This is a genomic window from Acinetobacter sp. SA01 (genome assembly GCF_011319235.1).
Taxonomy (GTDB): Bacteria; Pseudomonadota; Gammaproteobacteria; order Pseudomonadales; family Moraxellaceae; genus Acinetobacter.
Window position 1 is genome coordinate 57,672 of sequence record NZ_WXXM01000001.1, and the last position, 57,671, is coordinate 115,342.

Genomic DNA, 57,671 nt, shown 5'->3' on the forward strand with positions numbered 1-57,671 from the left:
TGTGCCAAGCCTTCGACAATTGCCGTTTTACCCACTCCAGGCTCGCCAATCAATACCGGATTATTTTTGGTACGGCGTGACAAGACCTGAATGGTACGTCGGATTTCTTCATCACGGCCAATCACCGGATCGAGTTTGCCGGACATGGCACGTTCAGTTAAGTCTATGGTGTATTTATTGAGTGAATCACGTTGATCTTCATGGGTATTACTCATGACTTTTTCGTCACCTCGAATTTTTTCAATCGCTTTGCGTAAGCTTTCAGTAGTTACGCCGACATTATTTAATAAAGTTTTGGTTGCACCGGTTTCCGCTAAAGCGAGTAGCACCCAGTCGGTGGATAAAAACTCATCCCCGGCTTTTTGGGCATAGCTGTCTGCCAGATTTAAAGCCCGTACCGCTTCAGGATTTAAATTGATGTCCCCAGTTGGATTAGCAATGGTCGGCGCATCTTGAAGCGCTTGCTGCACTTTGGTTTGCAGATCACGCAGATTTGCCCCAGCTTGCTGAAACAGGCTGATATTGGCAGGCTCTTCCAGTAACACCGATAAAATGTGAATACCTGAGATGGCAGTATGGTCTTTACCCATGGCCAGAGACTGAGCATCTGATAAGGCTTGCTGCAAGCGATTTGTAAATTTTTCAAAACGCATTCTTATTTTTCCTCACAACAAATTTTGTACTTGGATAATAGATGGGAATGGCTTGATATTTTTCAATAACTTTTTTAAAAAATATTTTTAATTTTCAACAACTAAACCAAATTAATATAAAGCTTGGATGTTAGTTATAATATGGGTGTTTAAGCTAATTTTTTCAAGCGTATTGTGATCATTTATGTATGAAATTCTCTTCCCTATGCATTTTTGTATCTTTTAATAAGGAATCATCAAAGCTTTTAAAAAACTATTGTGATTATGAATACATCAATCAGCTTGATGAATATTCTAGAAATGCATGTTTAGAAGACAGGATTCATCAAAAGTATAATGGGTTACTGTTGAATCCCTCTTAGAGTGAAATTCGTTTTTACTTTATACGTTTTTAATTGTGATGCAGAATAAAAATGGCAATCCAAAAATGGATTGCCATCTGGATTTCATTATTCAACTTCAATAATTTCAAAATCGTGGCTAATTTCCACCCCACCATCCGATAACATTTTGCTTGCAGAACAGTATTTTTCAGCTGAAAGTTCAACTGCTTTAGCGACCTGTTTTTCTTTGACTGCTTTACCCGTTACCACAAAATGTAAATGGATTTTGGTAAACACTGCTGGGATGCTATCCGCACGTTCAGCTTTGAGCTGACATACAACATCCGTCACATCTTGGCGAGATTTCTTTAAAATAGTCACAATATCAAAGGAAGCACAGCCACCAAGTCCCATTAATATCAACTCCATAGGACGTGGTCCACGGTTTTGACCACCATATGCCTCGGCCCCATCCATTACAATTTGGTGACCACTTTCCGATTTTGCTTCAAAAGCAACATTCTCTAGCCAATGAACGCTTGTTTGCATTGCAACTACCTGAAAAAAACTATAAATTTACGACGTACCTGTACACTAACATAAATTGAGTTGATAAGGAATTTCAGCTCTTCTGTGTGACAAGTTCACTTTAGGTCTTGTGCGATCTATTAATTATCCATATTCGGAACCGTTAGCATGACTTCAAACTTTTCACAACTTAGCACTGATGCGCTGTCTCCTGGTCAACTCCCTGAGTCAGTAAAAGCATTATTAAAACGTGCATATATAAATCGTTATCCAAAACGCACTGCAATTGTAGATGCAGGCTCAGAATCAAAATCGCTTTATTTGATTTTAAAAGGTTCAGTATCCATTATTTTACGTGAAGATGATGATCGTGAAATTGTGGTTGCCTATTTGAATGCTGGAGACTTTTTTGGGGAAATGGGTCTTTTTGAAGCAAATCCACAACGTACTGCAGAAGTTCGTACACGCGACGTATGTGAAATTGCCGAAATCACCTATGAAAACTTCCACGAATTAAGCAAACAGTATCCAGACCTGAGCTATGCCGTATTTGCCCAGCTTGTACGTCGCTTAAAAAATACCACTCGTAAAGTGACTGACCTGGCATTTATTGATGTATCTGGCCGTATTGCACGCTGCCTGATTGACCTGTCTTCTCAACCAGAAGCCATGATTTTACCGAATGGACGTCAAATCCGTATTACCCGTCAGGAAATTGGCCGTATTGTTGGTTGTTCCCGTGAAATGGTCGGTCGTGTCCTCAAAACACTGGAAGAACAAGGCATGATCCAGACTGATGGTAAAGCCATCCTGATTTATGATGTTTCTGCTGAAGATAGCAATGCAGCTTTAGAAGACGAGGATGATGAAGAATAAGTTTTCTTCCATTCACCATAAAAGCAAATCCTAAGATTTGCTTTTTTTATGTCCGTAATTTGCAACCTGTTCTTTTTAAATTTTTATGACAACTTTAAAACAATTCATGATTTAACCCTGATGCAAAAATCAGTTAGCCTAATGCACAATGTTAAACTTGATAAAAATTAAGGGATCAACCTCTATGCAACTCAAACCTTTAGCCAATACAGGGATTCTTGTTCCTGAAATTTGTTTAGGCACCATGACCTTTGGTGAACAAAATACCCAGGCAGAGGCCTTTCAACAGCTTGAATATGCATTGGATCAGGGGTTATTTTTTTGGGATACCGCAGAAATGTATCCCGTCCCGCCAAAGCCTGAAACTCAAAGAGCAACTGAAACCATCCTGGGTAACTGGATTGCACAGCGCGGTCAGCGTGAACAGCTGTTCATTGCTTCAAAAATTGCCGGCCCTTCACAAGGCGGTAGCCATATCCGTGACGGCAAAACACGCTTTACTGCAGCTGAGATTAGCTCGGCAATCGATGGCTCCTTAAAACGCCTGCAAAGCGATTATATTGACCTGTATCAATTGCATTGGCCACAACGCCCAACCAATTTCTTCGGAAAATTGGGTTATGGCAATACAGAAGCGCACAATCAACAGCAAGTCACTGCCTTAGAAGAAACTTTAAGTGCCTTAAGTGATGAAATAAAAAAAGGCCGTATTCGCTATATTGGCCTGTCCAATGAAACTCCGTGGGGAACGTTGAAATTTTTACATCTGGCTGAAAAGTTAGGCCTGGAAAAATTTGTCAGCGTGCAAAATCCGTATAGCCTGTTGAACCGGACTTATGAAATTGGCATGTCTGAAATTGCCCATTATGAAAATGTCGGCTTACTTGCCTATTCCCCTTTAGCTTTTGGTTACTTGACCGGTAAATTCCGCCATGGTGCTCGCCCAGCCAATGCACGGGTCAGCCTATTTTCCCGTTTTAGCCGCTATAGCAATCCTGAAAGTGAATGGGCAACCGAACAGTATGCTCAGCTTGCAGAGCGACATGGCTTAACCCTAACCCAACTGGCATTGGCATTTATCAAGCAGCAGTTCTTTGTCACCAGTACCATTATTGGCGCAACCAACCTAGATCAACTGAAAGAAAATATTCAGGCTTTTGACATCGATTTATCAGCAGAAGTTTTACAGGGCATTGAAGATATTCACCGCAAGCAGCCGAATCCAGCGCCCTAATTTTATTTTAAAGCAGTGCTTAAAATAAAATGAGAAACGTTAGTGCTTTTATTCGATCACTTCGAAATTATTGACACCATCTTCCCTTGCGCACTCAGAATATATTCTGAGGATGCTCATCCCCCATAGGAAGAGGGAGTAAAAGCAAAAAAGGATGCTATAGGCATCCTTTTTTATGAATAAAACAACAATTAGCGTCTGTTATAAATAGCTTGAGCTGCAGGCAAGTTTTTACGCATTGCTTCGATACGCTGACCATTTGAAGGGTGAGTCGACAGGAATGATGTACCACCTGCACCTTCTAACTTGTTCATTTTTTCCCAAAGGGTAATCGCGGCTTGCGGGTTATAACCGGCACGTGCCATTAGCATTAAACCACCTTGGTCTGCACGGCTTTCAAGACTACGTGAATATGGCAAGCCCACACCCACTTGTGTGCCTAACTGAGCTGCTGCTGCACCCAATTGACCGACATTATTGCCTGCATAGCCTAAACCAATGTTTAAAGCCAGGTCAGTTAAAGCTTGTGCACCAATTTTTTGTTTGGAATGTTCTTCCAGGGCATGCACCATTTCATGCCCCATCACAGCTGCAATTTCAGCATCGGTCAGATTAAGTTTATTCACAATACCAGTGTAAAACACCACTTTACCCCCTGGTGCCACATAAGCATTAATCTGGTCTGATTTCAGCACAGCCAATTGCCAGTCAAACTTTTGGCCTGTCTGGTTGATTTGATCACCATAAGGTTTTAGACGTAAAAATACCGAATTAATTCGCTTATAAGTGGTAGATGAAGTATCTAAGGTTTTATTGGCACTTGCTTCCTGAACAGTTTTATTAAAGCCCTGCGCAGCAGTAACATTTAATGTGGATGAATCTGCCCCAGCCATATCCGCTACAGTGGTACAACCTGAAATAGTAATTACACTCGCTGCACACAAACTTAAAATCAGCTTGCTGTTCATTATAATAATCTCCGCCTTAAAACTAGATATCTCTTTTCAGGAGATTATATGAAATAGTGAATAATCTTTAAATTGATATTCTCTTCACAATCATATCATTTATGTAAACAAGGTCATTTAAGAAATTGAAAACTAAGCCAATAAAGCAAACATAAAACATTTAGCCCCAAGTATATCTGGGAAAGGGGTTTAATTTTCTGTTCCAGTTGTTCATTTTTGCGCTTAAAAAATAAAAATGCATTTTGAATCAGAACAATGGGGACCAGAATACAGGCAATGATAACGCTTAATCCAATAAGTGCTGCATTAATAATTGCGGGATCTTGTGTTTGTGCCTGAATAACCAGCATGGCAATGGTCGGTGCCCCACCCATTGCGAAGAGTAATGAATAAAACATCGTCGCTGATATATTTTTATGCATTATGCACAACCTTGTATTTCTTTTATATTTAACATTCTAGCAAGCGCAAATAAATTAAACAGTATTCTCTGATGCAACTTTAGTCGGGCAAAACAGTCTGCATACTGGTCGTAGATATATTTTCCAAATGAAATGGACAAAAAAAGCCTCGCAAGTGCGAGGCTTTTTGTACATCTTAATTCTTGGCAGATTAAGCTTCGAATGGATGGCGAAGAATAATTGTTTCTTCACGGTCTGGACCAGTTGAAATGATGTCGATTGGACATTCAATCAATTGCTCAAGACGTTTTACGTAGTTAAGTGCAGCTTCTGGTAACTGATCAATTGATTTAGCACCAAAAGTAGACTCAGACCAGCCTGGCATAGTTTCATAAATTGGCTTTAAAGTTTCGAATGCAAGCGCATCAGAAGAACCTACGCAACCAGAATCAGCAGCTTCGTAACCGACACAGATTTTCACTTCTTCTAAACCATCAAGAACGTCAAGTTTAGTCAAGCAGATACCAGAAAGTGAGTTTACTTCTACTGAACGGCGAAGAATTTCAGCATCGAACCAACCACAACGACGTTGACGGCCAGTAGACGCACCAAATTCTGAACCTACAGTACCCAAGTGTTTGCCAATTGCATCACCAACATCGTTCGCAGCATCGTAAACAAGCTCAGTTGGGAATGGACCAGCACCTACACGTGTTGTGTACGCTTTAGTGATACCCAATACATAGTCAAGGTGTAATGGACCAAGACCAGAACCAGAACTTACGCCACCAGCAGTCGTGTTTGAAGAAGTTACATACGGGTATGTACCATGGTCAACGTCAAGAAGTGAACCTTGCGCGCCTTCAAACATGATGTTATCACCGTTTTTACGGTATTTATGAAGTTCACCTGTTACGTCCACAACTAATGGAGCAACAACTTCACGCCATTGGTCGCAAAGAGCAAGTACATCTTCAAGATTAACTGCTTCTACACCGTAGAATTGAGTTAATTGGAAGTTATGGTATTCAAGAAGCTCGGTAAGTTGAGCTTTAAGATGTTCACCACCACGTACCAGGTCAGCAACACGAATTGCACGACGTGCAACTTTATCTTCGTAAGCGGGACCAATACCACGGCCAGTTGTACCAATTTTTGCATTGCCACGTTTTTTCTCACGTGCTTGGTCAAGTGCAATGTGGTTTGGAAGGATTAACGGACAGTTTGGAGAAATACGTAAACGCTCACGTACTGGCACGCCTTCTTTTTCAAGAATATCCATCTCTTTAATAAGCGCTTCAGGTGAAAGAACCACGCCGTTACCAATTAAGCACAGTACATTTTCACGTAAAATACCAGATGGAATGAGGTGTAATACAGTTTTCTTACCACCAACCACAAGAGTATGGCCTGCGTTGTGTCCGCCTTGATAACGAACGACCGCTGCCGCTTGATCTGTGAGCAGGTCAACGATTTTACCTTTACCTTCGTCGCCCCATTGGGTACCAAGTACCACAACATTCTTGCCCATAATAGCCTCATTGCATCATGCTGTTAAAATTGAAAACTTGAATCAGTGACTCAATACTGATTCAGGTCATTAAATCTGTTCGACTTTCCATTCCCCTGCTACATTCACCAATTGGTGAGTCGCAAACGGAATTGAGTTTAAATCGTCATTGCCTAATAACTGAATAACACTTAAGCCTTGTGCACGCAGAGCAGCAATTGCATCAAGTAATGCTTTGTCTGTCCCTTTCGGTGCAACCACTTTTTGAACTTGCTTGAACTGACCTGCACTGAGTGCATATAAGTCACAAGAGAAGCCTGTTGCAGGACGCGCACGCCCGAAGTGTTCACCAATACCGTCATAACGACCGCCTTGAGCCAGAGGTGCTGCACGGTTTGGTGCATAGACGGCATACATTAAACCGGTGTGGTAGTGATATGAACGAAGCTCTACAACATCAATACCAATATGCAAGCCTGGCCAACGCGCCTGAATTTCAGACCGTGTGGTTTTTACTGCGTCAAATGCCTCTTTGAATGCCGGGTCTGCAATAATTTCAGTACTCAGGTTGGCTTCTAAAGCATCTAAATCACTGGAATAACGACCCAGTGCATAAAAATCTGCACCAAATTTCAATTCTTGTGTAAATTCAGCAAGTTCAGGCAATGCTTTACGTTGATAAAGATCCGAAAGCTGACTTTCTTCCGCCTTGCTTAAACCGGCGTGTTTAACCAGACTACGGAATAAGCCGACATGACCTAAATCAAGATGGATGCCATCTACAAAACTTGCTGTTTTTAATAAGTTGAGCATCACGTCAATCATTTCGACGTCAGCATCAATACTGTCTGAACCAAAAAGTTCCGCACCCAGTTGCAGCGGTGCACGCGTGGTATTAAAACCTTGAGGTTTGGTGTGTAAAACCGTGCCAGCGTAGCAATAGCGCGCTACGCCTTCGACCGGATGTACATGCGCATCGATACGGGCCACTTGCGGTGTCATATCGGCACGCACACCAAGCAAACGACCAGAGAGCTGGTCGATGACTTTAAAAGTGGCCAAGTCTAAATCTTGATTCGATTCTGAGAGAGAAGAAAGAGATTCGATGTATTCGATAAATGGCGTGTACACCAGCTGATAACCTCGAGATGCGAGGAAATCCAATGCTTCACGGCGCAAAGCTTCAATTACTTGCGCTTGTTCTGGTAATACATCAGCTACACCATCAGGTAATAACCATGTCTCTGAAATGGGCATGTTGTAAACCTAAATACTTGTCAGCGCGGAAGTAATCCGCATAAAAAAATCGGGAGCACACCCGATTTCTCCTAGTCTAGCACGATCACTTTAGCTGTGCACATGACTTTTTGCAGATTTGTTCGTTTTTTACCAACTAATTTATGCCGTTTAAAAAACTGAATCAGCTGAATCATTCACGATTGATCAGCACTCTCACAAATTCAACCATTGTAAAATAAAAAATACTGGAATCCGCTAAAACAGCAAACGCCAATCTAGGCTATTTGTACAAAGCCATTCTTCCAAAAAACCAGTGACGAGTCAGGCCCTTTTTATAACAACGTTTCCAAAGCTGGTTTAGTCGCATATTCTGAAAGATCGCTGCTCTACAGCTGTTTTAAGAATACTATAAGCTCACCTTAAAATTAGACTGAAGGCTTGTCTGTTGAGTGAACCGTTTTTGCCAGCAGTCCAACCAATTCGGCATTTTGCGATTCCACCTGGTTCAGTTTAGTCGTGGTTTTATCAATCACTTCTTGCTGAATATGCATTTTCTTCGCCAGGTCCTGCATAATTTCCAGCGTTTTTTTAAGGTTTTCTTCCAGATGAACCACTTTTTTTTCCAATTGTTGATTCAACTGAATTTCACTGAGTGCAGCGCCTTGGTTGGTAAATTGTGCCCAAATCAAAAAGATCACTGCTATGGCCAAAAGGAAAATAAATCCCCATATAAATATCAACATAGATGCACTGCTCATGTTATTGATTCCTGACTTATTATTATCATGAATCGAGGTGATTAAATTAAAAAGACTTATAATTTTCGTATAACAATTAAAAAGTGATTGTAAAATTAACTCTGTCTAGCTAGAGAATATTTATTATAAGCATTTTTCTGGGTCGATGATCCACTGCCACTGTCCATAAAGCATTTCCTGACAGTCTATCCATCCTACTCAAGACCAGGCATTTACTCAAGATTCAACCAACCAATCAAACAAATTAATAATAATTGAGCTACAGATCACACTTAATACAACTAAGCACTGCGAAATCCGATCACTTGCGGAAATCGCATCATCCAATAACTCATCTCACCCTCATCTTTTAAATAAGGTTCGCTATTTATGAGTAAAAGATTCACACAGGTCCAGCAAGCGATTTGCATAACCCCACTCATTATCATACCAGGCAAAAACTTTAGCCTGATGACCCACCACCATAGTTTGGCTCAAATCCACAATCAATGAATAAGGCGAATGGTTAAAGTCTGATGAAACCAGAGGTTCATCAGTAACATCCATAATTTCCGCATAATCCTGACGTGCCGATTTGATCAGGATTTCATTAATTTTATGTGCTGTGACATGCGACTGCGCAACAAAAGTAAGGTCAATAGCAGCCACATTAATGGTCGGTACGCGTATGGAATAGCCATCTATGCGCTCTGCCATTTTTGGCATCACCCGTTTTAAAGCCCCCAGAGCCGAAGATGTAGTCGGAATAATATTGTGTCCTGAAGCACGGGCACGGCGTAAATCACGGTGAGCATGATCCAGTACTGACTGATCTGCCGTCACTGCATGGATTTCTGTCATCAGTGCTGTATCAATGCCAAAAGCATCATCTATGATTTTAACTAAAGGTACCAAGGCTTGTGTGGTGCAGGATACACTGGAAATAATCCGGTCCGTAGCTTTGACTTCGTGATGGTTTACCCCATACACAATGGCGGCATCCACCGTGTCAAAGGGTGCAGCACCAATAATGACGCGCTTCGCCCCTGCACTAATATGCCCTGTAGCTGCTGCACGTGAACGGAATAAACCGGTACATTCCAGCACCACATCAATATTTAACTTATTCCAAGGCAAGCGTTCAGGCTGTTGCTGGCTAAAAACCTGTACTTTTAATTGCGCCAGACCTGCAGAAATATGCAAAAAAATCTGTTCATCCTGCAAAAGCACGTCTACCTTGCCTTTGAAGCGACCATGGGTGGTGTCGTATTTAAACAAATGCACCAGTGTTTCTACATCTGCAACATCGTTAATCGCCACGATATCAAAATGAAAATCCTTAGGATTTTCAAACCAAGCCCGTAATACATTGCGACCAATTCGCCCGAAACCATTAATGGCTACTCGTTGCATCAGATATCCTTAACTCTTGGGTAGATGTAAACACCGCTCTATGTTAATGGATTTTAACCAGATACCGATACCATTTCTGCTGCTGTATTTATAAAATATCTCGCAACAAAGGGTTCAGCCTGCTGCTTTTAAGCTTATTTTGTCGCAAATTTTATTCAGACCAGATTGCCTTAAAATATTTACTTCACTTTTCACTTACTTTATATCTTATGCATAAAGCAGAATTTGGCTGATTAATTCAGTACATGAAACCTAATACCGCTTAAATAGAATTGTGATTAATTCGCCTTAAAGTGATTGGTGCATGCGGCTTTTTCCGTTATACTTTAGCGTTTTAAAATTTTAAGCCAGTATCTCAAGCCAGCTTTATAAAAGTAAGACTTGCTTGACGTGCTATTAGCCAAATACAAGATTTATGGAGTGACTTGGTTGTGAGTACTCGTTTTATGACATCAGCTGAAATTCGCGAAGCTTTTTTAAGCTATTTTGAATCGCAAGGGCATACACGTGTCGCGTCGAGTTCTCTGGTTCCTGCCAACGACCCAACATTATTGTTCACCAACGCTGGGATGAACCAGTTTAAAGACTGCTTCCTGGGTCTTGAAAAACGTGACTATGTTCGCGCAACATCTTCACAAAAATGTGTCCGTGCTGGTGGTAAACACAACGACCTAGACAACGTCGGTTATACTGCACGTCACCATACTTTTTTTGAGATGTTAGGTAACTTCTCTTTTGGTGATTATTTCAAACGTGATGCAATCAAATTTGCCTGGGATTTTTTGACTAATGAGCAATGGCTAGGCTTACCAAAAGACAAACTCTATGCCACTGTTTATCATACCGATGACGAAGCCTTCGACATCTGGAACAAAGAAATTGGTTTAGATGCATCTCGCATCATCCGTATTGGCGACAACAAAGGTGGTCAATACGCATCGGATAACTTCTGGGCAATGGGTGATACCGGTCCTTGTGGTCCTTGTTCTGAAATCTTCTTTGACCACGGCGACCACATCTGGGGTGGCTTACCAGGCACACCTGAAGAAGATGGCGACCGTTTCATCGAGATCTGGAACAACGTATTCATGCAGTTCAACCGTACTGCTGATGGCGTACTGCATCCTCTTCCAGCACCATCTGTAGATACAGGTATGGGCTTGGAACGTATTTCCGCAGTTTTACAACACGTCAACTCAAACTACGAAATTGACCTGTTCCAGCACTTGTTAAAAGCTGCGGCTGAAATTATTAGCTTAGACACGTCCGAACTTGAAGCCAAAGCACAAGCTGAAGGTAAGCCAGTTGACTACCCGGCTTCCCTTAAAGTGGTGGCTGACCATGCACGTTCATGCTGCTTCCTGATTGCTGACGGTGTAAACCCTTCGAATGAAGGCCGTGGTTATGTACTGCGTCGTATTATCCGTCGTGCTGTGCGTCACGGTAACAAACTGGGTGCGACCGGTTCATTCTTCCACAAAATGCTTCAGCCATTAATCGAAGTCATGGGTGCTGCATATCCTGAACTTGCAGCCAACCAAGCACGCATCGAAGCGCAACTGCTGAAAGAAGAAGAACAATTTGCGAAAACTTTAGAGCAAGGTTTGAAATTGCTTGAAGGTGAATTGGCTCAACTTAAAGGTTCTGTGATTCCAGGCGCAACAGTATTCAAACTCTATGATACTTATGGCTTCCCGACTGATTTAACAGCTGATATTGCACGCGAACGCGACTTGACCATTGATGAAGCCGGCTTTGAAAAAGAGATGGCTGCACAACGTCAACGTGCGCGTGACGCAGGTAAATTCGCCATCGACTACAACAGTATTGTAAAAGTTGAAGGTGAAACCCAGTTCGAAGGTTATGAAGCCACTCAAGCTCAAGGCCAAATTGTTGCGATCTATAAAGATGGCGAACAGGTTGATGAAGTTGTAGAAGGCGACGAAGCGCTCATCGTATTAAACCAAACCCCTTTCTATGCAGAAAGCGGCGGTCAGATTGGTGATACAGGTATCTTCAAAAATGATACCGGTATTTTCGAAGTTCAAGATACCAAAAAATCTGGTGGTGCATTCGTTCACCAGGGTATTGTGACCATGGGTAGCTTGAAAGCCGCTCAATCTGTTGAAGCGATTGTTAAAGCAGACATCCGTGAAGCGACTTCACGCAACCACTCAGCAACTCACTTGTTACATGCTGCGCTTCGTCAAGTATTAGGTTCACATGTACAACAAAAAGGTTCATTGGTTGCAAGCGATCTGTTGCGTTTTGACTTTGCCAATGACCAACCTGTTTCATTCGAACAGCTGCAGGAAGTTGAACGCATTGTAAACTGTGAAATTATTGCCAACACTGCCGTTTCTACTGAGCTTCTCGACATCGAATCTGCCAAAGAAAAAGGCGCGATGATGCTGTTTGGTGAAAAATATGGTGACGAAGTACGTGTACTTTCCATGGGTTCAATTATCGATGAGAAAAACTTCTCGATCGAACTGTGTGGTGGTATTCACGTCAAACGTACCGGTGATATCGGTCTGTTTAAAATCACTTCAGAAGGTGGTGTAGCAGCAGGTGTACGTCGTATCGAAGCAGTCACAGGTACCAAAGCGATTGAAGCTGCACAAAAAGCAGATCGTGACATTCATGCAATCAATGATGTTTTAAAAGCGCAAAAAGACCAAACTTTAGAAAAAGTGGAAGCTCTAGCGAATACCGCATCGAGTTTGCAAAAACAAATCGAGCAGTTGAACCAGAAATTGGCAAACTTCCAGGCAGCTGAACTTTTAAGCCAAGTTCAAACTGTTGCTGGTCGTCAAACATTGATTACCACTGTACAAAACATGGATGCGAAATCGCTTCGTAACCTGCACGATGGTGTGAAATCTAAACTAGACAATGCAGTGATTGTACTTGCTGCTGTAGAAGGTGATAAAGTCAGCCTTCTCGCTTCTGTAGCAAAAGACTTTACTGCTTCTATTAAAGCAGGTGACATCATCAAACACCTGGCAACCGAGCTAGGTGGTAAAGGTGGTGGTAAACCTGACTTGGCACAAGGTGGCGCGCCACTTAACGAGAAGTTTGCAACAGTAATGGCAGATTTGACTGCTTGGCTTGAAGCAAAATAAAACTTCACCTTTTGTGTAACTGATCCTGAAAAGGTAATTCAGGATCATGGCTTTTATGGAACAACTATGGCATTAATCGTTCAAAAATATGGCGGTACCTCTATGGGTACTCCCGAGCGCATTTTAAATGTTGCTCGTCGTGTAAAGCGCTGGCATGACCACGGCCACAAGGTTGTGGTTGTTGTATCAGCAATGAGTGGCGAAACCAATCGCTTGCTTGCTTTAGCGAAGGCCATTACCGAAACCCCTGATCCACGCGAATTAGACCAGATGGTCTCTACAGGTGAACAGGTTACGATTTCTATGTTAGCGATGGCGCTCAACTCGATTGGAGTAGAAGCGAAATCACTGACTGGCCGCCAGGTTGGCATTAAAACCGACAGCGCATTCAACAAAGCCCGCATTGAATCTATTGATACTGATGTATTAACTGAAAATCTGGATGCAGGCCGCGTACTTGTGGTTGCCGGTTTCCAAGGCTTTGATGAATCTGGCAATACAACGACTTTAGGTCGTGGTGGTTCAGATACGTCTGGTGTGGCACTTGCAGCTGCATTAAAAGCAGATGAATGCCAAATTTATACAGACGTAGATGGTGTTTATACTACTGACCCACGCGTTGCACCAAAAGCGAAAAAAGTTGATCGTATTTCTTTTGAAGAAATGCTGGAAATGGCATCACTTGGTTCGAAAGTCCTGCAAATCCGTTCAGTTGAATTTGCTGGCAAATACCAAGTGCCTTTACGCGTATTATCAAGCTTCGATAACGACGATGATGGCGCATTTGACGAAGACTTCAAAAACAACGTCGGAACTCTTATTACTACTGAATTGGAAGACAACATGGAACAGCCAATTATCTCTGGTATCGCGTTTAACCGTGACGAAGCAAAATTGACTATCTTGGGCGTACCTGACCTGCCTGGCATTGCGTCCAAAATTCTGGCGCCAATTGGTGCAGCGAATATCGAAGTTGACATGATCATCCAGAATGTGGAAGAAGATGGTACCACTGACTTCACGTTCACAGTCAACCGTGGTGAGTTCAATAAAGCAAAAGCAATTCTGGAGCAAACCGCAAAAGAAATCGGTGCTCGTGAAGTTGCGACCCGTTCAGACATCGTGAAAGTATCAATCGTAGGTGTGGGTATGCGCTCTCATGCAGGCGTAGCAAGCAAAATGTTTACTGCTCTAGCTGAAGAAGGCATTAACATTTTAATGATCTCAACTTCGGAAATTAAAATTTCAGTGATCATTGAAGAAAATTATTTAGAGCTTGCCGTGCGCACGCTTCACACAGCTTTCGGTTTAGACCGTGAATCTGGCGAATCAAGCGCACGCGCTTAATATGTAGAGCAACAAATTTAGTCCTTGTTGAACAAAATTTGCGAAATACTACAAAAAGAACAGAGCCACTATAGTTTTTTTTATAGTGGCTCTGTTATATTTGTAACTGAGGATTTTGAAAATATTAACAGAATTATTTTAGTCAAATTCTTGACAGATTGTTTTGATAATATTTCTATAATATTAAGGTTGTGTCTTTTTAAATTTTAAAATCAATTGCACGTTTAGCGTTTTGCAAGGAGATAAACATGCTGATTCTAACCCGACGTGTCGGTGAAACATTAATGATTGGGGATCAAGTCAGTGTAACTGTGCTTGGCGTAAAAGGTAATCAGGTTCGTATTGGCGTAAATGCTCCAAAAGAAGTATCTGTTCATCGTGAAGAAATCTACCAACGAATTCAGCATGAACGCGCTATGCATGAACACCTGCAACACCTGGATCAGGATTATCAGCCTTCTTTTGAAGAAGATAATTTCCCACAAAATACCCAGAACGACTTTAATCGTTAAACCATTAAAGGTTGTTCTAATATAAAGCGGCTATATGGCCGCTTTAAATTTATCTGCTGCTTATTTTTGTCCCAGCAAGGCCAATACCTTTTTAACCGGTGCATAACTACGGCGATGTTGATCAATCACGCCATGCTCAGCAATCGCTTCAAAATGGGCTTTGGTTGGGTAACCCTTATGTTTGGCAAAGCCAAAATGCGGATATTGCCGATCCAGCTCTACCATTTGATAGTCACGCGTTACTTTTGCCAGGATACTGGCCGCTGAAATTTCTGCATGCAGTGCATCCCCGCCGACCACCGCATCACAGCTCATGGTCAAGCCTTGCGGAACTTTATTGCCATCAACCAGCACATGTTCCGGCTGAAGATGCAAAGCTTCTACAGCACGGCGCATAGCCAATAAAGAGGCCTGTAGAATATTGATCTGGTCTATTTCTTCATGGCTGGCTTCAGCAATGGCCCAAGCCAAGGCTTTCTCTTGTATTTCTACAAATAATTTTTCACGCTTTTTTTCGCTGAGTTTTTTAGAATCATTCAACCCTTCAATCGGATTATTGGGATCTAAAATAACTGCTGCCGCTACCACTGAACCCACCAAGGGGCCACGCCCTGCTTCATCTACACCAGCAATTTTCATTAATACTGTACCTACAAAAAAAAGAGGCCGAATAACATCAACCTCTTTAATTTTAACATGAATTAAAGTTCTATTAGTTCATGGCTTCAGCAACACAAGCATTAATAGTTTTAGTCACTGCATTTGAAACAATGGTATTACGTGCAGCCGGATCAATTGCAGCTGTCGCCAAATCGACTGCCGTTACGTTTTGTGGTGCTTTTTCACTGACACAACCACAGATTTCAGTCTGGATATTTTGCTTTTGAGTTGCAGTCATTAACTTGGTTGCATTTTGCCATGCAGGAATAGTATTCAACTCGGTAGTACATTTGGCATTAATTGCAATTTTAATTGCAGTCATACCGAGTTGTTGAGTTGCCGATTGTGTAGCCGGCATTGTGCCAGTTGTAGTATTCGTTGCTACACAGGCAGTTAAAGCCAAAGTGAGAGGTACAAGCACCGCAATTATTTTTTTCACAGCTTAATCCTTGAATATAAAATCTGTTGGGCATATTTTGCCGAAACTTTCCCAAGGAAGAAATCTATATTTCAGTTGAATTTTCCACATCCGGATAATCTGCTTAAAAAAACGGCATCCCTTTCAGTGTTGCAAGAAGCACACGCTTCGTTCCATATCCATCATTTTTAAATATGGGCTTTTTGATTAGCATACCCAGACTTGAAAATGACATATGGATACATAGGTATAACATGAAAAATACCTCACAATACTATACGCGTACGGCACAAATGCTGCATTGGCTCATGGCGATTATCTTTATTGCGGCATGGCTGATTGGTTTTTATAGCGGAAATTTTCTAAGTTATGAGGTCGATGGAAGCTTTAAAGGTCAGGTCATTACCCTACATAAGAACATCGCCACCACCATTATCTTTCTGGTCCTAATTCGTATATTTTGGCGCTATACCCACCCTGTTCCAGCACTACCCGACAGCATGTCACCTTTGATGAAAGTCTTAGCACATCTGGGACATTTAACTTTATATCTCATGTTACTGGCTTTACCGATTACCGGCTGCTTATTTAGCTGGAGTGCAGGACATCCGGCACCTGTTTTGTATTTATTCGAAATTCCTCGTTTGGTCCAGGATAATCCCGACCTTTTAGCCATCGTAAAACCTGTACACATTTATTTGTCCTGGTTTGCAGGCTTACTTGTCATTGGTCATATTGCCGCGGCATTAAAACATCATTTCATCGATAAAGATAACATCTTGCGCAGCATGACCCGACAAGCAAAATAATCAATTTTGTCGCCATAAAAAAGCCGCACTAGTGTGACACTGATGCGGCTTTTTTATAATTCAATTTATAGTGATAAGTTATTGCAGAGCGTCCTGAGCACAACCTTTAATACTGTTCACCACCGCTTGTTTAATCAGGCTATTTTTTGCAGATTCACTCATCGATGCCATAGCTAACTCTTTGACCGAAACGTCCTGCAAGGCATGTTCACCCACACAACCACAGATTTGTTTTTGTACGGTTAATTGCCGCTCTGAACTCATGAACAAAGCTGCGGATTGCCACACTTTTGAAGCATTCAATTCACTTTTACAGCCTTGTTCAATCACTGGTTTCAACATTTTCTGGGTTAAAGTAGAGTTTTTATCGGTCGCAAAAACTGATACAGAGCCAATCAATAAAACGACTGCAAATACCCAGCAAAAAAACTTTTTCACATTAGAACCTAATAGTTATTGAACAGATCAATATATCAATCTGCCCAATCCAAAAGCATTTTTCAAAGGAATGGATTACACCAAAGAATCAATCTGTTGTGACCATTTTTGCTTTTCAGCATCAGAGATAAATGAAGCTTCAAACGAATTTTTCGCCAATTGCTTTAGCTCATCATTTGACAGGTCTAAAGCTTTTGTAATTGCAATGAAATTATCATTCATATAACCGCCAAAATAAGAGGGATCATCTGAATTGACCGTTACATGTACACCCTGTTGCAATAAACGGCGGATATTATGCTGTGCCATATCATCAACCACACAGAGTTTTAAATTACTTAAAGGACACACGGTTAAAGGCATTTTCTCTGTAATCAGGCGCTGTATCAGCATCGCATCTTCTTCAGAGCGTACACCATGATCCACTCGGTTCACTTTCAGCAAATCCAGAGCTTCCCATACATATTCAGCTGGACCTTCTTCACCTGCATGTGCCACCACCAAGAAACCCGCTTCACGTGCTTTGGCAAAAACACGTTCAAATTTAGATGGTGGATGTCCAACCTCACTCGAATCCAGCCCCACCGCAATAATTTGCTCTTTAAAAGGTAAAGCTTGCTCTAAAGTTTTAAATGCGGCTTCTTCACTTAAATGACGCAAGAAACACATAATTAAATGCGAGCTAATGCCCAATTTGCTTTGTGCCTCATCACAGGCACGTTTTAAACCCTGAATTACCGTTGCAAAAGCAATGCCACGATCGGTATGGGTCTGCGGATCAAAGAACATTTCGGTGTGAACCACTTTGTCTTCAGCACATTTTTCAAAATATGCCCAGGCCAGATCATAGAAGTCCTGTTCATGAATCAGGACATTGGCACCCGCATAATAGATGTCTAAAAAAGACTGTAAATTATGAAAGTTATAAGCCTGTTTCACTTCCTCAACAGATTTATACGGAATATCAATATGATTGCATTGAGCAATCGCGAACATCAGCTCAGGCTCAAAAGTCCCTTCAATATGGACGTGTAACTCCGCCTTTGGCATGGCTTGAATAAGCTCAAGTTGATTCATATCTTATCCTTATAAAATTTTTCAAAAATAAAAAAGGGTGCAAACCGAGTTTACACCCTATTCTGAATGGGGTGAATTAGCCGCCAAATACAGCAAATTTCAATGCCCAAAGAGCCGCAACAATCCAGACCATATAAGGTACAGTTTTCGCTTGCCCAGTCAGCAGCTTGATTAATGCGTAGCTAATAAAGCCCATCGCAATACCGTCGGCAATTGAATAGGTAAATGGCATGCATACGATGGTTAAAAATGCAGGAACGGCTTCAGTGATATCATCCCATTCAATGTTGACGATACCTTGAATCATTAACACACCTACAAACAATAATGCAGGTGCAGTAGCAAAACCCGGAACCGATTGCGCCAAAGGAGCCAGGAATAAGCACAGTACAAACAACACGGCAACAACCACAGCGGTCAAACCTGTACGACCACCTGCAGCAACTCCCGCAGAAGATTCAATATAAGGGGTTGTTGAAGAAGTACCCAATGCCGCACCCGCTACAATCGCAGTCGAGTCAGCAAAAAGTGCTTTTTTCAAACGTGGTAATTTGCCGTCTTTTAACAGGCCGGCACGATGCGAAACACCTACCAGCGTACCCGTCGAGTCAAATAAATCCACCAGGAAAAATACAAAGATGACCCCAACCAGACTGGCAGTGAACAAACCTTCAAAATCCATTTGCAGGAAGGTTGGAGCAATCGATGGAATGGCTCCTACAACACCTTTAAACTCGTTCAGCCCCATTGCTGTAGCAATCGCGGTAATCACCAGAATACTGATAATGATGGCACCACGGACTTTAAAGTGATGCATTACTACAATCATCAGGAAACCCAGCAAGGTCAGCAATACTGTCGGTTGTTTCAAGTCACCCAACCCTACAAGGGTGGCCGGGTTATCGACAATAATGCCTGAATTTTTTAATGCAATCAGTGCAAGGAACAAGCCAATGCCGCCGCCAATCGCAAATTTCAGCGACATAGGAATGGCATTGACAATCGCTTCACGGATTTTAAACATACTGATGGCAATAAACACCAGCCCCGAGACAAACACGGCAGCCAGTGCCGTTTGCCAAGGTATGCCCATACCCATACACACCGAATAGGTAAAGTAGGCATTCAGCCCCATACCCGGTGCAAGCGCAATCGGATAATTTGCAACAAGCCCCATCACCAGACAGCCAATTGCAGCTGCAAGACAGGTTGCAACAAAAACAGCCCCATGATCCATCCCAGTTTCGGATAAAATCATTGGATTGACAATAATGATGTAACACATGGTTAAGAAAGTGGTTACACCTGCAAGAACTTCTGTGCGAAAACTGGTTTTGTTTTCACTAAGCTTAAATAAGCGTTCTAGCATATTCTCTGAAGATGGATTAGGAGTCGTCATGACTTTACCCCTGTAAGTAAACTTTATGCTGTCAGCACGCTATAAAATTAATGATCCGTTTCTCAAATCACCATTAAGTTTATAGATGTCCAAGCAATCGATATGCCAATATTTTCATTAAAAACAAATATTTTCTACAATGTTTCGTAGACGAAAAAACAACCGGATAACAAAAACCATAAACAAAAAAGCCGCATAACTTTTATGCAGCCTCCTGAGATAGAAAGTGAAACACTTACAATGTAAATATAAGAATTCAGATCTTGGTAAATTATAACACAATGCTTTTTATTGTTTCTAAAATTTATTTTTAATTAAATTTAAATAACTTAAAAATATATTTAAAACATATAGTAAAAACCCAGGCATTAAAACTTGCTGGATTTCACATGCAAGGGCGCTGCAAAATGGGGATCCGAAGTTTCACTCTGCTCTACCACCCTATTATTTGGATTTGCTTCTACAGCCTTCAAAGATCGATGCGCATCCTGGATCAGTTGATCCATTTCCTGTCTTTTTTTCATTTGACTGTCGCGATAAACCCCGTACCCCAGTAAAACCACTGCAAAAATAAAGGTTGGAACTAATAATCTTTTCATCATAAAATTTTATTGTTCAACAATTCATCATGATGTTAACAAACATGAATTAAAATATAATGATAAAATATTTCAAAATCCTGTTTATTTTTTCGCAATAAAAATCCCGAAATTTATCGGGATTTTTACCTTGTTACTCTCACTTAAGCAGCTTGCTGCTCGTCGCGTTTAAAGACCAGCTCACCTTGTAGCGAACTCTCTGCATCAAAATAGTAACCATCCAGATTAAATGATTTTAAGTCCTCAGCACGTTCTGCTTGATTTTCAATGATAAAACGTGCCATTAATCCGCGTGCTTTTTTTGCATAGAAGCTAATCACCTTATATTTGCCGTTTTTCTGATCCAGAAAAACCGGCTTAATGATCTCGGCTTTAATTTTGCCTGGTTTGACCGATTTATAATATTCATCCGAAGCAAGATTCACCAATAGTTCTGAGTGCACCTCGGCTAAATCCTGGTTAATCAAATCGGTAATGATATTATCCCAAAAATCATAAAGATGATGACCACGTGGATTTTTGAGCTTGGTTCCCATTTCCAGGCGATAGGGCATCATTAAATCTAGAGGACGCAACAAACCATACAGTCCAGACAACATACGCAAATGCTGCTGTGCATAGGCAATATGCTGATCATTCAGCGCATAAGCATCCAGTCCGGTATACACATCCCCTTTAAAGGCAAATAAAGCCTGACGCGCATTAGAAAAGCTCAGCTCTGGCTGCCAATCATTAAAACGCTCGACATTCAACTTGGCAATTTTTTCACTCACGCTCATTAAATTGGCGATATCTGCTGCAGAAAGCTTACGACTCACATTTACAAGTTCTTGTGAATGTTCTAGTAGTCTTGGCAGTGTATGTGCATCGGTTGGAAGTGCAGATTCGTAATCTAAAGTCTTGGCTGGAGAAATTAAGGCGAGCATGAATAACCTGGTCAAAAAACAATTAAACAGACTATAACAGTAGCATTGTCTTATTGCCAATGTGTGTTTTTACTGGGTCTTAACGCTAAAATAGCCCTCTCTTCTGTCATGAGTCGGTTATTACATGTCCGAGCAAATTTTCATTCAAGGTCCTGCAGGTCAACTGGAAGTTTTTGTTGATTATCCACAGGGTGAAGTGAAAGGATTTGCACTGGTATGTCATCCTCACCCCCTACAAGGCGGCACTCCGCAGCATAAAGTTCCAGTTCTGCTTGCTCAGATGTTTCTTGAACGCAGCTGTATTGTCTATCGTCCAAGTTTCCGAGGCTCTGGCCAGAGTACGGGTGAGCACGATAAAGGCCATGGCGAAACGGATGATATTCTAGAAATTATTCAACAGATTCGCTGTAAGCATATCAATTTGCCTTTTTATGCAGCAGGCTTTAGTTTTGGTGCCCATGTCATGGCAAAGTGTTTTCATGTATTGCCCGATGAAATTAAACCCAAACAATTGATTTTATGTGGACTACCTACTGCAACAGTTGCAGGTGTACGTCATTATGTTACACCACACATTCAAGGTGATATTCTGTTCCTGCATGGTGAAGCGGACGAAGTGACCTTGTTATCCGACTTGATTGAATGGGCTAAACCGCAACGCCATTTACTCACCATCTTACCCGGTGCAAATCATTTCTTTACTGGATATTTAAAGCAATTACGCGTTGCTATCTCCCGCTTTCTTGTAGACGAATAAGCCGACAATAGCAGCATAGAACATCTATTTATATGTGGTTTATGCATGGCTCCAAATAAAAGAGGAGGCTAAGCCCTCCTCCTGTTTTACTCATCAGGTCAAAATAAATATTTAACCTTTCCATGTAAAACCACTAAAAGATTCGTCTTCTTTTAAGGTATTTTCTACTGCTTGGGCCAATTGATTCAATAAACTTTGTTCCGTAATACGATCTAGCCAGTCCTGATCTTCAGCTGGGTAAGAAGTAATCTCGCAGACCAGGTGCCCTTCTGCATCACGACTCTGGCAGGTGACAGATAATGGCAAAGATTGATTGTCTACACTTACCGCAACCTGATCACCATTTTGCGACAAGGTCTGGAAACCGTATTGACCGAGTTCTTTAGACAATAAATCTGCAACATATTCCTGAGTCACATGGCAGTCATTCGTTTGCTGTGACACATGATTATGCTTTTCACAGTTTGCAGTAAATTCTAATTTTCTCATCTGTGTATCCAAAGACATTATTGTTGTATGGTTTTAGCATAAGCAATAAAAACAAAACAGCCAAGCAAAAGCTTGGCTGTTGTTTAACAAATACACAAAATTAGACTAATTATTCACTGACTTGAATGGCTAAACCAGCTTGATTGGCCAACTCAGTGAAAGTTGGGAAACTGGTTGCTACAGTTTCGGTGCCAATAATTTTAATTTCGCCGGAAGTACGCAAGCCCGCCATGGAAAAACTCATGGCAATACGGTGGTCATGATGCGATTCAATTTCACCACCTGTGAAAATTGCAGACCAGTCACCAGACTTGCCCTTACCTTCAATGATGATGCCATCATCGGTTGGCGTACAGTCAATGCCCATAGTCTGCAAGCCATCTGCCATCACCTGAATACGGTCAGATTCTTTTACCCGAAGCTCGGCAGCACCAGTCAAAATGGTTTGACCTTCAGCACAAGCCGCCGCAATAAATAAAGCCGGGAATTCATCAATGGCCAATGGCACCTGATCTTCAGGCATATGAATGCCTTTTAAGGTGCGTGTGCCGCGAATACGAATGTCTGCAATCGGTTCACCACCTGCAATACGTTCGTTTTCAACAGTTAAATCTGCACCCATCTGTTTCAGAATTTCAATGACACCGGTACGGGTCGGGTTAATCCCTACCGCTTCCAAAGTGACATCGGAACCTTCAGTAATGGCAGCACCCACCATAAAGAATGCAGCGGATGAAATATCAGATGGAACCTGAATATCAGTACCGACCAATTTACCGCCACCTTGCAGGGAAATACGGTTACCCTCGGTTTTTACTTCATAATCAAAGGCACGCAGCATACGTTCGGAGTGGTCACGGGTCGGTTCCGGTTCAGTCACCGATGTTTCCCCTTCTGCCCAAAGGCCCGCCAGTAAAATCCCTGATTTCACCTGAGCCGAAGCCATTGGTAAGTCGTAATGAATACCTTTGAGCTTTTGATTGCCGGTAATGGAAACGGGCGGCGTACCACGCTCACCTGTAGTCTGAATCTGCGCTCCCATTTCACGTAACGGTTTAGCAATACGTTCCATTGGACGCTTTGACAAGGATGCATCACCGGTCATGACTGAATCAAACTTCTGTGCACAGAGCATACCGGAAAGCAGACGCATGGAAGTACCCGAGTTGCCCATGTATAAGGCACTTGCAGGGGCTTTTAGGCCATGCATACCTACGCCATGAATAGTCACTTCACCATTTTTAGGCCCTTCAATACTCACGCCCATATCACGGAATGCTTGCAGCGTTGCCAATGCATCTTCGCCTTCCAGGAAACCGGTAACATGTGTAGTTCCTTCAGCAATCGCACCAAACATGATGGAGCGGTGTGACACAGATTTGTCACCTGGCACGGTAAATTTACCTTTAAATGTCTTATCACCCGGCAAAATGGTAAATTGTTGTGTCACGTTATCGTTCTCCATCAAAGGTTTTTTAGCGAGCATATGATTGAAGTGTTGTCGCGCAGCTTGTGCATGCTCCAACAGTCCGATCAATGCCTTGGAATTTTCATCTTCAATGAGTTTGCGAATTTGAGCCAGTTGCTGCTCAAAGCCATCCACTGCATTTAAAATTGCTTTTTTATTGGCAAAAAAGATGTCATGCCACATTTGTGGGTCACTCGCCGCGATTCGGGAAAAATCACGAAAGCCCCCAGCGGCATAACGGAAAATATCCAGATTATCTTCCCGGTTGGCCAGTTGCTCAACCAGGTTAAAGGCCATCAAATGCGGAAGATGACTGGTATGGGCCAGCACTTCATCGTGCTTGTCCACATCCATACAAATCACTTCTGCCTTGGCAGCTTGCCACAGTTGAACCAGTTTATCCACAGCCCAGTCAGCACTGCTTGGTAATGGCGTCAAAATGACTTTATGATTGGCAAACAAATCGACCTTACCTGCATGCACGCCAGTATGTTCCGCACCCGCAATCGGATGACCCGGAACAAAACCTGCCGGCAGGTTTTCACCATATACGGCTTTGGCTGCATCCACCACATTGCCTTTGGTACTGCCCACATCGGTAATGATGGTGTTGTCTGACAAATAAGGCTTGATGGTTTCTAACACCTTTTGCGTTGCCCGCACAGGTAAAGCCAAAACTACCAGATCTGCACCTTGCACCGCATCTACGGGATTGCTATAGCCCTCTTGAATTAGTCCAAGCGCTTTTGCATCATCCAGAGTTTTTTGCGAACGCGTTGAGGCAACAATTTGCTTTGCCAGTTTTTCAGCAATGATGACACGAGCCAGACTTGAGCCAATCAGCCCAAGTCCAATAAAGGCAACTTTTTCAAACAGTGGCTGAGACATGGCTTAGGCTTTTTCCTCTACCGCATCAGGAGCTAAATCGAGTACTTTCGCCAGTGCTGTCAGGAATTTAGCATTTTCCGCTTCCGTACCAATCGATACACGCAGATGATTTGCAATACCCACAGGACGTACAATCACGCCTTCTTTTAACAAGGCATTGAACGTTTGCGCAGGATCAGCCTGTACATCGACCAAAATAAAGTTGGCACGAGAAGGTACATAGTTCAGACCCAAAGCTTTAATACCAGCTTCCAGCTGAGCCATACCCGCCTTGTTCACTTCACGCGATTGCTCGATAAAGTCTTCATCCTTGAGTGCAGCAACCGCAGCTACCATGGCAAGATGATTGACGTTAAATGGCTGACGAATACGGTTCAGGTAATCTGTTACTTCTGGCGATGCCAAGGCAAAACCAACACGCAGTGCAGCCAGACCATAGCATTTAGACAAGGTACGGCTGACAATTAGGTTTGGATACTGCTCAAGGAATTTCAGGCTGTTGAAGTTTTCCGGGAAATATTCCACATAAGCTTCATCCAGCACCACAATGACATTTTCCGGAACTTTTTGCATGAAAGCTTCAAATTCGGCTTCTTCAAACCAGGTTCCCGTCGGGTTATTTGGATTGGCAATAAAGATCAGTTTGGTATTGTCTTTAATTGCTGCTGCCATGGCATCCAGATCATGGGCAAAGCCTTTTGCAGGCACTTCAATCGCTTCTGCATTAATCGCTTGAGTCACCAAAGCATATACGGCAAAAGCATGCTGGCTATAAATTACCGAGTCTTTCTCTGAAACGAATGCGCGGGCAAACATTTCCAGTAAGTCGTTTGACCCATTACCTAAAGTAATACGGTCAGCAGTTACACCAAATTGTGCCTGAATCTGGTCTTTCAAGATAAAACCGCCACCATCCGGATAGCGACCAATTTCTGCCAATTCAGCCGCCACAGCCTGTTTGACTTTTTCAGAACAGCCCAACGGATTTTCATTTGAGGCTAATTTGACAATATCAGTAATCCCTAACTCACGCTCAAGTTCACTAATAGGTTTACCTGGTTGATAAGGCTTTAACTTTGAGATGCCTTCATTGGCAGGGACAAACGACATGTTACTCTTCCGCTATTTCAAGTGATAAAAGGAATCAGCCTTAAATTAAAAAATCAAGCCGACCACCAGAGTGATTTATAAAACTGCGATCGGATATGAACCCAATACGCGAACTTCTTTGACCAAAGGACGAATTTCTTCAATTGCCGCTTTCACATTTTCTTGCTCGATATGACCTTCCAGGTCAATAAAGAATACATAGGCCCATTTTTCCGGCAATGCAGGACGGGTTTCAATACTGGTTAGACTGATGTTGTGTTTGGCAAAGGGTGCCAGAATTTCCAGTAATGCACCGGCACGGTCATGTGCTGAAATTAATAATGAAGTTTTATCATTGCCACTTGGCGGTACTTTTTCACGGCCAATTACCAAGAAACGAGTGGTATTTTCCGGATTATCTTCAATATTGCTGTGCAGGATTTCCAAGTCATAAATATTGGCAGCCACTTCTGACGCAATCGCTGCGGAATGCCATTCATTGCGAATACGGCGTGCCGCTTCGGCATTGGAGCTTAAGGCAACACGTTCCACGCCTGGATAATGAGCATCTAACCATTTTCGGCATTGCGCCAATGTTTGCTGATGAGCATAAATCTGTTTGATGCTGTCTTTACGAGTATTCGATGACACAAGGAACTGGTGATGAATACGCAATTCAACTTCACCAATCACGTTTAAGTGTGAAGATTTAAAACAGTCTAAAGTATGGTTCACCACGCCTTCAGATGAGTTTTCTACTGGCACCAGACCATAATGCGCACTACCCGCTTCGACTTCACGGAACACTTCATCAATGGTAGGCAGTGGACGGACAATGGCATCCTGACCAAAATGTTTCAGTACTGCTGAATGGGTATAAGTACCCACAGGCCCTAGAAATGCAATACTTTGTGGTGCTTCCAATGCCAGACACGCAGACATGATTTCACGGAATAAACGCGCCATGGTGACGTCAGACAACGGACCTTCATTACGCTGCATAACATTACGTAAAACTTGTGCTTCACGTTCAGGACGGTAAAACAATGGATTCTCTTCAGCAGCAAATTTTGCTTTTGCGACAGCTTCAGCCAGTTTTGCTCTTTTATTGATAAGCTGTTGAATCTGTTGGTCTACAGAATCAATATCCTGACGGATTTGAGCCAGATCAAGAGAAGTCGATGTGTTTTGATCGTCGTTGATCATTGTTATGTTGCCCTTCAAAAACGTTATGCAAACAGTATAACAATAGTTAGCTTTCAAATGTTACGCAATAAGACTTTGATTGATTCAGTCTTAAAAACATACAGTTGATTTAATCAGCAATTTTATTGCTGATGTTTTTGCCCGGAGTATTTTAAATTGCTGAGCTTTTGCCAATTCGCTAAAAAAGACACCACGGCTATACATCTGTAATTCAGCAATCTGGCTCGCAATTTTATGTCATTTCACTGAATAAATTTATTGGTATTTGCAAATAAGCTCATCGTTAAAAACGCTTAATACTGAATTATGTTTAGCCATTTTTCTTATTTTAAAAGATTCGATTAAGCGATTCTGGTCGAATATCTTCAAGTTCTGCAAGCAACAGTGATCGGTATTGTAGATCAACACATTCAGGAGTCACTTCAAACCTGGATAGCCAGGATAGCTTTTCATGTCGCAATGAATAACGACACAAAACGCAATCAAGCCCATCTGACCGCATACAAAGTCAAAAAATCCACAGCCATTTTGAAATAATTAACAAAATCAATCATCGGAAAAATTCTGCATGCTGACCATTTGACACATGTAGAAACAAAAGTTTTTAGTTTAATTTTTTAATATTTACAAATACTTGAAAACACTTATCTAGGTAAACTTACAGATATTTTACAGATGCAAGAGTCCTTTACCAAACTCCATCACAAAAGTTTAATGTTTAATTTATAGTCTGTGAACAAAGCAATTCGGAGAAAAATAATGTCCAAAAGAATCGCCGTGCTAGTGACCCATGATTTTGAAGATGTCGAATATTCTGAACCTGTGCAAGCCTTTCGTGCAGCACGGCATAGTATTTTAAATATTGAAAACAAAGCAGGCAATATTGTCTATGGTCATAAGCGAAAATCAGCCGTCACCATTGACCAAAGTATAGATGATGTGACCGTGCATGATTTTGATGCTTTGCTCATTCCTGGCGGTTATTCTCCAGACCGGCTCCGTGGCGATGACCGCTTCGTGGATTTTGTACGTAAATTTGCCCATGCAGAAAAACCCATTTTGAGCATTTGTTATGGTCCGCAGTTGCTGATTACAGCCAAAGTCGTCAAAGGCCGCTTAATGACCACCATTAAAACGGTTGCCAAGGATCTGATTAATGCCGGCGCAGTCTATTATGATGTTGCTGTGGTCAACGATAATAATCTGTATATCTCATCACGCTCTCCTGATGATTTACCTGCGTTTATAGAAGAAAGCTTAATGGTTTTGAATCAATAAAAAGCACCCTGCAAAGTCAGATCTAGTGTCCAGCTTTTAGGGTGCCATTCTATTTATTTAACTATTTTTATTGCAGCATCTTATTCATGAATTAACGCCCCAATAAGCTACGCGCTACAATCTCTTTCATAATTTCATTGGTTCCGCCGTAAATTCGCTGAATACGGGCATCTACAAAGAAACGTGAAATTGGATATTCTGTCATATAGCCATAGCCACCAAACAGCTGTAACAGCTTATCCGCTATTTTCATCTGCATGTCGGTTGCGAAACTTTTTAAAGCTGCTGCCGTTTCCACATCCAGTTTACCCTGCATATATAACTCAACATTCTGGTTATAAAAAGCAGCAGTCGCTTGTTCCTCAATTTTCGCCTGAGCCAGCACAAAACGGGTATTCTGGAACTGGCTAATTGGCTGACCAAAGGCTTGTCGTTCTTTGACATAGGCAATGGTGACATCAATTGAACCACGAATGGCACCAATCGCCGTTGCGGCAATGGCAGTACGTTCACGTGGCAACTCCTGCATCAAATAGGCAAAACCCTGCCCCGCCTGCCCCAGCAACTGATCTTTAGGCACCTTGATATTATCGAAGAATAACTCTGAAGTATCTTGTGAATGCAAACCAATTTTGTTGAGGTTAGTGCCCTTTTTAAAACCTTCCAGGTGTGTATCTAAAAGCAATAAAGACACGCCTTTTGCCCGGGCTTGCGGATCAGTTTTAGCCGCCAGTACCACAAGGTCAGCATGTTGACCATTCGAGATAAAAGTTTTGGAACCATTGAGCAGATAGTGATCTTCCTTCAGGATGGCATTAGTACGCATGGCCTGCAAATCGGAACCGGCACCCGGTTCAGTCATCCCAATCGCCCCTACCACTTCACCCGTCACCATTTTTGGTAACCAGTACCGCTTTTGTTCTTCTGTCCCAATATGCAAAATATAAGGTGCTGCTATTTCAGAGTGGCAGGAAATACCGGTGGATAGTGCGCTAAATCCGGCACGTGCAGATTCTTCTACCAGCATCAGTGAATAATGGGTTGGCACGCCATAACCGCCATATTCTTCAGGAACATCTACGCACAGGAAACCGTTTTCACCCAGCAAGTTCCAGACTGAACGCGGCATAATGCCTTCCTGTTCCCATTGTTCATAATGTGGAGCAATATGCTCATTCATAAAGCGTTTGAAATTGTCGCGGAATAATTCTAAATCAGCATCATAAGCCAACATACGGCATCCTTATATTGAGTTGTTGTAGTTCTGTCCCTTTCTCATGCTATCCACTTTATAGATATCTGTCATGTCGTATAGGCTTTATATTTTATGACCTTAGGGTCAATAAAAAAGGAAGCCGTAGCTTCCTTTTTAAATCTGCATCGATTAAGCGTGTGCTTGAGTCGCTTCTTCCTGCATTTTTTGGTCAACCATTTCAGGATTGTTTAATGCTTCATTTAATTTAACTGTATCTAATTGACCGACCCATTTTGCAACTACAATCGTTGCCAATGAGTTACCCACCAGATTCGTCAAGGCACGTGCTTCTGACATGAAGCGGTCAATACCCAGAATCAATGCCAGACCTGCTACCGGGATATTTCCTACAGCAGACAATGTTGCCGCCATGACAATAAAACCAGAACCTGTTACACCTGCCGCACCTTTAGAAGAGATCAACAACACCGCTAAAAGTGTAATTTCATGTGCTAAATCAAGCTGAGTATTAGTTGCCTGTGCAATGAAGATTGCAGCCATGGTTAAATAGATTGAAGTACCATCCAGGTTAAATGAATAACCGGTAGGAATCACCAGACCCACAACTGACTTTTCACACCCGACAATTTCCAGTTTTTTCAACATGCGTGGAAGTACGGATTCAGAAGATGATGTACCCAGGACAATCAGGAGTTCTTCACGAATCATACGAATCAATTTCAGGATACTAAAACCACTGAAACGCGCAATACTCCCCAATACAATGAAGATAAACAGCAAACAGGTAATATAGAAACAGATGATGAGTTGAGCTAACTGAGCAAGTGAACCAATACCATATTTACCAATCGTAAATGCCATCGCACCAAATGCGCCGATCGGTGCAAGTTTCATGATCATGTTTACGATATTGAAGAATACATGCGAAATTTGATCGATGAATTTAAGGACCGGTTTACCTGCATCGCCCAATTTATGTAACGCAAAACCAAACAGCAATGCAAATAAAAGGACCTGAAGAATTTCACCTTCGGCAAAGGCACCCACCACCGTATTCGGGATGATGTTCATAAAGAAATCAACGGTCGATTGTGAAGCACCGGATTCCACATACTTGGCGATACCTGAAGTATCTAAAGATGCAGGATCAATGTTCATCCCTACACCCGGTTTTGCAATATTAATCACCAGCAAACCGATAATTAATGCCAGTGTTGAGACAACCTCAAAATAAAGCAGCGCGATACCACCTGTTTTACCCACAGATTTCATGCTTTCCATACCTGCGATACCGCTAACCACAGTACAGAAAATCACGGGTGCAATAATCATTTTGATGAGCTTAATGAAGGCATCACCTAATGGTTTTAATTGCTCGCCCAAGCCTGGAACACTTTGCTTAACGCCGTCAACGATTACAGATGAACTTGGGTAAAAATGCCCAACAATCACACCTAAAATGATGGCAACAATCACTTGAAAATACAGTGACTTATAAATTGGTTTCTTAGCCATAACATTACTTCTTTAGATATTTCAGACTAGAAATATTCAGTTTTGCCTATTCTTACGAATACACAGCCTTTAATCCTTTTGTATTCATCACAAAAGAACATACAAAAAGTATTGAGTAAGCTCAAATACTGGGATATAAAAAAATCATAAACTTATCATTATGAATGAATTGAATTTATAAAAAATCCACCTATTCGGTCACACATGCTGATAAGCAAATCTACATAATTTTACCTAATGTTAAATTTTACCTATTTTTTATTTGTTGATGCGGTCTATATTGTTAAGTTTGTTTAAAATACCATCGCCACTCATTAGACATTAGTCGAAATAACTAAAGTTACTTTTATTTAAATTAGGCTGAAATATTTACCTTATCTTTATAAACTATTATCCATCCTATTTTCCTTTGCCAAGAAATACTCCTTATGCAAACCAAAAGAAATATCTACAAAGATGCTGAACATCCTTTCGCACAATATGTCCGTATTATAGGCAAAGGAAAAAACGGTGCCCGTTCGCTGACTTTTGACGAAGCCTATCAGGCATTCAGCATGATCCTAAAAAATGAGGTTTTGGATGTTCAACTGGGGGCTTTCCTCATGCTACTGCGTGTTAAAGAAGAGTCTGTCGATGAGCTGGCCGGTTTTGTACAAGCCACCCGTGATCAGCTCACTTTCAAAGCTTTAGATGTGGATTTGGACTGGTCATCTTATGCTGGCAAACGCAAACATTATCCCTGGTTCTTATTGGCAGCGCTGACCCTAGCACAACACGGCTATAAAGTCGTGATGCATGGCGCCTCTGGACATACCATTAACCGCCTTTATACCGAACAGGTTCTGGAATATCTTGGTTATCCAATTTGCCAGAATGACAGCGAGGTGGAACAGCAGTTGCAACAACGCAATTTTGCTTATATGCCCTTAGCAGCGATTTCACCTATTTTGAGCGATCTAATTTCTTTACGTAATGTAATGGGCTTGCGCTCACCTATTCATACTTTAGCGCGTTTAATTAATCCTTTTAATGCCAAAGCTACTGTGCAGGCTATTTTCCATCCGGCTTATCGTACTTCACACCAGCAGGCGGCATTTAAACTGGGCTATCAAAATAGTGCAGTGATTAAAGGCGAAGGTGGTGAATTTGAACGGAATCCGGATGCTAAAACCTTAATCTGCGGAATTAAAAATGGCGAGCTGTACGAACATGAATTACCGAAATTGACTGAAAACCGTACTCCTGTTGAAGAAGAACTGGATTTAGCAGTTTTTAAAGCCGTCTGGGAAGGCAAGCAAGATCATGAATATGGCGAAATTGCTGTCACTGAAACCATGGGAATTGCTTTATACACGATGGGAGCATGTGCTTCTTATGACGAGGCGATGTTAAAAGCCAAAGAGCTATGGCTAAATCGCCAGTCTAAAATCTGATTTGATGCAGAATAGATGATACGTGACAAAGCCATTCGCAATTGTTCGAGGCAAGACTTCATTTGATAAAAATGGTTCTGCGAAACATTCATCAAATGATAGTATGGAACGAGTTTTGCGGATGGCAATGCCTTTGGTTACTTTGGGCTTATCCAAAGTACCAAGATGAGCTTCTATAAATTGAGGTTTATCGGTAAGACATCCGTCGTACCTTTCAAAAAATTAAAATATAAAAAAAGACACCGCAGTGTCTTTTTTTATTACAAATAAATATTTAAACAAAACGGATCGGTTTGAATTCTTCATCTTGCTGCGGATCATGTGAATCACAGTGTTCATCTTCTTCTTTGGTACCGCGGTCAATATAGCCACTGCGTTCAGTCTCAGGCAAATTTTTTATTTCCCAAGCATAAACCGCTTGCATACAGATTTGACGCTGCTCTTGCGTAAGTGCTACGCCATTCGGCCATTTACCAATTTCCACTGCTGTCTTTAAACGCGCAACAATTTCAGGATCGAGTACGGCCAGCATTTGTTCAATATTCATCATTTAATCCTGCTGTTGTAAAGAGTCAAAATCTTGGTTCCAGCCCAGCTTGGTACGACAAGCAATATAAAAATCATAACCGGGTGGATGAAGGAGATTCAATTTAAATGGATGTTTGCGGATATGCAAACTATCCCCGACACTGAGTGAAACGCTGTGTTGACCATCGGCACTGACCATCGGTAAGACACGGTTTTCACGAATGATAATCTTAATTTCACTATGTCCACCGACCACAATCGGGCGTGAAGACAAGGTATGCGGGTGCATCGGCACCAAAGAGATGGCATCCATACTCGGATGGACAATCGGTCCACCACCAGAAAGTGCATAAGCGGTAGAGCCGGTAGGCGTCGAAACAATCAAACCATCACTATGCTGACGATAGACATATTGACCGTCAATATTCAGTTCAAAGTCAATCATATGAACCGACTTGCCGGAATGTAAAACCACATCATTCAAGGCAATCGCATCATAAATGCTTTCACCTTTGGAGCGGATTTCCATTTCCAGCAAGAAACGGCGGTCGAGCTGAAATTCGCCTTTGAGCACCTGATCCAGCTTAAAAATAACCTCGGTCGGCTTGATATCGGTTAAAAAGCCCAAACGCCCACGGTTGACCCCAATGACAGGAGTATTATATCTGACTAGGGCACGTGCGGCATGCAGTAAAGAACCGTCACCACCGACCACAATGACCAGATCTACCACTTCACCCAGTAAACTGCGGCTTACCGTTTGCGTATTGCTATAAGGGACGAGGGCTGCTGTTTCCGAATCAAAAACAGGATGTAAACCCAAACTTAAAAGATGGTCATGAATAAGACTTAAAGTTTCCACGACGGAGGATTTATCTGGACGTCCTATTAATCCAATGTTACGAAAAGTTTTATGTGAAATTTGCACCTAGGTCATCGCTCCGCTACGATTCCTGCCTATCATAGCATTAACCCTGTTCATTTTAAAAAGCTTTAAGTTCAGATTGCATTGACCATCCAGTGATTTCAAAAACTAAACCTGATTTTAGCCAGTTATTCAGATCTGTTCACCTTGCATGAACTTAAAGCCATAATCAACCTGATTTTTTATGCTAAAAGCCACCCGGTTTACAAAATTACTTTGAGTAGAATAGCTCAGAGGTATAGTGCTGTTCACTTGCTTTAATATGAACATATTTATTTGCAAATACGGTTTGAATACTAAAAATAATATCTTTTATAAAATCAAAGACTCATTACAAATATTTTGTGCGGTTTATTGTTATATTTTCTCTTCATTCACAGATTAATTATTGCAAAAAAATGAAAAGCTTCGCATGATTAGCACAATTTATTTGGATCTTATAATCATTGATGAAGTCTGAACGCGGTATCGGTTTAGTGGCCCTTATTTTCTCAATATTAGTCATTGGCATCTTCTTAGCTTTTAGTATCTATTTAATCCGAATGGATAATATTGTACGCAATAAATTTGAAGGTCAACGCTGGGACATTCCGGCAAAAGTTTTTGCCCGTCCTTTGGAAATTTATAGCAATGCGCCGGTCAACCAGACAGACTTCACTCAGGAACTCAAACTGCTGGGCTATAAAAGTTCTGATAGCTATGCCCAATCCGGCAATTATGTAAGCTCCGGTGATGCAATCTATGTGCATACCCGCGGCTTCGACTTTGGTGACAGCGTTGAACCTGAGCAGGTGTTAAAAGTTACCTTTAATGATAATCAGGTTGGTGAAGTCAGTGCAACCAAACCTTCTTCTACCGGCATTGCACGTTTAGAACCCTTACTGATTGGCGGAATTTATCCGCAACATAATGAAGACCGTGTGCTGATTAAGCTTAATAATGTGCCTAAACCGCTCATTGAAGCCCTGATCTCAACAGAAGACCGTAATTTTTATCATCATCATGGCATATCGGTTCGTGGTACAGCGCGTGCTGTAGTCAGCAATCTCACTGGCGGCAAACGTCAGGGCGGTTCTACCCTGACCCAGCAGCTGGTGAAGAATTTCTATTTAAGTCCGGAAAGAACCTTAAAACGTAAAGTCAATGAAGCCCTGATGGCGATGCTGATTGAGCTGCATTATGACAAAGATGAAATTCTGGAAGCGTATTTAAATGAAGTGAATCTGGGGCAAAATGGCAATTATTCAATTAATGGCTATGGTCTGGCTTCACAGTTTTATTTTGGCTTACCGCTACGTGAACTGAATATTGCCCAGCAGGCTTATTTAGTCGGTCTGGTACAAGGACCGTCCCTGTTTAATCCATGGAAAAATCCGGAAGGTGCAAAAAAACGTCGCGATATCGTGTTACACAACATGCTGGTGATGGGCTATCTGACCCAAGAACAGTATGAACGAGAAGTTGCACGACCATTAAATGTCATTGCAAAACCCACTTTGGGACCTGCCCGCTTCCCGGATTTCATGGATATTGTACGTCGACAGCTACGCACCGAATATCAGGAAGGCGACTTGACCAATCAAGGGTTAAAAATCTTTACCACGCTGGACCCGATTGCCCAAACCAAGGTACAAGAAGCATTTAAAGCCTCTGTTTCCAATTTGGCCAATGCCAACCCGCAACGTTTAAAAGATTTGCAAGGTGCTGTTTTAATTTCTCATCCTGAAAATGGCGAACTGGTTGCCGCTTTAGGTTCGACTCAGGACTTTACTGGCTTTAACCGTGCGCTGGATGCAAAACGTCAGGTCGGTTCCTTGCTTAAACCGGTCATTTACTTAAGCGCAATCGAGTCAGGACGCTATAATTGGGCCAGTCCCATTGAAGATAGTGCCATCAGCATCTTAAGTGAAGGTAAAAACTGGACACCTAGGAATTATAGTGGTGGTGCACACGGTGTTATTCCTATGTCCGAAGCCCTGGCAAACTCCTATAACCTCGCGGCAGTACGTTTGGGTCAGGAATTTGGTATTTCCACCTTTAGCAATCATCTGAAAAAATTTGGCGTAACTGCCAATATTCCAAACTATCCGTCGATCTTCCTGGGTGCAATTGATATGTCACCGATGGAAGTGATGAGTATTTACGGCAATTTTGCAACCGGCGGTTTCAAATATCCTATCAAGTCCATTCGCTCAGTGGTCGATTCCAATGGACGCCTGCTCGATCGTTATGGTCTGACGCCACAACAAACCATCGACGCTTCTGCAGCTTATATCTTAAACTATGGCCTACAACAAGTGATGAGCTCAGGTACGGGGCGTGCCGCTTATAGCGCTTTCCCTGCCGACTTGAAACTGGCAGGCAAATCAGGTACCACCAATGATACCCGTGACTCATGGTTTGCAGGCTATTCAGGCAATTATCTCAGCGTAGTCTGGTTGGGTCTGGATAATAACAAGGTGACTGGTCTAACCGGTTCTTCAGGTGCACTTCCGGTCTGGATTAATGTCATGAAACAGTTGCGTCAAAAACCGGTTAACTTGCGTCAAACTGACAGTGTGCAATGGCAATGGATTGACCGTTCGACGGGTCATCTATCCGCACAAGGCTGTGAAGGTGCGATGTACATTCCATTACTACGCAGTAACATGCCACGTCAGGCCACCGGTTGTGGTATACCGCATTATCAGGTAGAACCTGCTGACACACCTGATACTGAAAACAATCAGACACCCGTCGATCAAAACGATAGTATTGGTAACTATATTCGTGAAAGTGACACTGAAACCCAGAACGATGGTTCTACCAATCAGGTCATTTCAAGCGGTAGTTTTGACAATTAAGGGTGAACGTTAAGCATGAATGGGCAATTTAAACGGCATAAACACGGGCTAATCGCCCTGATCCTGATCGGTTTGGTGGGCTGTCAAAGCCTGCCTGCCCCTGAGACCAAACAGCCGTCGAAGCCTGCATCTACACAAAAACAGGACATTAAAACACCCTCGGGCGTGGTCATTACCCCTTATGAACGTGAAGAAATTCAACGTAAAAAGATGCAGGTGATTGTTCCTGAGCAACAGAGCAAACAGCAGTTTGATGATGGCCGCCAGCTACCTGCATTTCAAAAGCTCATGCAAAAAACTCAACTCGCCTATAAGCAAGGGCAATGGAATGAAGCTGAGGCTGCGGCATTGCAAGCTCAACGCCTTGCGCCGCAATCTGCTGAAACCTTCTTGTACCTGGCCCTGATTGCCAATAAAAAGAATCGGCCTGCAAATGCTCAAGCTTTGGCACAACGCGGGCTTAGTTATGCACAAACCAATGCCATGAAGAAACAGCTTTGGCAGGCCATTTTAAAAGCTGCACAACAGCAAAAAGATCAAAAAACCATTCAACAGGCGCAAAAAGCCCTGCAAGGCTTATAAACTTGAGGAAATATTGAACTGATCGTCTCAATACATCCTGTGTCTTTGTTTTATAAAAATCTCATCCCGGCAATGCCATAACCACCCTGCTCTTTAGCAATGGCAAGATCACCCACCTGCATGCCGCCCAAGGCAAAAACCGGTATATCGACCTGCGAAACCCAGCACTTGAACGGTTCCCATCCCAAGGCTACAGCTTCTGGATGGGTGGCTGTAGGCAGAACAGGACTCAACAAGATTGCATCACAACCGATATTTTGCGCCTGTTGCATTGAAGCCAAATCATGACATGCCGCAATGTAACGTTTACCGATCTGCAAATCACCCGGCTTTAATGCCATCAGTTGTGGCTGTTTTAAATGAATGGCGGAAATGGCTTGCTGTTGAATCGAGTTTAATTGTTCAAAAATATCGACATTGACAATCAACCGAGGCAAATGCTCCACACTGCGCTTAGCCAGTTCCGTGAGCTGCTGCTGAGTTCCCTCGACACGCCAATATAACAACTGGTCCTGTTTTAACTGTGCCAGATCATCCAGCTGCGCTGAAATTTTAATCTGATGGGGCCAATACAGGCGCTGAATTATGGCTAAATTGGCTTTAGGAAAATTTAGATTCAACAAGTCTTCACGACTGTACCAGCTCCACGGCTGTTGAATTTCATTCAATAAAGCAGTCGGTACAACGGCATGAAATAAATGCAGCTTGACGATTACATCTTCATATTCATGAACAATCACATCAAAGGCATGCCATTCATGCAGACCAATTCCCACTTCTTCATAAATTTCACGGCGGCATGCCGCCAAAGGCGTTTCACCCTCCTCCACTTTTCCTCCCGGAAATTCATGTTTATTGCCCTGATGCTGTTTCGCTTCACGCCAGCCGACCAGCACATTGTTCTGATGGAGTAAAATTGCAATGGCAACATCAATGATGGGTTTAAACATTCCCTGTTCCTCGGCATGAAAATATTACAGAGTGTAAGCAAATTTAAGTTTTTTATAAAATCTTAAATAATTAATTGACAGAATTATTTGATAATGATTATCATTTAAATAATTCAATACATACCACGGAATCGACGGAATGAACGCACCATTTAGCCTATTTATCCGTAATAACGATGCAGCTCACTCACTTCCCATGTTGCACTCGAACAATCTGTTTGCTCTTGGACGAGAAATTCGGATTATGCATGCTGGAGAAGAATACCGTCTACGTTTAACCCGTAACAATCGTCTTATTCTGACCAAATAAAAATAATTCACTCAACCATAATAAACATGGAAACAAGCAGTATGAGCGCAAACATACTGCTTTTTAACGCTGGATATGCAATGGAAATTGCAGTTCAACTTTTAATCCACCATGTGCCGACCGAGAAAAATGGATTTCACCGACATGTAATTCAATAATCTTTTTACAAATCGACAACCCCAATCCTGAACCTTGGGTTTTAGTACCCAATGCCCGATAAAAGCGCTCACCCAGTCGTTGTAAAACCTCTTCTGTCACAGCTTGTCCATCATCTTCAATCACGATGCTGATGTATGATTGCTCGTGCTGCATCTCAATCCATACATGACCATTTTGCCCAGCATAACGGATGGCATTGTCCAGCAGATTGCGCAGGCAACTGAAAATGAGTTTGTCATTTCCAGTAATCACCAGATTTTCGGCGAATTGTGTCTGGATTTGAATATTTTTCTCGGCTGCAAAGGGCTGTAAGGCTTGCAAGACCTCATTGATTACCCTGTTCATATCCATTTCAGACTTGGGCAGTTGACCCGTATGGGCCGGGTCCAGTCGTGCCAGTAACAGCAAGTTTTCTAACACCTGTGTACCACGGTTGACATCATTTTGAATACTCGCCAAGTCTTGGTCGAGTTCCGGATATTTACGTTTCAGTACCTGCAAACGCATTTGAATAGCCGATAAGGGCGAACGTAATTCATGCGAAGCATCCGCAGTAAAACGCTGTTCTGCCACCAGAGATTGTTCAAGCCGCTGTAATAACTGGTTCAACTGCCATACCATCGGCTGTAATTCTTTTAATTCAGGTACTTGCTGCTGAATCGGTGCGAGATCATCCGCACTTTTAGCTGAAATTTCTCTGGACAGTTGATGAATGACTTTAAACTGGCGTTTCACGGCAAAATGTAAAATCAGCCACTGAATGAACCAGAGCACAATTAAAATCAGGCCATAGCCCATGACATTTTGAGCCAAAGCTTTAAAGCGCTCTCCCATCGGCTGCAATAGCAATACCGACGTATTCAGTTCAGGATTTTGCGAGGTGTAGATACGCCACAACTGCTGATCGTGCCAAATCAGATCATAACCTTCATCGACATTATTTTTGAACGTTGAAGACAGATGGTCCAAATGGAAATTTTCTGATTCGCTCAGCACCTGTTGCTGATCTTTTAACTGGTATTGAATATCAAATTCATCACTGAGTTCATCGACCTGTTGTCCTGAACTCGTACTTACATCTGAAATCAACAGCATATCTGCAATTTCATCCATGATCTGGTCTTGCACCTGCATGGTCTGGTACAGCGAAATCCCCACAAAAAGCAGCAAGGCCAAAACCCCAGCCAACATGGAACTGAATAATGAGGTCTTGATTAACCTGGTTTGTAGAGAAATGGCTTTTGACATACTAACCCTGACTCATGCGATAGCCTAAACCACGGATGGTTTTAATATACTGGCTGCCAATCTTTTTACGCAATTGATAGATAAACACTTCTATGGCATTGCTTTCTATTTCATCGCCCCAGGCATAAAGTGATTCTTCCAGCTGTTCACGGGTAATTACGTGCTCCGGCTTTTGCATTAGTTTATGTAAAATCTGAAATTCTTTGGCGGTTAGATTGATGGTCTTTCCATCCTGAATAAGCGTTTTGGCCTGTGGATCGAGGACTAAATTTGCATAGCGCAGATATTGTCCGGCACTGCTTTGATGCTGGCGTAATTGCGAACGTACACGTGCAGAAAGTTCTTCCAGGCTAAAAGGCTTGACCAGATAATCATTGGCACCCAAATCCAGCCCTTCAACACGGTCATGAATACTATCCCGTGCAGTAATAAAAATCACAGGGGTTTGTTGCTGATGCGCACGTAGAGCTTTAAGAATGTCATCGCCACTGGCTTTGGGTAGCCCACGATCGAGCAGAATACAGTCATATTGATGCTGTTCAATGGCTAAAATGGCATGATCGCCACGTTCCACCCAGTCAATATTGTAGCCATCCATTTCCAACCATGTTTTGATACTTTCTGCTTGGGAAGCATCATCCTCTGCCACTAAGATTCGCATATCTTGTTCTCATGTCTGGATATGTTTTTGTTTAAGATACCAGTTTTTTAAACCACATGATTGCAAAAAAACCACATGACATGCATGTGGTTTTGGGGAGAAATCAGGAAGAATCTCTTACATCTTGATCTATCATGGCATCACTTAAAAACGGATGGCATCCACATCAATTTCAATACGTTTAGCCGGTTTGTAATCGATGTCGACTTCACCGATGATGGTCACTGGCGTTTTGGCATTTACGGGTTTACCTTGCCATAACTCATCGTCAATCTCGACGGTCATAGTGCCGGTATTATCACGAAACTGGTATTTTTCATCCCCGACTGCTTTTACCACATAGCCTTTAAGCTGTACCTTGCTGTCATCTTTTAAAGTTAAAGCCTGTTTAACCGTAGTGGCTTTTTGTGGTGCAATTGCAGCTTGATTTACGGTAGCATTTGCAACGGCGAATGTTGTTGCACCGACCAAAGCGGTCATTAAAGCTGTTTTAGAAATCATGTTCATGCTCAAACCCTCATTAAGTTGTTGCTCATTTCGATAGCATGATTAAAACAAATCAAGATGAGGTGAATCTTAAGATAGCTTCATTTTCAAGCAGTATTTCAATTCAGTGGAACAACGCGTAACACTTCTTCCAAAGTGGTCATCCCTGCCAGCACTTTACGTGCCCCTGCGATGCGTAGCGGCTCAATGCCCTCTTTCTTGGCCTGATCACGCAGCTGGTTTAAAGTCGCATCGGCACCAATCATCTGTTTGGTCGCAAGGCTTAAAGGCATAAACTCATAAATGCCGACACGCCCTTTATAGCCGGTATGGCGACATTCTTCACAACCCACTGCCTGAAATACGAAGTTTGGCATGTCAATCGTATAATCAAAGGTTAAATGCTTCCATTCCTGCTCATTAATAAAGCTTTCTTGTTTGCAATGCGGGCAAAGTTTACGTACCAGACGCTGTGCCAGCACGCCTAAAATCGTGGCTGAAGTTAAAAATGGCTGCACACCCAAGTCATGCAGTCGGGTCAGACTCGATGGTGCATCATTGGTATGCAAGGTCGATAACACCAAGTGGCCGGTTAAGGCAGCTTGAATCGCCATATTGGCGGTATCCTGATCACGAATCTCGCCGACCATAATAATATCCGGGTCTTGACGCATCAGGGCACGTACCCCATCGGCAAAACCTAAATCAATGCCCTGATTCACCTGCATCTGGTTAAAGCTCGGTTCCAGCATCTCGATTGGATCTTCAATGGTACAAACATTGACTTCTTCAGTCGCCAACTGTTTAAGCGAAGAATATAGCGTCGTGGTTTTTCCCGAACCGGTCGGACCCGTGACTAAAATAATGCCGTGACTGTGTGCAGTTAAAGCCTGCCAATCATTCAGTAAACCACCTTCAAAACCGAGCTGCTGAAAACTGCGCACCAATACTTCCGGGTCAAAAATACGCATCACCATTTTTTCGCCAAAGGCAGTCGGCAAGGTAGATAGACGTAACTCAGTTTCCTGTCCTTTAGGCGTACGGGTTTTTAAACGGCCATCTTGCGGTTTGCGTTTTTCCGCCACATTCATGCGACCCAAAATCTTAATCCGCGAAATCACGGCGGTCAGGGTATTGGCCGGCATTTTATAAATGGTATGCAATACACCATCAATTCGGAAACGCACTTTACCGGTGTCTTTACGCGGTTCCAGATGAATATCGCTCGCCCCCTGCTCAAAAGCGAACTGCAATACCCAATCCACCAGCTTGACAATGTGCTGATCATTGGCATCCGGGTTTTGCGTATCGCCCAGTTGTAAAAGCGCTTCTACCCCTTTGTTATCACGGTCATAGGCACTGGATTTTTGCGATGAGTTAACCGCACGGCTGACCTGATAATATTCCACCAGATAGCGCTGCAACTGATCTGGGCTTAATAGCACACGCTGAATTTTTTTCGGGGCAATACTATGTTCAAGATTGGCCACCCATTCCATTTTAAACGGTTGATCGGTGGCAATCAGGACTTTATCCGGCTGTATTTCAACGGCCAGAATTTTATTACGCACAGCAAATTCTTGCGACATGATATTGGTCAAAGCACCAACATCGGCCTTCAAGGGATCAATAATATAAAAAGGAATATTGGCTTTGTCTGCAATCCACTGGCACAAGCGGTTTAAGGTTAAGGTCGATTGTGGATGCGCCTGATCGACCAGATTAAAATGTGCGATCCACTGCAAGGGATGCCATTTCAGTTGCTCACGTTGACGGTGTGTTGTTTGGATCAGCAGCTTGTTACGTTCGGTAATACGTCCATCTTTTTGTAGTTGTTCCAGACACCAAGATGTATCCATTTCAAAATTAAACTTCATTATTATATGCCCCAAAACATTCACACACTATAACAAACTAAAGATCATCCCGCTTCAGTCCGTTGTTAGAAAAAGATATCCCCATATCTTTTTCTAAACTGATTTATATAACCGTTTACTGCAAAATAAACTATAGCTGTTTTTCATGAGCATTATGCTTTTACTTTCGGACATTTATAGCCAATAATGCCGAATATGCTGTTTAATTCAGCAGCTGAATATGCATAACCCGATAATTGGATTTTCCCTGTGAATAATATGCTGAATCTGCCCCTTCAAAGTACATCATTTCAAGCCTTGCTGATGATTATGGCAGCAGCATTGGGCTGTGGCTTGCTGATTGGTTTGGAACGTGAACGCAGCAAGCAACGTGAAAATCAGCATAGCTTTGCCGGGGTTCGCTCATTCGCAATCTGCGCTCTACTGGGAGCCTTGTGTTTTGCTTTTGGCGATATCTTTGGCGTGATTGGTGCGCTGATTGTAGGCGGTATCGGTATTTTTTCACTGAAGAACCAGCTGCAAGATCCCGGGGTTACCACCGAACTGGCTTTTGTCATGACTTATTTCATTGGTGCGCTGTGTGTGTGGAATATTACGCTGGCTGCTAGTCTCTCTGTGATACTGACCTTCATTTTAATGATGAAACAGTCCATGCATGGGATTGCTGGAAAATGGATTACCGGGGCAGAACTTAAAGATGGTGTATTTTTACTGGCCCTAATTTTAATCGCTTTACCGCTGACCCCTGATACACCTTTATGGGGCAACGTGCTTAATCCGCATATTATTTTAAAACTGCTCACCCTGATTCTTGTCGTGCAAGCATTGGCACACATTGCCAAACGTTTACTTTCAAGTAAGAAAGCTCTCATACTTTCTGCAATTGCTTCCGGATTTGTTTCCAGTACAGCAATGATTGCACATTTAGGTATACAAGTACGCAATGAAGAAGCCGATGCCCGATCCAATGCCGGTGCAGCACTGATGTCATGTGTATCCACTTTGGTACTTTTATTGATTGTGGTAGGAGGAGTCTCCTTAATCTGGCTAAAGCTGCTGATATTTCCCTCGCTCATTGCAATCAGCATTTTAGCACTGTGTGCTTACTGGCTTTTACGTAAAGCAGGGCGTGTCGAAGAAACAGAACCTGTAGATAGTGCCATGTTCAGTCTAAAAGAAGCAGCCATTATTGCAGGGACATTAACGGTCATTCAGGCCGGTGTACATGGCCTAGAACTCTTACTGGGTGATTCCGGATTAATTGCAGGTACACTGCTGGCTTCACTGTTTGAAATTCATGCCGCTGCAGCCGCTGTAGTGATTCAGGGTGAACCGACAAATGCAAGCTTGCTCTATGCAATGATGTTAGGTCTGGGTGCTCATGCCGTTTCTAAATGCATTAATGCAGCAATAAGCGGAGGATTAAAATTTGCACTTTATTTTGCACCTATACAAATTCTGCATATGGCTGTTTTGATCGGTGTACTTTGGTGGCTGGTACAACATTAAGCTGAAAGTTCAACAATTTCTATGACTGTAATGCCATCCAAGTCCACCCTGAAACTGATATCAAAATCGGCAAACTTCATTTTATAAATCCGCTCCACATCATTTTGATAAGCCGGCCTTGGATCAAGCGATAAAACCTGTTCAAGTTCGTTTACAATTTGCGCTGTCAGTGTCTTTTGCTTGAGCAAAGTCTGCTTTTGCTGTTCGGCATTTTCTGTCCAGATCACAGAATGTCGTTCAGGTTCATCCTGTGCATAACCACTTTGCGCCGTAACGACAGCATCTGAATATTGGATATAAGGTTTAATATCGACAATCGGCGTGCCATCCAGAAGATCGCTCCCTGTCACATACACACGTACAGACTTGCCAACTTTTTTCACTGTCTTCAGCTGGACAACGGATAGACCTATCGGTGATGGACGGTACATACTGCGTGTTGCAAATACCCCAATTTTTGTATTCCCCCCTAGGCGCGGCGGACGAACTTGTGGTCTAAACTTTTGACTTTCCTGTTTATTTTTATTTTCATGAAACTGCCACAACAGCCAGAGATGACTAAATTCATCAATCCCTTCAAAAGCTGACAAATCATTATAAGGTTCAACCATTTCAATATAGGACTCAACCTGTACCAGATTGGGTTGGCGTGGAATGCCAAATTTTTCTTTATAGGGCGATCTCATATACCCGATTATTGGCATTTTAAGCTCAGTCATAATCACTTTTTCTGATAAGTTCAATTAAATATATTCAGTTTATCGAGAATGTTTTTAGATTAGAATAGTAACCTGTTCTAATTTGATAACTTATTGAGACCTTTAATGGCTGCTTTCAACGTCGAAAAGATTACTCACGTCCACCACTGGAATGACACTTTATTCTCTTTTAAAACAACTCGTGATACTGCATTACGTTTTAAAAACGGACAATTTGTGATGATCGGTCTTGAAGTGAATGGTAAGCCTTTAATGCGCGCTTATTCAATTGCAAGTGCTAACTACGAAGAAGAACTCGAGTTTTTCTCTATTAAAGTTCCAGATGGTCCTTTAACTTCTATTCTGCAAAAAGTAAAAGTGGGTGACGAAATTCTGGTTTCTAAAAAACCTACAGGTACTTTGGTTCTGGACGATTTGAACCCGGGTAAAAACTTGTACCTTCTTTCTTCTGGTACTGGTCTTGCTCCATTCCTGTCTGTGATTCGTGACCCTGAAACTTACGAACGTTTCGAAAAAATCATCGTGGTTCACGGTACACGTTTCATCTCAGAATTGGCATACCAAGATTTAATTCTCAACGAAATTCCAAACCATGAATTCTTCGGTGAGTTAGGTGCTAAAGAAAAATTAGTGTATTACCCAACTGTAACTCGTGAAGAGTTCCATACTCAAGGTCGTGTAACCACTGCCATTGAATCTGGTCAATTATTCGAAAAAATCGGTCTGCCACGTTTCAACCCGGAAACTGACCGTGCCATGCTTTGCGGTAGCCCGGCATTCCTGGACGACGTAGCTGCTCTTCTTGATCAGCATGGTCTAAAAGAATCTCCACGTATGGGTGTTCTAGGCGACTACGTAATTGAACGTGCATTCGTTGAAAAATAAGATTCCCTGAATATAAAAAACCGGGCTTAGTAGCTCGGTTTTTTTGACTTTTCCCTTTAATTACTCAGATGCATGTACAAAAGGCTTATTCTCTTTGCGCTCTTGTAAAGATTTTTGAATGACTTGATATCCTGCTGTTAAACCTAAACTTGCCATAATTAAAGCGACGACAATATCAGGCCACATGCTCCCTGTACCAAACACACCGACGGCAGCCAAAATCACCGCGACATTACCAATGGCATCATTACGGCTACACAGCCAGACCGACTGCATATTTGAATCACCATCACGAAAGGCATATAAAATCACTGCCGCAGTGACATTGGCAATTAAAGCAAGCAGACCAATTGCCCCCATAGTCATGGCTTCAGGCGGAATACCTTGTAGATAGGCATAAATAGCTTTACCCATAACCACGAAACCAAACAGCGCCATGGTCACGCCTTTTAACAACGCCACCGTAGCACGCCAGTATAGGCTTGCACCCAATACGGCAAGTGAGATGCCATAATTCACCGCATCACCAAAGAAATCGAGTGCATCTGCCCACAGTGCCGATGAATGGGCATATGCTCCCCCAATCAATTCCACGATAAACATCACAATATTAATAATGAGCGCAATCCACAAAGCAGTCCGAAATTTACTATGTGGCTTTTGCGGTGCAGGTTCATGACTGCAACTACATGCCATTTTTCACCACCTCTATGACTTTATTTAAAACCTTGTTTGTATTATTGTTATTCAAAACTATGGAGTAACTCCAAGGTCAAGTATGAATACACCTAAATATTATTTAATTAAAGAATTAGCCAATAAGACCCAGCTCAGCACTGACACGATCCGTTTTTATGAGAAGAAGAATCTGCTCCAACCCAGCTTTCGTGGCGACAATAATTATCGCTATTATGATGAAAATACATTCAAACGACTGATGTTTATTAAACGCTGTCGCACGCTCGATATTTCACTCAGCGAGATTGAAGCATTGCTTGAACTAGAACAACAGCCCTCGCAAAGCTGCCATGCAGTGAATCAGCTGATTGAACAACATATTAAACAAGTCACTGATAAAATTATAGAATTACAAAAATTTCAACAACAGCTCATCCAGCTACGGGCTTCTTGCAGTAGCACCAAAACCATTGACAGTTGCCAGATTTTAAAACAACTCGAAGCCGAAAATAAGGAAATATCCAACTAATTTACTGGGTTGAATCTAATTTTTAAATCCATACAATTAAGCCATATTTTTAATATGCCTTTAATTTTGTCATGAGCATTACTCACGTTACAGAACTTCTTTCACCTGCCGGCTCACTAAAAAACATGCGCTATGCTTTTGCCTATGGTGCCGATGCGGTATATGCAGGTCAGCCACGTTATAGTTTACGTGTGCGTAACAATGCTTTCGATCATGACAATCTGGCCATTGGTATTACCGAGGCACACGCTTTAGGTAAAAAGTTTTATGTGGTGGTGAATATCCAGCCACATAACTCCAAGTTGAAAAACTTCATTCGTGACCTGGAACCAGTGGTTGCCATGAATCCGGATGCACTAATCATGTCCGACCCAGGCTTAATCATGATGGTGCGTGAACATTTTCCCGACATGCCTGTACATCTGTCCGTACAGGCCAATGCCGTGAACTGGGCAACGGTCAAATTCTGGAAAAACATGGGTCTGACTCGTGTCATTCTGTCACGTGAACTTTCTATCGAAGAAATTGAAGAAATTAAAAATAATGTTCCTGACATGGAAATTGAAGTTTTCGTGCATGGTGCATTATGTATGGCTTATTCCGGTCGTTGCTTACTTTCTGGCTATATGAATAAACGTGATGCTAATCAAGGCGCCTGCACCAATGCCTGTCGCTGGGACTACAAAATTCACGAAGCAGCTGAAGATGAAACTGGAGATGTGATTCCAGTTCAACAAATTGAAGAATCATCATCATGCTGCAAAAACAAAGATGCCGATGAGCAACACGCCCTAGAACAACACCAATTTGGCGAACCGGTTTTATTACAACGCAATGAAGAAGACATGTTTGCTGCTGAAGAAGACGAACATGGCACCTACTTCATGAACTCTAAAGACTTGCGTGCGGTACAGCATGTCGACCGTTTAACCAAAATGGGTATTCATTCCTTAAAAATTGAAGGTCGTACCAAATCATATTTCTACTGCGCGCGTACTGCACAGATCTACCGTAAAGCCATTGATGATGCGCTAGAGGGCAAGCCATTTGACCCATCCCTGATGACTCAGCTGGAAGGTTTGGCAAATCGTGGTTATACGGAAGGTTTCCTGCGTCGTCATATACATACTGAATATCAAAATTATGAAACCGGTTCATCGCGTTTTGACCATCAGCAATTTGTTGGCGAAGTTCTGGAACGCAATGGTGACTATATCAAGATTGAAGTCAAAAACCGTTTTGTGGTGGGTGACTCGCTTGAGCTGATGACGACTTCAGGCAATATCACTTTTACTTTAACAGAAATGAAAGATAAAAAAGGTAACCTGATTGAAGATGCCAAAGGTTCAGGCCATGTCGTGGATATTCCTGTTCCTGCCGATGTTGACATGAACTATGCCCTGCTGATTCGTAACTTGCCGAATTCAACGGCAGATATTTCAGCATCTTCTTTGGCTTATCAAGCCATCTAGTTTGAGAGATCAGGATGGCTTTACTGATTACCGATAAATGTATCAACTGCGATATGTGTTTGCCTGAATGTCCGAATGAGGCCATTTATGAGGGTGACAAGGTGTATGAAATTGATGTGAAGCGCTGTACAGAATGTGTCGGCTTTTATGAGCACCAAACCTGTGTAGCCGTGTGTCCAATTGAGTGCATTATTCCTCATCCTGAACATATGGAAACGCAAGAACAGTTGATGCAGAAGTTTAAGGACTTGAATTTATTCAAATCTTAAAAAAATCTTTGGAGATGGCATTAAAATTGCTTAATTAATAATACAACAAGTTTGGGGAAAGAAAAATAAAAAGGCAAAACAAAAAATGCAGAAGAACAGAATAACCATGGAAATGGTCATAATAAAAAAAGGAACCCAGAGTTAGCATGCTGAGTTCCTATAAACAGGGTAAAACAAAAACTTGGGGAACTAAAGCCAAAGTGTCTATGTCAATATACATAGCCACTTTGGCTTTTTTAGTTACTGTCCCGAACGGATAATGTAATCAAAGGCAGATAGCGATGCCTTGGCACCTTCACCTGTAGCAATGATGATCTGCTTGTACGGCACTGTGGTACAGTCACCAGCAGCAAACACACCCTTCACGTTGGTTTCGTTGCGCTCGTTAATCACGATCTCGCCACGATTGGTCAGTTCAACAGCGGTTTCTTTCAGGAAATCGGTGTTTGGCAACAAACCGATCTGTACAAAAATTCCCGCCAGTTCAATCGTATGTTCTTCATCCGTTGCACGGTCCTTGTATTTCAGTGCAGTAACCTGTGAACCGTCACCGACTACTTCAGTCGACAGCGCATTCTTGATCACGGTGGTATTTGGCAAGCTGTTAAGCTTATCCTGCAGGACTTGATCGGCACGCAGTTTGGTATCAAATTCCACCAAAGTTACATGCTCGACAATCCCGGCCAGGTCAATCGCTGCTTCAACACCCGAGTTACCGCCACCGATGACTGCAACACGTTTGCCTTTAAACAGTGGACCGTCACAGTGCGGGCAGTACGCCACACCTCGGGTTTTATATTCCTGCTCACCCGGAACGTTCATTTCTCTCCAGCGTGCACCTGTCGATAAAATGATGGTTTTGGATTCCAGTGTCGCCCCATTTTCCAGAGTGACTTCAACTAAACCGTTGGCCGTTTCATCCGCACCTTTGATGTTGGATACACGTTGCAGGTTCATGATGTCCACACCATACTCACGTACATGCGCTTCCATTTCGGCGGCAAATTTCGGACCCTGGGTTTTCTGTACGGAAGTGAAGTTTTCAATGTCCATGGTATCCATGACCTGACCGCCCATGCGCTCTGCCACGATTCCGGTTTTAATGCCTTTACGCGCGGCATAGATCGCTGCGGTGTTGCCGGCAGGGCCGCCACCAATCACCAGCACATCAAAGGCGTCTTTGGCATTTAACTTTGCAGCATCTTTGGCTGCAGAATTGCTGTCCAGTTTGGCAATGATTTCTTCCAGCGTCATACGGCCCTGACCGATGTGGGCGTTGTCTTGGAAGACCATTGGTACCGCCATGATCTTGCGTTGTTCCACTTCATCCTGGAAAAATGCACCGTCAATCATGGTCGCCGTGGTGCCTGGATTATAAATCGCAATCAGGTTTAGAGCCTGTACCACGTCCGGACAGTTATGGCAGCTTAAGGAAACAAATACCTCAAAATCAGCCGTTAAACTTAAACCCTTGATCTGTGCCAAGACTTCATCCGACACTTTTGGGGCATAACCCGACACTTGTAACAAGGCCAGAATCAGGGAGGTAAATTCATGTCCCATCGGCAAACCGGCAAAGAAGACACGCGGTTCTTCACCTTGTTTTGCCACCCCAAAGCTTGGGGCCCGTTTATTTGTACCGTCGAAGCGTGCAGTGACTAAATCAGACAAAGCTGTAACTTCAGTCACCAGTTCTTTAATCTTGTCAGACTTATCTGAATTATCCAAAGTCGCCACCAGTTCAATCGGGCTTTCCAGACGTTCCAAGAGTGTTTTAAGTTGTGCTGAAGTATTTTGGTCTAACATGGCTAACGTCTCCAAGGGAGTAAATGCTTATTTAATAAAGCTATAGTAGGCTAAATATTTAAATAGGTAAAACAGTTTGTTTTTATAATTACAATCGGAATATTAAATTAAATAAGTTTTACCCTGTTTTGGTCTATCCTGCCCTTCAGCATTGCCTGAATCATCTCACTGAAAAAGGCATCAAAAAATAATAAAAGCCCATTCCAGGGCTTTTGAAATGCATCATTTAAGCTGCATACGTTGCTCAACTCTGAATATTCGCCTTTTTAAATGCTGCGACAGCAGCAGTAGAATTACACTTAAAATTCCGAACAGTATGGCAGCAGCAATAATCAAAATTTGTACCACTGAACTCATTTGCTCTGCCTGAGCTACCTGTCTGGAAACAATCTTTGCCATTGGCGTTAGACTTTGTCCATAAAGCTGATGCTGCATGGTCCAGAGCTGTTCAGGCTTAAAACCATATTCAAAAAAATCAGGATCTGTTTTTTCCGCTTTCACTAAAGCTAGAACTTGTGGAATAGCCGCATCCTTATCCACTGGTTGATGTAGTAATGCTGTCTGGGCCAGCAGATAAGCTTTGACTGGCTCATCGACTTCACTACGCTGTAAATATTGTGCCAGCTCGCTTTGCTGAATATTTTTATCGTATTGAATGACTTCCCTATAGGCATCATTCTCTTCATTATTTAAATCATATTGCAGATAGGTCAAGCCTGACCACAGCACAATAAAAGCAATAATCCAGCCGACAAACTTCAAAATAAAAGACTGAAAACGGACATAGAAGAAACGGATTTTTTTCAAAAAATGAATGACAAAAAATGCGCCCATAAAAGAAACGAACATCTTTAGAATCAGCCAGCCAAACCATGACAACAGGTTACTAAAATAATCCCGATGCTGGCCAAGTTCAGCAAGGTTTGCATCTACACTGAGCGGTATATGCAATTGCTTCAGTTCCGTGGTAATACCGAAAAAACTATAGACAAAATCATGCTGTAGAAAACAAGCCACCACTGAAGCAAGGAAAATGGTGCTGCTGGTGATCGCCAATAACATCACATTGCGTTGACGCTTCTTCAGCATCACCACACCATTTTCAATCTGTTGCGAATTCACAGCATATTCATCCAAGGGAGGCAAACGCTTTCTCCTAAAGTGCTGACATTAAACTTAAACAAAGAGTTACTATTTATTCATTCCACTGTTACTCGATTCTATCACCAGATGATTCAGATTTTCCTGCAAGGCACGTAAACGCGTTGTCGCTTCAGCACGTTTCTGCATCCCCTCTTTTTGTACCTGAATCACGTCATTCACTGTTTTAATGAGGGTATTCTGCACATGTTCAAGCGTTTCGATATCAATCACTGAACGCTGGTTGGCTTTGGCCGTAGCCACCGAATTTTGATGCAGCAAGTCGGCATTACGGCGTAACAGATCATTGGTGGCATCATCTATACTATTCGCCAGCTGGACACTGTTTTTCTGTTCATGCAGGGAAATAGCCAAGCTGATCTGGTTTTTCCAGGCCGGTAAGGTAATGTTTTTAATGGCATAAAACTTATCCACCAGCATCAAATTATTAGACTGGATAATCCGGATCATCGGCAAGGTTTGCATGGCAGACTGCTGTAAAACCTGTAAATCACTGACCCGTTTTTCCAGATTATTGGCCAGATGATTCAGGTCATAGACCTTTTGTACCGTAGGCTGATCTTGGGTTTTGGCCGTTAAATGTGCAATATGCTGCTGAATTTCCTGCTCTTTTAATTTTCCCGCCGCAATATAGATGCCCAGCTGTCGGTATTCCTCCTGCACGCCCTGAAACATTTTATCCAAAGTGTCCACACGGGTTTTCAAGCCCGACTGGGACGTTTCAATTTCTTTGACCAGTACATCAATCTGTTCTTTGGTGCTATGAAAATGCTGATCAAAATTTTGCTTGGCCCCTTTCATTTTACTGATCAGGCCACCCAAAAAACCCGTACTTTGTTTCTTGTTCAAAATACTGCTGCTATTCAACTGCTGGGCAATCTGCACCACCTGATTTAATTTTTGACCTGTGGTGTCCAGCTCCTTATTTTGTACAAGATTCAGCAGTTCATCGGTATAACCCGAGGTTTTCGTAGCAATATTTTTCCCATATTCCGCCACTGCATTATGGCTCATTTCAGCCAGTTCTTTATGTGCATTCTTCACTTCATTAAAGTCTGAATCCTGCAAACCAATTTCCTGTAAATTCAATTGCTGAAACTGTTGCTGAACAAGATCCTGAGTGGCTTCAGTGGGTAAATCTTTGTGTTCTAAATCGGTCATGCTTCACCTGAAAATTAGGGTCTGATTAATGTATAGGTTTCTCGAGTGATTTTTTTAAAGTATGAATTAACTTCTCTCTGCTATGCTCCAGCTTGTCCAGTTCAATGCCCGAACTGTTCTGATTGCTTTGTTTAACATGATATTGCCAGGCAGGAATCAGTACTTGCTGCGCTTCCTTAAAACGGTCCAGCAAAGTAAAAGAAAGCTGCTGTGATAACTGCATCTGTGTAATTGCAATATCATTACTGGCTTGCAAAGTCTGTAATAAATTGATTTTTTTCGATAACCTTTCAGCAAAATTATCCAGAGGATGTAGGTTCCTGACAAAATTTGGATATTCCAGTAAGAACTCTTGCGCTGCCCGAATGTATTTTGCCATTTGCTCACGATGCCCGAGTAACTGCTGAAAACGTGCCTGGGACTTTTGTATTTCAATCTGCAATTTTTGACTTAATTGATTGGCCCGATGAAGCAATTGATCCAGATTTTTGTAATACTCGACCTGCCCGGAACCATATTCCAGATCAATTCCCAACCACTTTTGCAAGGCATTAAACTTGCGGCGGGTCAGATATTTTTTTGAATCGGCCAATGCCTGAATCAGCTGTTCTATGGTGCTGCTTAATTGCTGGGTCAGATGTGGATCAACCCCGTTTAATAGCACAGACTGAGCCTGAATGACTGAATCGGCATAATGATTCAGACGATATTGATCCTGTAGCAAAGGGACCAAATCATTCTGCTGAATAGACAGCAGTTCAGCCCGATTCACTTCAATGTCAGCTAAGGCAACAAGCATATCTATCTGAGACATAATATTGGAAACTCAACAAAATCATTTTTATAGTACGACTTCTGTATAAAAGATCATGTAGTGTTTTGCAATTTTTCCGTACCTCCATCAGAGATGTGGCTAAAAGCTAAAATAGGGTTCGGCAATCCGTCGGAAAAACAATCTGCTCTGTACTCATAATAAATTGATTATTCAAATGTTTATAAAATAAAAGACACTTTCAGGTCATTTTTAGCGCGTGTTTTTATCGGATTATCCAAGATTTGATAGTTGAATTCTTTATTCTATGCTTCAGCGAATACAGGAGTATTCAGCAACAATGAAAATTCAAATAAAAAATCGATTTCATGGATCTGAATCGGAGAATAATGATATGAAAAACAAAAATCTTTTCCTCAAATGGAGTGTAAATGCGTTATTTGCATCAATCGCATTCACATCCCTGAATAGCCATGCCACGACATCTGTAATGCCTGCCCCGGCGAATAGCCAACAGGTATTTTTTGTGGGCAATAACTGGGATGGAACGGTAACCGTCATTCGTCCATCGGGTGATTTTGGTAAAATAGGTGTGATCAACATGGTTCCTGATCGCAAAGAGCGTTTGACGGAAATCCACCTCAATCCAATTAAACTGATTGCCTATACTTACATTCAGTCCACCGCTGGAGAAGGTCATGATCAGCTGGTGGATGACATGTATTCCACACCAGATGGCAAATCTGTGGTGGCATCGCGTCCAAGTTTTGCTGATGTCGTGTCGATTAATATTGCGACGGGTAAAATCAACTGGCGTACTCCTATAGAAGGCTTCCGTGCCGATCATATGGCAGTTTCTCCTGATGGTCAGCGCTTAGCGGTATCGGCATCTTCAGGCAATGTGGTTCAGGTGCTGGATATCAACACGGGGAAAGAATTGGGACGCTTTGCAACTGGCGACAAACCACATGAAAATATTTTCTTTAACGGTGGCACAAAAATTCTAAACTCAGCCATTGGTAATGTGGAAACATCCATGGATGCCGCATGGCAAGATTTCACCAAAGGGAAACGACTCCTTACCATTGCCGATGCCAATACCTTTAAAGTCCTCAAAACCATTGATTTCCGTCCAGCACTCGATGCAGTTGGCCGTAAAGATTTGTCCAATGCGGTACGTCCGATTGTCCTGAGTAATGATGAAAGTAAGATTTACGCACAGGTTTCATTTTTTAATGGCTTGATTGAATATGACCTAAATCAGAATAAAGTTACTCGAATTGGTCAACTCCCAGGTAGCTCGACTATTCCGTCTGACCGGACCAAATATGTAAATGACTCGCGTCATCATGGATTATCAATTAGTGCTGATGGTGAAAAACTATGTGTCGCCGGGACCATGGATGACTACGCAACAATTGTCGACCGCTCAACCCTAAAAGCAGGAAAGCTAATTGCTGCAGGCAAGCCTTATTGGGCAACACAAAGTCCAGATGGAAAAAGCTGTGTAATTTCTGAAAGTGCGACTGATGTGGTTACCGTGATTGATTTCGCAACGGGTGAAAAAGTACTGAGTGTTCCTGTCGGAAATCACCCACAACGGGTTCGTATCGGTTATGCACCTGCGGGCTGGTCAACACATTAATGTTTATTTTTTATAAATTGTACAGACCTGATCTAAAGATCGGGTCTGTTTTCATTTAAATGCAAGAGCAGGATTTCTGACATGGATCGTAGCATACAACTTGGTCTTATCATTGGCTCTATTGTGACCTTGTCCCTTATCGTCGTGGTTTATATGTTTAAGCCACTCCCCTCACCACCACATACAGCAAAACCACAAGAAAAATCCACTCCAGCTGTAGCCACACCTACTGTTGAAAAAAAAGTTATATCTACCACACCCGTTCAAACAGATACCGTATCGGTGCCAAATCAGGCAGAATTACTTCAACAACGCGACCGGCTATATAAAAATTTTGCAGCCATTAGCGACGCTTTGAGTCATGGACAGCAGCCCGATTTACGTCAGGTGAGCCAAATGTTGGAACAGCAAAAACAGCTCGTCAGAACAGGCACGGTTGCTGCGAATGAAGCTATTTCATATTGCCAGTTTTTAAGGCAGATTTTACCGGCAATGGAACGTCAGATTGACCAAAATATTATAGAGTTAGAGAAGCTTAAGCGTAGTGCTATACAAAAAGCGCAGTCGTGATAATCAATAACGTTAATGAACTTCTTTCATCAGCACCTTTAATTTCTTCCTATGAAGGGAGAAAAATAAAGACGATTTATCAAGTATGGAAAAATTTAATATAGTCTGAAACATTAAAATATGTTGCCTTATCTATTTCGTCCAATATTAATAAATAGTGTGCTCGTCCAATCATTTTTGCAGCTCAGATGTCAATCCTCTCAATTCTTGACAAAATTTTTCAAAGGCTTTGCTAAATAGATGATCATTTACAACTTTCGCACATTTAGCAAAGGAAAGCCCAAGACACTACAATCCAATTTATTCTAAACTTGAGGGAACTACCAATCCCAATACATCAAGATTTTCACCTTTGATATTTTGATCTAATTACTTTCTCAGCCAATGTGCTTACAATGCATTTTTCATTCTTATTAAGTTCTAAAAATTGATTATCAAAAGCATGAAAAAAAAATGAAAACCGCCTTAACCAATCTCTTTCAAACAATCCCGACACACCTTGATTTCTTTGTCATCAACCGTGTAGTCAACTTCAGTAGCACCATGCAGGCCAAATAAACACATTAAGAATTGGAGCATAATTTTTTCCAAAAAAAAGTCCTATGCGAGGGATGCATAGGACCAAAACCAGAGAAACTACAGCGTTTCAATTTGTTGGCGCATTCTAAATATGTATTTAAAATATATGAATAGCAAAAACTACCAAAATTTATAAAAGATGAAATTTTATAAATAAAAACCAGAGTATTTTTATGCCTTAGTTTTTATACATATTCTAGAAAAAGAAAATCCCCGACATATTAATGACAAGGCTTATATGTCGTAATACTTTCGACAAAAGATAAAAATCTTCAATAAAAAAGCCTGTTTAACTCTCCAAAATTAAACAGGCTTAATTGCGCCAATACCTTAGAATTTTTGGAGTTATTATTTGTTTTCAGTGAATATAAGATTAAATTATTTCAGCATTGTGAAAATAAAAAAATATGATTATTAATTTAATTAATCGCATTTTTTTTGATCAGTGATTACTTCACTTCTTTCAAGCAATAACGGCATACCTTAATTTCTTTACCATCAATCGTGTATTCAATTTCAGTCGCATCATGAAGACCAAATAAACGCCTTAAGAAACAATGAAGCATTACTTTTCTCCGTGCAAAAAAAAGCCCACACATGGAAAGACGATGTGGGCTTATAAACTAAGGATCTTGAAAGACCATTCAGAAACTACAGCAGTTTCTATTGGCTATTTTGTACACTATTCAAGTAACATTCAGTGGCGGAATATACCAAAAATTAAAATATTACTAATTTAATCAAAATTTTAGAAAGACTTGATTAATAATATATTAAATATTAAAAAACCCGCTTAATCTGGGGATGTGATTAAGC

Annotated in this window: 53 protein-coding genes (1 of these 53 only partly in view); 19 read left to right on the forward strand and 34 right to left on the reverse strand. The window is 41.9% G+C overall.

All coding sequences use genetic code 11. From position 1 onward, the window contains the following. Together clpB and GTU69_RS00320 are read right to left on the reverse strand one after the other, a co-directional pair. Positions 1-653, reverse strand: the 5' portion of a protein-coding gene (clpB, locus tag GTU69_RS00315; RefSeq protein WP_166166673.1) for an ATP-dependent chaperone ClpB. Its footprint begins 1,930 nt before the window's first position; 653 of the gene's 2,583 nt are visible here — the first part of the coding sequence; the start codon lies at positions 651-653; its stop codon lies off the left edge, out of view. Positions 654-1,102: 449 nt separating this feature from the next. Then, positions 1,103-1,525, reverse strand: a complete 423-nt coding sequence (locus GTU69_RS00320) for an OsmC family protein (protein WP_166166676.1) — start codon at positions 1,523-1,525, stop codon at positions 1,103-1,105. A 147-nt stretch (positions 1,526-1,672) separates the two neighbouring features. On the opposite strand from GTU69_RS00320, the gene crp reads away from it, so the two are divergent. Then, a complete protein-coding gene (gene crp, locus GTU69_RS00325; RefSeq protein ID WP_166166679.1) occupies positions 1,673-2,380 on the forward strand; it encodes a cAMP-activated global transcriptional regulator CRP in 708 nt (235 codons plus the stop codon). A 184-nt stretch (positions 2,381-2,564) separates the two neighbouring features. Beyond that, positions 2,565-3,614: an NADP(H)-dependent aldo-keto reductase gene (locus GTU69_RS00330; protein WP_166166682.1), complete on the forward strand. Its 1,050-nt coding sequence runs from the start codon at positions 2,565-2,567 to the stop codon at positions 3,612-3,614. A gap of 191 nt (positions 3,615-3,805) precedes the next feature. Here GTU69_RS00330 and GTU69_RS00335 read toward each other — a convergent pair whose 3' ends face one another. The 6 genes from GTU69_RS00335 to GTU69_RS00360 all read right to left on the reverse strand — a co-directional run bounded on the left by GTU69_RS00335 (position 3,806) and on the right by GTU69_RS00360 (position 9,882). Then, complete coding sequence (locus GTU69_RS00335; protein ID WP_166166685.1) at positions 3,806-4,582, reverse strand: M48 family metallopeptidase; 777 nt, start codon at positions 4,580-4,582, stop codon at positions 3,806-3,808. Between the two features lie 113 nt (positions 4,583-4,695). Further along, positions 4,696-5,004: a hypothetical protein gene (locus tag GTU69_RS00340; RefSeq protein ID WP_166166688.1), complete on the reverse strand. Its 309-nt coding sequence runs from the start codon at positions 5,002-5,004 to the stop codon at positions 4,696-4,698. 190 nt (positions 5,005-5,194) lie between these two features. Continuing rightward, on the reverse strand, positions 5,195-6,514 hold the full coding sequence (locus GTU69_RS00345; protein ID WP_086195597.1) for an adenylosuccinate synthase: 1,320 nt from the start codon (positions 6,512-6,514) through the stop codon (positions 5,195-5,197). A gap of 69 nt (positions 6,515-6,583) precedes the next feature. Continuing rightward, positions 6,584-7,750: an ATP phosphoribosyltransferase regulatory subunit gene (locus tag GTU69_RS00350; RefSeq protein ID WP_166166691.1), complete on the reverse strand. Its 1,167-nt coding sequence runs from the start codon at positions 7,748-7,750 to the stop codon at positions 6,584-6,586. Between the two features lie 407 nt (positions 7,751-8,157). Beyond that, on the reverse strand, positions 8,158-8,475 hold the full coding sequence (locus GTU69_RS00355; protein ID WP_086195599.1) for a hypothetical protein: 318 nt from the start codon (positions 8,473-8,475) through the stop codon (positions 8,158-8,160). A 378-nt stretch (positions 8,476-8,853) separates the two neighbouring features. After that, positions 8,854-9,882: a type I glyceraldehyde-3-phosphate dehydrogenase gene (locus GTU69_RS00360; protein WP_166166694.1), complete on the reverse strand. Its 1,029-nt coding sequence runs from the start codon at positions 9,880-9,882 to the stop codon at positions 8,854-8,856. A gap of 431 nt (positions 9,883-10,313) precedes the next feature. Between GTU69_RS00360 and alaS the strand changes: the two genes are divergently transcribed. The 3 genes from alaS to csrA all read left to right on the forward strand — a co-directional run bounded on the left by alaS (position 10,314) and on the right by csrA (position 14,866). Continuing rightward, positions 10,314-13,007, forward strand: coding sequence for an alanine--tRNA ligase (gene alaS, locus GTU69_RS00365; RefSeq protein ID WP_171521985.1), 2,694 nt, complete (start codon positions 10,314-10,316; stop codon positions 13,005-13,007). Between the two features lie 66 nt (positions 13,008-13,073). Further along, a complete protein-coding gene (locus GTU69_RS00370) occupies positions 13,074-14,354 on the forward strand; it encodes an aspartate kinase (protein WP_166166697.1) in 1,281 nt (426 codons plus the stop codon). 248 nt (positions 14,355-14,602) lie between these two features. After that, positions 14,603-14,866, forward strand: a complete 264-nt coding sequence (gene csrA / locus GTU69_RS00375; protein WP_067723263.1) for a carbon storage regulator CsrA — start codon at positions 14,603-14,605, stop codon at positions 14,864-14,866. Between the two features lie 60 nt (positions 14,867-14,926). On the opposite strand, the gene rnhB is transcribed toward csrA, so the two are convergent. After that, positions 14,927-15,505 carry a ribonuclease HII gene (rnhB, locus tag GTU69_RS00380; RefSeq protein ID WP_166166700.1) on the reverse strand — a complete coding sequence of 193 codons (579 nt, stop codon included), beginning with the start codon at positions 15,503-15,505 and terminating at the stop codon, positions 14,927-14,929. 73 nt (positions 15,506-15,578) lie between these two features. Further along, positions 15,579-15,965 (reverse strand): hypothetical protein, encoded by a 387-nt coding sequence (locus GTU69_RS00385; RefSeq protein ID WP_166166703.1) that lies wholly within the window; start codon positions 15,963-15,965, stop codon positions 15,579-15,581. A 233-nt stretch (positions 15,966-16,198) separates the two neighbouring features. On the opposite strand from GTU69_RS00385, the gene GTU69_RS00390 reads away from it, so the two are divergent. After that, positions 16,199-16,753, forward strand: coding sequence for a cytochrome b (locus tag GTU69_RS00390; RefSeq protein WP_166166706.1), 555 nt, complete (start codon positions 16,199-16,201; stop codon positions 16,751-16,753). 78 nt (positions 16,754-16,831) lie between these two features. On the opposite strand, the gene GTU69_RS00395 is transcribed toward GTU69_RS00390, so the two are convergent. From GTU69_RS00395 to yaaA, 5 genes are all read right to left on the reverse strand, one after another. Continuing rightward, the gene (locus GTU69_RS00395) at positions 16,832-17,191 is read right to left on the reverse strand and encodes a hypothetical protein (RefSeq protein ID WP_166166709.1); all 360 of its coding nucleotides are present in this window, start codon (positions 17,189-17,191) and stop codon (positions 16,832-16,834) included. A gap of 75 nt (positions 17,192-17,266) precedes the next feature. After that, positions 17,267-18,268, reverse strand: a complete 1,002-nt coding sequence (locus GTU69_RS00400) for an adenosine deaminase (RefSeq protein WP_166166712.1) — start codon at positions 18,266-18,268, stop codon at positions 17,267-17,269. 76 nt (positions 18,269-18,344) lie between these two features. Further along, positions 18,345-19,667 carry an NCS2 family permease gene (locus GTU69_RS00405; protein WP_166166715.1) on the reverse strand — a complete coding sequence of 441 codons (1,323 nt, stop codon included), beginning with the start codon at positions 19,665-19,667 and terminating at the stop codon, positions 18,345-18,347. 368 nt (positions 19,668-20,035) lie between these two features. Beyond that, positions 20,036-20,269, reverse strand: coding sequence for a hypothetical protein (locus tag GTU69_RS00410; RefSeq protein WP_166166718.1), 234 nt, complete (start codon positions 20,267-20,269; stop codon positions 20,036-20,038). A 140-nt stretch (positions 20,270-20,409) separates the two neighbouring features. Continuing rightward, positions 20,410-21,192 (reverse strand): peroxide stress protein YaaA, encoded by a 783-nt coding sequence (gene yaaA, locus GTU69_RS00415; protein WP_086195610.1) that lies wholly within the window; start codon positions 21,190-21,192, stop codon positions 20,410-20,412. A gap of 124 nt (positions 21,193-21,316) precedes the next feature. Here yaaA and GTU69_RS00420 point away from each other — a divergent pair, with 124 nt between their 5' ends. After that, on the forward strand, positions 21,317-21,949 hold the full coding sequence (locus tag GTU69_RS00420; protein WP_166166721.1) for a hydrolase: 633 nt from the start codon (positions 21,317-21,319) through the stop codon (positions 21,947-21,949). A gap of 111 nt (positions 21,950-22,060) precedes the next feature. On the opposite strand, the gene GTU69_RS00425 is transcribed toward GTU69_RS00420, so the two are convergent. The 4 genes from GTU69_RS00425 to pheA form a co-directional block, all read right to left on the reverse strand. Further along, positions 22,061-22,438: a hypothetical protein gene (locus GTU69_RS00425; RefSeq protein ID WP_166166724.1), complete on the reverse strand. Its 378-nt coding sequence runs from the start codon at positions 22,436-22,438 to the stop codon at positions 22,061-22,063. A gap of 109 nt (positions 22,439-22,547) precedes the next feature. Next, a complete protein-coding gene (locus GTU69_RS00430; protein ID WP_166166727.1) occupies positions 22,548-24,794 on the reverse strand; it encodes a bifunctional prephenate dehydrogenase/3-phosphoshikimate 1-carboxyvinyltransferase in 2,247 nt (748 codons plus the stop codon). A 3-nt stretch (positions 24,795-24,797) separates the two neighbouring features. Next, a complete protein-coding gene (gene hisC, locus GTU69_RS00435; RefSeq protein WP_166166730.1) occupies positions 24,798-25,904 on the reverse strand; it encodes a histidinol-phosphate transaminase in 1,107 nt (368 codons plus the stop codon). Between the two features lie 75 nt (positions 25,905-25,979). Next, positions 25,980-27,089 (reverse strand): prephenate dehydratase, encoded by a 1,110-nt coding sequence (pheA, locus tag GTU69_RS00440; protein ID WP_086195615.1) that lies wholly within the window; start codon positions 27,087-27,089, stop codon positions 25,980-25,982. Between the two features lie 759 nt (positions 27,090-27,848). On the opposite strand from pheA, the gene GTU69_RS00445 reads away from it, so the two are divergent. Continuing rightward, positions 27,849-28,367, forward strand: a complete 519-nt coding sequence (locus GTU69_RS00445; RefSeq protein WP_166166733.1) for a type 1 glutamine amidotransferase domain-containing protein — start codon at positions 27,849-27,851, stop codon at positions 28,365-28,367. Between the two features lie 91 nt (positions 28,368-28,458). On the opposite strand, the gene GTU69_RS00450 is transcribed toward GTU69_RS00445, so the two are convergent. Both GTU69_RS00450 and GTU69_RS00455 read right to left on the reverse strand, forming a co-directional pair. After that, on the reverse strand, positions 28,459-29,601 hold the full coding sequence (locus GTU69_RS00450) for an acyl-CoA dehydrogenase family protein (RefSeq protein WP_166166736.1): 1,143 nt from the start codon (positions 29,599-29,601) through the stop codon (positions 28,459-28,461). A gap of 150 nt (positions 29,602-29,751) precedes the next feature. After that, positions 29,752-31,098: a dicarboxylate/amino acid:cation symporter gene (locus GTU69_RS00455; RefSeq protein WP_166166739.1), complete on the reverse strand. Its 1,347-nt coding sequence runs from the start codon at positions 31,096-31,098 to the stop codon at positions 29,752-29,754. 428 nt (positions 31,099-31,526) lie between these two features. On the opposite strand from GTU69_RS00455, the gene GTU69_RS00460 reads away from it, so the two are divergent. Then, positions 31,527-32,531, forward strand: a complete 1,005-nt coding sequence (locus tag GTU69_RS00460) for a glycosyl transferase family protein (RefSeq protein WP_166166742.1) — start codon at positions 31,527-31,529, stop codon at positions 32,529-32,531. Between the two features lie 274 nt (positions 32,532-32,805). Here GTU69_RS00460 and GTU69_RS00465 read toward each other — a convergent pair whose 3' ends face one another. After that, positions 32,806-33,078 (reverse strand): DUF1315 family protein, encoded by a 273-nt coding sequence (locus GTU69_RS00465; protein WP_086195677.1) that lies wholly within the window; start codon positions 33,076-33,078, stop codon positions 32,806-32,808. A gap of 3 nt (positions 33,079-33,081) precedes the next feature. Beyond that, positions 33,082-33,987 carry an NAD(+) kinase gene (locus GTU69_RS00470; protein WP_086195620.1) on the reverse strand — a complete coding sequence of 302 codons (906 nt, stop codon included), beginning with the start codon at positions 33,985-33,987 and terminating at the stop codon, positions 33,082-33,084. Between the two features lie 446 nt (positions 33,988-34,433). On the opposite strand from GTU69_RS00470, the gene mrcB reads away from it, so the two are divergent. Together mrcB and GTU69_RS00480 are read left to right on the forward strand one after the other, a co-directional pair. Then, positions 34,434-36,827 (forward strand): penicillin-binding protein 1B, encoded by a 2,394-nt coding sequence (gene mrcB, locus GTU69_RS00475; protein ID WP_166167803.1) that lies wholly within the window; start codon positions 34,434-34,436, stop codon positions 36,825-36,827. 15 nt (positions 36,828-36,842) lie between these two features. Then, positions 36,843-37,409 (forward strand): tetratricopeptide repeat protein, encoded by a 567-nt coding sequence (locus GTU69_RS00480; protein ID WP_166166745.1) that lies wholly within the window; start codon positions 36,843-36,845, stop codon positions 37,407-37,409. A 50-nt stretch (positions 37,410-37,459) separates the two neighbouring features. Here GTU69_RS00480 and GTU69_RS00485 read toward each other — a convergent pair whose 3' ends face one another. Then, the gene (locus GTU69_RS00485) at positions 37,460-38,359 is read right to left on the reverse strand and encodes a thiamine phosphate synthase (RefSeq protein WP_166166748.1); all 900 of its coding nucleotides are present in this window, start codon (positions 38,357-38,359) and stop codon (positions 37,460-37,462) included. A 139-nt stretch (positions 38,360-38,498) separates the two neighbouring features. Between GTU69_RS00485 and GTU69_RS00490 the strand changes: the two genes are divergently transcribed. Then, entirely contained in the window at positions 38,499-38,669 is a 171-nt protein-coding gene (locus GTU69_RS00490) for a hemin uptake protein HemP (RefSeq protein WP_166166751.1), read from the forward strand. A gap of 63 nt (positions 38,670-38,732) precedes the next feature. On the opposite strand, the gene GTU69_RS00495 is transcribed toward GTU69_RS00490, so the two are convergent. From GTU69_RS00495 to GTU69_RS00510, 4 genes are all read right to left on the reverse strand, one after another. Next, a complete protein-coding gene (locus GTU69_RS00495) occupies positions 38,733-40,076 on the reverse strand; it encodes a HAMP domain-containing sensor histidine kinase (RefSeq protein WP_166166754.1) in 1,344 nt (447 codons plus the stop codon). A 1-nt stretch (position 40,077) separates the two neighbouring features. After that, positions 40,078-40,737: a response regulator transcription factor gene (locus tag GTU69_RS00500; protein WP_166166757.1), complete on the reverse strand. Its 660-nt coding sequence runs from the start codon at positions 40,735-40,737 to the stop codon at positions 40,078-40,080. 144 nt (positions 40,738-40,881) lie between these two features. Beyond that, entirely contained in the window at positions 40,882-41,244 is a 363-nt protein-coding gene (locus tag GTU69_RS00505) for a NirD/YgiW/YdeI family stress tolerance protein (RefSeq protein ID WP_166166760.1), read from the reverse strand. Between the two features lie 98 nt (positions 41,245-41,342). After that, positions 41,343-43,100, reverse strand: a complete 1,758-nt coding sequence (locus GTU69_RS00510; RefSeq protein WP_166166763.1) for a GspE/PulE family protein — start codon at positions 43,098-43,100, stop codon at positions 41,343-41,345. A 258-nt stretch (positions 43,101-43,358) separates the two neighbouring features. Here GTU69_RS00510 and GTU69_RS00515 point away from each other — a divergent pair, with 258 nt between their 5' ends. Continuing rightward, positions 43,359-44,609 carry a DUF4010 domain-containing protein gene (locus GTU69_RS00515; RefSeq protein WP_166167806.1) on the forward strand — a complete coding sequence of 417 codons (1,251 nt, stop codon included), beginning with the start codon at positions 43,359-43,361 and terminating at the stop codon, positions 44,607-44,609. Here the strand turns inward: GTU69_RS00515 and tsaA are convergent. After that, positions 44,606-45,328, reverse strand: coding sequence for a tRNA (N6-threonylcarbamoyladenosine(37)-N6)-methyltransferase TrmO (gene tsaA / locus GTU69_RS00520; RefSeq protein ID WP_166166766.1), 723 nt, complete (start codon positions 45,326-45,328; stop codon positions 44,606-44,608). The genes GTU69_RS00515 and tsaA overlap by 4 nt on opposite strands. A gap of 105 nt (positions 45,329-45,433) precedes the next feature. On the opposite strand from tsaA, the gene GTU69_RS00525 reads away from it, so the two are divergent. Beyond that, on the forward strand, positions 45,434-46,213 hold the full coding sequence (locus GTU69_RS00525) for a ferredoxin--NADP reductase (RefSeq protein ID WP_005236496.1): 780 nt from the start codon (positions 45,434-45,436) through the stop codon (positions 46,211-46,213). Positions 46,214-46,273: 60 nt separating this feature from the next. Here GTU69_RS00525 and GTU69_RS00530 read toward each other — a convergent pair whose 3' ends face one another. Further along, positions 46,274-46,909, reverse strand: a complete 636-nt coding sequence (locus GTU69_RS00530; RefSeq protein ID WP_166166769.1) for a cation diffusion facilitator family transporter — start codon at positions 46,907-46,909, stop codon at positions 46,274-46,276. An 82-nt stretch (positions 46,910-46,991) separates the two neighbouring features. Here GTU69_RS00530 and GTU69_RS00535 point away from each other — a divergent pair, with 82 nt between their 5' ends. The 3 genes from GTU69_RS00535 to GTU69_RS00545 all read left to right on the forward strand — a co-directional run bounded on the left by GTU69_RS00535 (position 46,992) and on the right by GTU69_RS00545 (position 49,161). Then, positions 46,992-47,420: a Cd(II)/Pb(II)-responsive transcriptional regulator gene (locus GTU69_RS00535; protein WP_166166772.1), complete on the forward strand. Its 429-nt coding sequence runs from the start codon at positions 46,992-46,994 to the stop codon at positions 47,418-47,420. Between the two features lie 71 nt (positions 47,421-47,491). After that, the gene (yegQ, locus tag GTU69_RS00540) at positions 47,492-48,892 is read left to right on the forward strand and encodes a tRNA 5-hydroxyuridine modification protein YegQ (RefSeq protein WP_166166774.1); all 1,401 of its coding nucleotides are present in this window, start codon (positions 47,492-47,494) and stop codon (positions 48,890-48,892) included. Between the two features lie 14 nt (positions 48,893-48,906). Beyond that, positions 48,907-49,161: a YfhL family 4Fe-4S dicluster ferredoxin gene (locus GTU69_RS00545; protein ID WP_086195634.1), complete on the forward strand. Its 255-nt coding sequence runs from the start codon at positions 48,907-48,909 to the stop codon at positions 49,159-49,161. Between the two features lie 240 nt (positions 49,162-49,401). On the opposite strand, the gene ahpF is transcribed toward GTU69_RS00545, so the two are convergent. The 4 genes from ahpF to GTU69_RS00565 all read right to left on the reverse strand — a co-directional run bounded on the left by ahpF (position 49,402) and on the right by GTU69_RS00565 (position 54,103). Next, positions 49,402-50,967 (reverse strand): alkyl hydroperoxide reductase subunit F, encoded by a 1,566-nt coding sequence (ahpF, locus tag GTU69_RS00550; RefSeq protein WP_166166776.1) that lies wholly within the window; start codon positions 50,965-50,967, stop codon positions 49,402-49,404. 222 nt (positions 50,968-51,189) lie between these two features. Then, positions 51,190-52,113 carry a hypothetical protein gene (locus GTU69_RS00555; protein ID WP_166166778.1) on the reverse strand — a complete coding sequence of 308 codons (924 nt, stop codon included), beginning with the start codon at positions 52,111-52,113 and terminating at the stop codon, positions 51,190-51,192. A 45-nt stretch (positions 52,114-52,158) separates the two neighbouring features. Next, the gene (locus GTU69_RS00560) at positions 52,159-53,289 is read right to left on the reverse strand and encodes a toxic anion resistance protein (RefSeq protein ID WP_166166780.1); all 1,131 of its coding nucleotides are present in this window, start codon (positions 53,287-53,289) and stop codon (positions 52,159-52,161) included. A 25-nt stretch (positions 53,290-53,314) separates the two neighbouring features. Further along, the gene (locus GTU69_RS00565; RefSeq protein ID WP_166166782.1) at positions 53,315-54,103 is read right to left on the reverse strand and encodes a tellurium resistance protein; all 789 of its coding nucleotides are present in this window, start codon (positions 54,101-54,103) and stop codon (positions 53,315-53,317) included. 352 nt (positions 54,104-54,455) lie between these two features. Here GTU69_RS00565 and GTU69_RS00570 point away from each other — a divergent pair, with 352 nt between their 5' ends. Both GTU69_RS00570 and GTU69_RS00575 read left to right on the forward strand, forming a co-directional pair. Continuing rightward, the gene (locus tag GTU69_RS00570; protein ID WP_166166784.1) at positions 54,456-55,706 is read left to right on the forward strand and encodes a YncE family protein; all 1,251 of its coding nucleotides are present in this window, start codon (positions 54,456-54,458) and stop codon (positions 55,704-55,706) included. 81 nt (positions 55,707-55,787) lie between these two features. Next, positions 55,788-56,276 carry a hypothetical protein gene (locus GTU69_RS00575; protein ID WP_166166785.1) on the forward strand — a complete coding sequence of 163 codons (489 nt, stop codon included), beginning with the start codon at positions 55,788-55,790 and terminating at the stop codon, positions 56,274-56,276. The last annotated feature ends 1,395 nt before the right edge of the window (positions 56,277-57,671 follow it).

Excerpts from the sequence above, each read along its gene's own strand:
- GTU69_RS00500 (WP_166166757.1), bottom strand. The coding sequence starts at position 40,737 with ATGCGAATCTTAGTGGCAGAGGATGATGCTTCCCAAGCAGAAAGTATC.
- GTU69_RS00510 (WP_166166763.1), bottom strand. The coding sequence starts at position 43,100 with ATGAAGTTTAATTTTGAAATGGATACATCTTGGTGTCTGGAACAACTA.
- GTU69_RS00505 (WP_166166760.1), bottom strand. The coding sequence starts at position 41,244 with ATGAACATGATTTCTAAAACAGCTTTAATGACCGCTTTGGTCGGTGCA.
- GTU69_RS00335 (WP_166166685.1), bottom strand. The coding sequence starts at position 4,582 with ATGAACAGCAAGCTGATTTTAAGTTTGTGTGCAGCGAGTGTAATTACT.
- tsaA (WP_166166766.1), bottom strand. The coding sequence starts at position 45,328 with ATGACTGAGCTTAAAATGCCAATAATCGGGTATATGAGATCGCCCTAT.
- GTU69_RS00570 (WP_166166784.1), top strand. The coding sequence starts at position 54,456 with ATGAAAAACAAAAATCTTTTCCTCAAATGGAGTGTAAATGCGTTATTT.
- GTU69_RS00445 (WP_166166733.1), top strand. The coding sequence starts at position 27,849 with ATGTCCAAAAGAATCGCCGTGCTAGTGACCCATGATTTTGAAGATGTC.
- GTU69_RS00485 (WP_166166748.1), bottom strand. The coding sequence starts at position 38,359 with ATGTTTAAACCCATCATTGATGTTGCCATTGCAATTTTACTCCATCAG.
- GTU69_RS00430 (WP_166166727.1), bottom strand. The coding sequence starts at position 24,794 with ATGTCTCAGCCACTGTTTGAAAAAGTTGCCTTTATTGGACTTGGGCTG.
- GTU69_RS00480 (WP_166166745.1), top strand. The coding sequence starts at position 36,843 with ATGAATGGGCAATTTAAACGGCATAAACACGGGCTAATCGCCCTGATC.
- GTU69_RS00565 (WP_166166782.1), bottom strand. The coding sequence starts at position 54,103 with ATGTCTCAGATAGATATGCTTGTTGCCTTAGCTGACATTGAAGTGAAT.
- GTU69_RS00410 (WP_166166718.1), bottom strand. The coding sequence starts at position 20,269 with ATGATGAAAAGATTATTAGTTCCAACCTTTATTTTTGCAGTGGTTTTA.
- GTU69_RS00360 (WP_166166694.1), bottom strand. The coding sequence starts at position 9,882 with ATGCAACGAGTAGCCATTAATGGTTTCGGGCGAATTGGTCGCAATGTA.
- csrA (WP_067723263.1), top strand. The coding sequence starts at position 14,603 with ATGCTGATTCTAACCCGACGTGTCGGTGAAACATTAATGATTGGGGAT.
- mrcB (WP_166167803.1), top strand. The coding sequence starts at position 34,434 with ATGAAGTCTGAACGCGGTATCGGTTTAGTGGCCCTTATTTTCTCAATA.
- GTU69_RS00575 (WP_166166785.1), top strand. The coding sequence starts at position 55,788 with ATGGATCGTAGCATACAACTTGGTCTTATCATTGGCTCTATTGTGACC.
- GTU69_RS00465 (WP_086195677.1), bottom strand. The coding sequence starts at position 33,078 with ATGAATATTGAACAAATGCTGGCCGTACTCGATCCTGAAATTGTTGCG.
- GTU69_RS00460 (WP_166166742.1), top strand. The coding sequence starts at position 31,527 with ATGCAAACCAAAAGAAATATCTACAAAGATGCTGAACATCCTTTCGCA.
- GTU69_RS00490 (WP_166166751.1), top strand. The coding sequence starts at position 38,499 with ATGAACGCACCATTTAGCCTATTTATCCGTAATAACGATGCAGCTCAC.
- GTU69_RS00535 (WP_166166772.1), top strand. The coding sequence starts at position 46,992 with ATGAATACACCTAAATATTATTTAATTAAAGAATTAGCCAATAAGACC.
- ahpF (WP_166166776.1), bottom strand. The coding sequence starts at position 50,967 with ATGTTAGACCAAAATACTTCAGCACAACTTAAAACACTCTTGGAACGT.
- GTU69_RS00350 (WP_166166691.1), bottom strand. The coding sequence starts at position 7,750 with ATGCCCATTTCAGAGACATGGTTATTACCTGATGGTGTAGCTGATGTA.
- GTU69_RS00340 (WP_166166688.1), bottom strand. The coding sequence starts at position 5,004 with ATGCATAAAAATATATCAGCGACGATGTTTTATTCATTACTCTTCGCA.
- GTU69_RS00545 (WP_086195634.1), top strand. The coding sequence starts at position 48,907 with ATGGCTTTACTGATTACCGATAAATGTATCAACTGCGATATGTGTTTG.
- GTU69_RS00370 (WP_166166697.1), top strand. The coding sequence starts at position 13,074 with ATGGCATTAATCGTTCAAAAATATGGCGGTACCTCTATGGGTACTCCC.
- GTU69_RS00420 (WP_166166721.1), top strand. The coding sequence starts at position 21,317 with ATGTCCGAGCAAATTTTCATTCAAGGTCCTGCAGGTCAACTGGAAGTT.
- GTU69_RS00425 (WP_166166724.1), bottom strand. The coding sequence starts at position 22,438 with ATGAGAAAATTAGAATTTACTGCAAACTGTGAAAAGCATAATCATGTG.
- GTU69_RS00515 (WP_166167806.1), top strand. The coding sequence starts at position 43,359 with ATGCTGAATCTGCCCCTTCAAAGTACATCATTTCAAGCCTTGCTGATG.
- pheA (WP_086195615.1), bottom strand. The coding sequence starts at position 27,089 with ATGATCAACGACGATCAAAACACATCGACTTCTCTTGATCTGGCTCAA.
- rnhB (WP_166166700.1), bottom strand. The coding sequence starts at position 15,505 with ATGAAAATTGCTGGTGTAGATGAAGCAGGGCGTGGCCCCTTGGTGGGT.
- yaaA (WP_086195610.1), bottom strand. The coding sequence starts at position 21,192 with ATGCTCGCCTTAATTTCTCCAGCCAAGACTTTAGATTACGAATCTGCA.
- GTU69_RS00495 (WP_166166754.1), bottom strand. The coding sequence starts at position 40,076 with ATGTCAAAAGCCATTTCTCTACAAACCAGGTTAATCAAGACCTCATTA.
- GTU69_RS00450 (WP_166166736.1), bottom strand. The coding sequence starts at position 29,601 with ATGTTGGCTTATGATGCTGATTTAGAATTATTCCGCGACAATTTCAAA.
- GTU69_RS00405 (WP_166166715.1), bottom strand. The coding sequence starts at position 19,667 with ATGACGACTCCTAATCCATCTTCAGAGAATATGCTAGAACGCTTATTT.
- GTU69_RS00320 (WP_166166676.1), bottom strand. The coding sequence starts at position 1,525 with ATGCAAACAAGCGTTCATTGGCTAGAGAATGTTGCTTTTGAAGCAAAA.
- GTU69_RS00525 (WP_005236496.1), top strand. The coding sequence starts at position 45,434 with ATGGCTGCTTTCAACGTCGAAAAGATTACTCACGTCCACCACTGGAAT.
- GTU69_RS00345 (WP_086195597.1), bottom strand. The coding sequence starts at position 6,514 with ATGGGCAAGAATGTTGTGGTACTTGGTACCCAATGGGGCGACGAAGGT.
- GTU69_RS00530 (WP_166166769.1), bottom strand. The coding sequence starts at position 46,909 with ATGGCATGTAGTTGCAGTCATGAACCTGCACCGCAAAAGCCACATAGT.
- yegQ (WP_166166774.1), top strand. The coding sequence starts at position 47,492 with ATGAGCATTACTCACGTTACAGAACTTCTTTCACCTGCCGGCTCACTA.
- GTU69_RS00560 (WP_166166780.1), bottom strand. The coding sequence starts at position 53,289 with ATGACCGATTTAGAACACAAAGATTTACCCACTGAAGCCACTCAGGAT.
- GTU69_RS00355 (WP_086195599.1), bottom strand. The coding sequence starts at position 8,475 with ATGTTGATATTTATATGGGGATTTATTTTCCTTTTGGCCATAGCAGTG.
- GTU69_RS00390 (WP_166166706.1), top strand. The coding sequence starts at position 16,199 with ATGAAAAATACCTCACAATACTATACGCGTACGGCACAAATGCTGCAT.
- hisC (WP_166166730.1), bottom strand. The coding sequence starts at position 25,904 with ATGTCGTTTGTCCCTGCCAATGAAGGCATCTCAAAGTTAAAGCCTTAT.
- crp (WP_166166679.1), top strand. The coding sequence starts at position 1,673 with ATGACTTCAAACTTTTCACAACTTAGCACTGATGCGCTGTCTCCTGGT.
- GTU69_RS00455 (WP_166166739.1), bottom strand. The coding sequence starts at position 31,098 with ATGGCTAAGAAACCAATTTATAAGTCACTGTATTTTCAAGTGATTGTT.
- GTU69_RS00400 (WP_166166712.1), bottom strand. The coding sequence starts at position 18,268 with ATGAATCAACTTGAGCTTATTCAAGCCATGCCAAAGGCGGAGTTACAC.
- GTU69_RS00330 (WP_166166682.1), top strand. The coding sequence starts at position 2,565 with ATGCAACTCAAACCTTTAGCCAATACAGGGATTCTTGTTCCTGAAATT.